Below are 55,434 nucleotides of genomic sequence, written 5' to 3'. Positions count from 1 at the left end.
CGGGGCGGGCAAGTCGACGCTCATGAAGGTGATCATGGGCGTCGAGAGGCCCCAGCGGGGGAGCGTCAGCTTCGACGGCCGCGACTCGGCGCAGGCACGGCGCCTGGGGCTCGTGGGGTACGTGCCACAGCGCGACGTCTCGGACGAGGGCTTCCCCCTCTCCGTGGAGGACGTGGTCATGCTGGGGCGCTACGGCAGGCTCGGACCCCTGCGTGGCCCCTCTCGCGCGGACCATGCCGCGGTGGACGAGGCGATCGCGCGCGTGGGCCTGCAGGACCTGCGCTATCGTCCGATCGCCTCCCTCTCCGGGGGGCAGACCAAGCGCATGTACGTCGCGCGTGCGCTGGCGCAGCAGGCACGGTTCATGCTGATGGACGAACCCTTCGCCGGTGTCGACAAGAGCTCCGAGGCCACGCTCGCGTCGCTCATGCGCGAGCTTTCGGGCGAGGGAATCACGCTGCTCGTGGCGGTGCACGACCTGCACATGGTGGCAGAGGAGTTCGACCAGGCCATCCTCCTCAGGCGGTCCGTGATCTTCCAGGGTCCCGCGTGCGAGGCGCTCAGGCCGGAAGTGCTTTCCCGTGCGTTCTCGGTGGACGACCACCGCGCCCGCGAGCTGGTGGCCTGATGGAAGGCGTGGCAGCCCTCGAGCTGCTCTCGTTCGCGTTCATGCAGCGCGCCATCGTCACGGGCCTTGCCACGGCCCTCGTCTGTGGCGTCATCAGCTGCTACGTGATACACGTGGGTTGGTCGCTCATGGGCGACGCCATATCGCATGCCGTGCTGCCCGGCGTGGTGGTCTCGTACATGCTGGGGCTTCCCTACGCCGTGGGTGCCGTCGTCGCGGCGCTCCTCGCGGTGGCGCTCATCGGAGTGGTGAGGAGGAGCGGGCAGATACGCGCCGACACCTCCATGGGCATCGTGTTCACCACCCTGTTCTCGCTGGGCACCGTGCTCATCTCGAAGGTCCCCAGCCAGGTGTCCCTCTCGCACATCCTCTTCGGCAACCTCCTGGGCGTCGGCGTGCCCGACATGTACCAGGTGATCGTACTTGGGTCCATCGTGCTCGCGGTGCTCCTGCTGCTCAGGCGGGACCTCGTGCTCTTCGCCTTCGACCCCATGCACGCCCAAGCGCTGGGGAAGTCGCCCCAGCTGCTGAGCGGCATTCTCCTGTGCGCCCTTGCCGTGACCGTCGTGGTGTCGCTGCAGGCCGTGGGCATCATCCTCTCCGTGGCGATGCTCGTCACCCCGGGTGCCACGGCGCGCATGCTGACGGACAGCTTCTGGAAGATGCTGTGGCTGTCGCCGCTCGTCGCCGTCGTCGCCACCGTGCTGGGCATCTGGGCAAGCTACGTCCTCGATGCCTCCTCGGGCGGCATGATCGGTGTGGTCCTGGGCCTGCTCTTCGCGCTGGCCTGCGTCTTTGGTCCCCATGGGCTGATCGCCGAGCTGCGTCACAGGAGCAGTCTGACGTAGGGGCTGGTCTCTCGCGCGGTGCGGGCCGCCCGGCTGTCGTACAATGGCCCGCACTGCGTGAGCCGCATGGGGCGGCTTGCGGGAGGCGAGAGGAGCCAACCATGATGCATGTGGTCGTCTACACGGACGGCTCCTCGCGCGGCAATCCCGGACCGGGCGGCTACGGGGCGGTCATGCGCTACGTCGACCCCGCAGGCACGCTGCACCAGAAGGAGCTCGCCCAGGGGTATCGGCGCACCACCAACAACCGCATGGAGCTCCTGGGGGTCATCGCGGCGCTCGAGGCGCTCAAGCGGCCCTGCGAGGTCGAGGTCCACTCGGACTCCCAGTACGTGGTGAACGCCTTCGCCAAGGGCTGGGTCTGGGGGTGGCTCAAGAAGGGCTGGAAGACGGCCAGCAAGCAGCCGGTCAAGAACCCCGACCTCTGGAAACGTCTGCTGGCGGCGGCGAAGCCCCACGAGCTCAGCTGGCATTGGGTCAAGGGACATGCGGGGGCCGAGCTCAACGAGCGCTGCGACGAGCTTGCCACCTCTGCCGCCGACGGCCTGCTGGGACCCCTCCTTGAGGATGCTGGCTTTGAGGGGTAGGCCTTCTCGTCTGCCTTGCGCGCCTCGCATGGTCATTTTGCCAAGTGCTATAGTTTGCCACGTCAAACTTATGGTCCTTGGAGGAATCGCATGGTCGTAGACGTCATCATCATCGTCGCCGTTCTGATTGGCATGTTCTTTGGCCTGCGCCGTGCCGTGGGAACTGCCACTGGCAGGCGTGACTGCTGCTCGGGCGATGCCAAACCGAGTGGGAAGAAGTTCCGCGCGACGAGGATCGAGGACACTGACGAGGCGCACTACCCTTACGCGACGGACCTCACCGTTGCGGGCATGAGCTGCCAGAATTGCGCGCGGAACGTCGAGAACGCCCTCGATTCGATTGAGGGCACCTGGGCGCGCGTCGACCTCGACACGCGGACCGCCCACGTCCTCTCGAAGCAGCCTGTCGACCTCGACGCCTATAGGGAAGTGGTCTCGGAGTCAGGCTACCGCGTCATCTCCTAGGCACACCTGTCAAAGGTGGACGTCGGCTTGGTCGTCGGACTTGGGATGCGGGCCGCAGGCGCCTGAGGGGCAGCGGGCGCTTGAGGAGCGACGTGCCTAGGTAAGAGGCGCCATGGGCATCTCCTCGTAGATGAGGTGGTACTTCTCCTCCACAAGGGCCAGGAAGTCGGCGGGGGTGATGGCAGGGACGGCCGAGCGCTCGAAGCCCTCCACGCTGCGGGTAAGGATGTAGTCGGCACCCACCTTCTGTGCCGCCCTACTTACGACGCAGTCCTCGAAGTCTTTCCAGCCCTGCTCTGCTGCCCAGCGGATGTCCTCCCCATCTATGGCGCATGTCTTGACCAGGGAAAGGCATTCGATGATTGATCTCTGTACCGTCTTGCTGCTCATCTGCTTTCGTGCAACATAGAAGATGTCCGCGTATGACTTGGCGGACGTCCATAGCTCCGCATCGCGAAAGCAGCTCATGACATAAACCCTTTTCCAGTCCTCGACAAAGGGCTGTCTCGTCTCGAAGAAGTCGAGCAGGACGTTAGTATCAACCAAGAGCTTCATAGTCAGCCCGCTTTCCTTCGGCGATGATTTCCTTGTAGTCGTGAGGGTCCCAGCCCCCGACAGGCGTGGGTAGTGCCACAGCCGCAAATGCGGCCTCGATCTGCGCCCGGATCTCTGGCGTGATGATGCGTACGGTCTTCTGGGGCTCCCCTCCTGCTGCGGGAGCGGAAGGCTCCTGGTCGGGCAGTGACTCATGTCTCAGCACGTAGTCGTAGGCTGCGTTCACGAGCTTCGTGGGGCTCGAACCGATGCGCTTCAGAATGGCGTTTCCCTGGTTGCGAACCTCGACGGGCACGCGCGCGGTGACCATGGCGTCCATTGCAGCTCCTCTCCTCTATTTTATGGTAATATTGTAATACAGAAGAGAAGGCAAGAGCTGTTTTTCTGTGGGCTTTCTGCTGGTTCGCTCAGGTAAGGGACATGAGCTCGATGACGACGCAGGCAAGCACGACGACTACGATTGCCCAAATGAACCATCTCGCCACGACGAGGAGGCGCGCCCAGAGGGGGAGCGGGAGTCGGCGGGAACGGATGGGCCTCTCCTCTTGGAGCTTCGCCCTGCTCGATTCGATCTGCCGCCGATCCTCCTCGAGCATCTCGCTCCACCAAGAGCTGCCCTCGACGGGCTTCCAGGGTTCCTTCCAATTGGTGCCCGGCAACATGCCGACCGCCTCCTCGTGCGACGGGGCTACAGGGACGTGTCCGTCTTGCCAATCATGATGTTGAGGATCTCGACGTCGGTTGGGTGCATGCCCACGCGTCCCACATAGCCCATGGACCGGATGGTCTCCTCGGCGTCCTTGCCCACCAGGCCGTCGCCCGCGAGGAAGTTGTCGTCCGCGAGCGCCATGTCGCAACCCAGTATCGCCGCGTCGACGGCAGCCGATATCTTTGCCGCGCAGCTGGGCTTGGCACCGTCGCAGACGATGCCGCCCACGTTGGCCAGGGTGTTCACGATGGTCGCCTCGAACTGCGCGAAGCTCCCGCCGCGCAGGTAGCAGATGCCGGCGCCGGCGCCACAGGCCGCACTCACCGCGCCGCAAAAGGCGCTCAGCTCGCCGATGAAGTACTTGACGTGCACGGCCACGAGGTCCGAGAGCGCGACGGCGCGGACCAGCGTCTCGTGGTCGCTCCAGAGCTCGTGGGCGTATTCGAGCACGGGCTGCGAGCAGGTGATCCCCTGGTTTCCGCTGCCACAGCAGATGGTGACGGGAAGGGGGCAGCCGCTCATGCGGGCGTCCGACCCCGCGGCTGCGGTCGCGCGGGCCTTGCATGAGATGTCGTTGGGACGGCTCGCGAGCAGCGTGGAGCCGATGTTCGCGCCCCAGCGGCCCTCGAGCCCCGCCTTCGAGATGGTCTGGTTGGTCTCTATCTGTCCGCTGATCAGCTCGTCCACGTCAGACAGCTCGAGCTCGTGGGCGAAGTCCCAGACGGACCTGAGCGAGAGCGCCGAGCGGTCCGCCGCAGGCCTCTCGCCTGCGTCCTCACCCGGTCCCCCCGAGGTGGTCGCCACGCCCGTCGCCACCCCGTCAAGAGAGAGCTCGCAGACGTTGGTGTGGCGCTCCTCGATGCAGGCGGCGGCCTCGTGGCCCTGGCCGAGGGCGACCACGCGGACGTAGAGGTTGGGCACGCCCTCCGCGAGCTCGACCTCGCAGCGGCCCTCCTCGACGAGGGAGCGCGCGTCCCGGCGGTCCTGCTCGCTCACGCTCTGGAGCACCTCGAGCGAGCCGTCGGGGTCCCCACCCATGGCGCCGAGGGCGGCTGCGGCCTCGATGCCGCGCATGCCGCCGGAGTTGGGCACGGTGACGCTCTTCACGTTCTTGATGATGTTGCCGCTGCAGGCGACCCTCAGGCGCTCGGGGCGCTGCCCTAGCGTGCGGGTTGCGAGGGCGGCCGCGAGGGCAACGGCGATGGGCTCGGTGCAGCCCAGCGCGCAGACGAGCTCCTCGTTGAGGATGGCGACGTGGTTGAGGTACGAGCTTCGGTCCATGCGGGTCTCCAGCTAGGATGGGCGTGCGCGTCTTGACAGAATGCACTGTATATCATGCGCGAACGCGCGGGCGGGCCAGAAAAACTGTGCACGCTGGCTCCGAATTGTGAAGGCGAACGGCAAAGGGCCAGCTGCCGTGGGACCGTCAAGAGTCCCGTGCGCAGATCTTAGCGGTGACCCTCGTCCTCGGCGTCAAGTCGCGCCACGAGCTCGCCCAGCTCGTCCGCGAGCTTGCCGATGCTCCCGCGCCAGACGGCGGCCCTGGGCCAGCCGTGGCCCACGTATGCGGTGCGCAGGCCGATGTCGGGGCGGGGGATGTCGCGCCCGGCGTCGTTGCCCACCATGAGGCACTCCTCGGGGACGAAGCCCAGGCTGGCTATGAACTCCTGGTAGTAGCGGGCGCTCGGCTTGGAGCGACGGGAGTTCTCGAGGGTGGAGACGAGGGCGAAGTCGATGTCGTCCAGTCCCGCCCATCTCAGGCGTGCGCTGTCCACCGCGGGCGAGAAGACCGGGTTGGTGGCCAGGGCCACGGTGTATCCCAGCTCCTGCGCGCGCCTGACGCAGCGGCGCGCGCCCGGGCGCGGCCTGGCCTGGGTGACCCCGTCGCGCAGGTGGTCGATCCACTCCCCCTCGAGGCAGTCGATGGCACCCCTGACCGCCGGGTCATCCAGCGGCACGCCCGAGAGGCGCAGGTAGGTCTTGTCGAAGAGCTCGCGTCCCGTGAGGTCGTCCTGGCGCGTGGCGGAGTCCACCGCGAGGTAGCAGCGCGAGAGCCAGGCATAGGCCACGGGCACGGGAGTGCGGCCTATGCGTGCGAGCACGCGCGCCTCCGCCCAGAGGTAGCGGGCGATGAAGGCGCTGAGGTTGATGTCGAGCAGGGTGTTGTCCAGGTCGAAGAGGACGGCCTTGATCATGAGGGGGCAGCTCCCTTCCGTCATTGCTGGCCCTAGCTTACCCACCCGGTCGCCTGGGGCCGCCGGGCATCGGGCATGACTCGTGGAAATACAGATTTAAGCTCGTGAACCTTGAAATGCCCCATCTTGTCAAGGTATTCTGTCCAACGTGTGGCAAGGTGCCGCACGACTGTATCTGTCGGCCCCCGAGAGCATGTAAGTTCCCGATTGCGCGACGCACCAGCAGAGCGCCCTAGGCAGCGATCATGTAGATCGGGGCCCCGTTTTCGAAAGGGGTCCACCTTTGAGTGAGATTCAGAACTCGTCCATCTTCTCCCTGGATGACGTCTCAGACGAGGAGATGAACAGCCTCATCGACGGTACCATCACCGACTTCGATGAGGGCGATCTGGTGACGGGCACCGTCGTCAAGATCGAGCACGATGAGGTTCTGCTGGACATCGGGTTCAAGTCCGAGGGCGTCATTCCCTCTCGCGAGCTCTCCATCCGCAAGGACATCAACCCCGAGGACGTCGTCGCCCTGGGCGACGGCATCGAGGCCCTGGTCCTTCAGAAGGAGGACAAGGAGGGTCGCCTGATCCTCTCCAAGAAGCGTGCCGAGTACGAGCGCGCCTGGAACCGCGTCGAGGAGAAGTTCAACGCCGGCGAGAACGTCGAGGGCGAGGTCATCGAGGTCGTCAAGGGCGGCCTGATCCTGGACATCGGCCTGCGCGGCTTCCTGCCCGCCTCCCTGGTCGACCTCCGTCGCGTCAAGGACCTCAACGCCTTCCTGGGCACCCGCATCGAGGCCCGCGTCATCGAGATGGACCGCAACCGCAACAACGTCGTCCTCTCCCGTCGCGTCGTGCTCGAGGAGGCCCGCAAGGCCGAGCGCTCCGAGATCCTCTCGAAGCTCCAGCCTGGCATGCGCCTCAAGGGCTCCGTCTCGTCCATCGTGGACTTCGGCGCCTTCGTGGACCTGGGCGGCATCGACGGCCTGATCCACATCTCCGAGCTCTCCTGGAACCACGTCAACCACCCCTCCGAGGTCGTCAAGGTCGGCCAGGAGGTCGAGGTGCAGGTCTTGGACGTCGACCTCAACCGCGAGCGCATCTCGCTGGGCCTCAAGCAGACCACCGAGGATCCCTGGAGGACCCTGGTCAAGAAGTATCCCGTGGGCGCCATCGTCGAGGGCACCGTCACCAAGCTCGTCACCTTCGGTGCCTTCGTCGACCTGGGCAACGGCGTCGAGGGCCTGGTCCACATCTCCGAGATGGCCAAGCAGCACGTCGACGCTCCCGCGCAGGTATGCGCCGTGGGCGACACCGTGCAGGTCAAGGTCATGGAGATCGACCTCGACCGTCGCCGCATCTCCCTGTCCATGAAGTCCGCCGCCGAGACCCTGGGCGTCGAGGTCGAGGTCAAACCCCTCGACAAGCCCGAGGACGACGAGGAGGAGGCTCCCGTCGAGGAGTAGCCTCCTGGCCCTTTCCATGCCTTGCCGTTGACGGGGTCGCCTTCGGGCGGCCCCGTTTTTTGCGGGAGACCGGGGAGAGGGGCGCGCATGACCCGCTCCGGTGCCGTGGGATGGCGTCTGCGCTATCCTATGGGTTTGTGGTGCGCGTTGTCGGGCGTGCGGGAATATTGCGTCTGCGAACGGGCATCCTGAAAGGGACAGGCGCCCAGTGGGCGGGTCCCGACGGGGGATTCGCGAAGCGAGAAGGGGTACGTGATGGCTAACGCCAATCTTAACAGGAAGGCCGCGGAGTTCATGCGTGGTCGCAACGGGGCCGACGAGCTCGCAGTCTGCGCCGGGCTTCTCGCCCTCGTGCTCGCAATCGTCGACGTCTTCGCCCGCCAGGTCTGGCTCACCGTGGTCGTCGTCCTCCTTGTCGCCTATGCCGTGTTCAGGATTGTCTCCCCTGACGTGGCCGCCCGTCGCAAGGAGAATGAGGCCGTGATGGAGCGTCTCGGGCCGGCCCGTCTGTGGTTGCGCAACCCCCCCGCTGCCCTGAAGGAGAGCCGCGAGTACAAGCATGCCCGCTGCCCGCGCTGCAACCAGGTGGTGCGCGTGCCGCGCGGCAAGGGACTGGTCAGGGTCACCTGCCCTCGTTGTGGCGAGAAGTTCGAGCTGCGCTCCTAGCCTTCGCGAGCAATCTGTTGGCACTCCCAGGCGCGGTCGGATTCGTCCGGCCGCGCCTGGCTTGTGCGGCTGGGGTCGTCGGCAACCAGCGATTTGATGGAAGCGAGAAGGGCGTCCCACCGTCATGCGATGATGGATGCCCGACGGACGGAAGAGGGGAGGGGTCATGTACGTGGTGTTTCTGGCGGGCGGCATCGCCTCGGGCAAGTCGACCGTCGCCCGTCTCCTTGCGGCCCGCGGGGCACGCGTGATCGACCTCGACCAGCTGTCTCGTGACGTCCTGGCTCCAGGCGAGCCGTGCCTCGTGGAGGTCGCGTCCGCCTTCGGGGCCGACCTGCTTGACTCCGTGACGGGAGAGCTCGACCGAGGGCTCCTGGCCCGTCGCGCGTTTGCGACGCCCGAGGGGACGTCCCGTCTCGAGGCCATCGAGCTCCCGCGCATCAAGTCCCGTCTGGGGCGGCTCCTCGACGAGGCCAGAGCCGAGGCGGCGCCTCCCACCTGCGTCGTGGTGGAGGTGCCCCTGCTCGACCGCGTCCAGGACCTGCTCGCGCTTGCCGAGGAGGTCCTGGTGGTGAGCTGCCCCGCTCCGACCAGGCTCGAGCGCGCGGTGACACGCGGCATGGACCGGGCGGACGCCGCAGCTCGCATGGCGCTGCAGCCTACGGACGAGTACCTTTCCGCCCACTGTGACGTCGAGCTCGCAAACGACTCGGACGAGGAGGGGCTTGCGGCAAAGGTCGATGCGTGGTGGGCGGAGCATGTTTCACGCTCATGGGCTCCCGCCCCAAGGAGGGGAGGGCCTGATGCGCCACGAGCGCTTCTTTAGGTGGTTCAGGACCATCCCCATCCTCGTGATGCTCGCGGTCTGCGCGCTCACCTTCGCCGCCGACCTCGCGCCCAGGCAGGTCGTGAGGCAGCTGCTCTTTCCCGTGAGCCATGCGAGCCAGATTAACGAGTCCTCGAGCAGGCATGGGGTCGATCCCTACCTGACCTGTGCCGTCATCAAGTGCGAATCGGGCTGGAACGCCGACGCGAGCTCGTCCGCGGGGGCGGTGGGGCTCATGCAGCTCCTGCCCGCCACCGCAAGCGAGATGGCGCGCCTGGGGCTCGTCGACTCCTCGCGCTACGACCCCAGCGAACTCACCGACCCAGCGACGAACATCGAGTACGGCACGGCATACCTAGCCTACCTGCAGAAGGCGCTGGGAAGCCGCGACGAGGTCATCGCCGCCTACAACGCGGGGGTGGGCAACGTCCAGGGCTGGCTCAGCGGCGGGGGAGAGATCTCGTCCAAGATCGAGTATGCCGAGACAGCCGCCTACCTGGTGCGCGTGAACGAGGCATATGACCGCTACCAGGAGCTGTACCCCGAAGGGGTGAGCGACTCCTCCCTTGCCCTCTCCTGACGGTCGGGGTCCTTGCCTGCCCATGGTGCATTGTCTGGCCCGATGCCCTGGCCGCACGCTGCTGCGGAGGTGCCGCCGAATGTGGGTACACTTGTTCCTGTGAGCAGACGGCGGGCAGCGCGCCCGCGAGGGAGGGGCAGCCATGCCGCAGGAACAGAAGCCGCGCACGTTCGTCTCTGACGAGGGGCAGACCATAAGCTACGAGCCCCTTGCCGGGACGGCGGAGGCCAAGGAGCGCTTCGGCGCCGAGCTCAAGCGCTTCGGCTTGGAGCACGGTGACGAGCGGCTAGAGGTCGTCTCTCCCTTCGAGCCCGCAGGTGACCAGCCCCAAGCCATCAAGAAGCTCAGCGAGGGCATCGAGCAGGGCCTGCGCTACCAGACGCTGCTGGGCGTCACCGGGTCGGGCAAGACCTTCTCCATGGCGAAGACCATCGAGGCGGTGCAGAAGCCCACGCTGATCATGGAACCCAACAAGACCCTCGCTGCCCAGGTGGCGAGCGAGATGAAGGAGCTCTTCCCCAACAACGCCGTCGTATATTTCGTGAGCTACTACGACTACTACCAGCCCGAGGCCTACGTCCCGCAGTCAGACACCTACATAGAGAAAGACGCCTCCATCAACGAGGAGGTGGAGAAGCTACGTCACCAGGCCACCTCGAGCCTCCTCAGCCGTCGGGACGTGATCGTGGTCGCGTCGGTGAGCTGCATCTATGGCATCGGCAGCCCGCAGGACTACGCGGGCCTCGCCCCCAACGTGGACAAGTCGCAGCCCCTGGAGCGCGACGACCTCATACGCGAGCTCATCGACATCCAGTACGACCGCAACGACTACGACCTCGCCCGTGGCAGCTTCCGCGTGCGCGGCGACACCGTGGACGTGTACCCGCCCTATGCGGAGAACCCCCTGCGCGTGAGCTTCTTTGGTGACGAGGTCGAGCTCATAGCCGAGATAGACAACGTGACGGGCGAGGTGGTGCGCGAGTACGACGCCATCCCCATCTGGCCCGCTTCCCACTACGTGACGGAGCGGCCCAAGGTGGCGCACGCGCTCAAGACCATCAGCGAGGAGCTGGAGGGGCGCGTGGCGGAGCTCAAGGCCAACGACATGCTGCTCGAGGCGCAGAGGCTCTCGCAACGCACGGCCTACGACCTCGAGATGCTCGAGACCATGGGCTATTGCTCGGGTATCGAGAACTACTCGCGTCACATGGACGGCCGCTCGGCGGGCGAGCCCCCCTACACGCTGATCGACTACTTCCCCCGCGACATGCTTTGCATCATCGACGAGTCGCACGTCACGGTCCCGCAGATCCGCGGCATGTACGAGGGCGATCGCGCGCGCAAGATAACCCTGGTGGACCACGGGTTCCGCCTGCCCTCGGCGCTGGACAACCGCCCGTTGCGCTTCGACGAGTTCGAGCAGCGCATCCCCCAGTTCGTCTACGTGTCCGCCACGCCGGGCGACTACGAGGAGGGCGTGAGCCAGCAGGAGGTCGAGCAGGTCATCAGGCCGACGGGGCTCTTGGACCCCGAGGTCGAGCTCAGGCCCGTCCGCGGCCAGATCGACGACCTCCTGGACGAGATTCGCGAGCGCACCGCCCGCAAGGAGCGCGTGCTGGTCACTACGCTGACCAAGCGCATGGCGGAGGACCTCACCGACCACCTCCTGGACGCCGGGGTCAAGGTCAACTACATGCACTCCGACACGGCGACCCTCGACCGCATAGAGATCATCCGCGACCTGCGCCTGGGCAGGATCGACGTCCTGGTGGGCATCAACCTGCTGAGGGAGGGCCTGGACATCCCCGAGGTCTCGCTCGTGGCGATCCTGGACGCCGACAAGGAGGGCTTCCTGCGCAACCGCCGCTCCCTCATCCAGACCATGGGCCGCGCCGCGCGCAACGCCCAGGGCAAGGTCATCATGTACGCGGACTCCGTGACCGACTCCATGCGCGTTGCCATGGACGAGACGGCCCGCCGACGCGGCATACAGCAGGCCTTCAACGCGGAGCACGGCATCACTCCCAAGACCATCAACAAGTCCATCACCGACGTGAAGAGCTTCATCGACGAGGCGTCACGGACCCTGGGGGACAAGTCGCGCGTGGACGGAGAGTTCTTCACGGCGGCGGGGGCTGCCGACGTGGCTGCGTCGCCCAAGGACCGCGAGGCGGTGGCCGATGCCGTGGCGGAGGAGCTGTCGGGACTCCCGAAGGACGAGCTCGCCCGCGTGCTCGGCGCGCTCGAGGACGAGATGATTCAGGCCTCAGCAGACATGGACTTCGAGAGGGCCGCCCTGCTGCGCGACCAGGTGGTAGCACTGCGCGCCAGGCTCGAGGGGGCGAGCGCCGAGGACGTGATAGCCCGGCTCAAGGCCACGGACCGCAAGGGGAGTGCACACGCCACGAGGCGCAGGTACAGGCCGAAGAAACACTAGGGACAAGCGAATCTTGCCGACGCTGGATTTACTGAATTGTGCGCGGCTTGAAGGTCGAAGAGTCAAGGAGAGACTGCAGGTCGGACTCAGTAGCGAGAGAGTAATCGCCCCGTATTGTTGCCTTGTAGGCACTCGCTATGGTGGCGTAGTCGATTGCGTGCTGAGCATCCCACTTTGATGCGATGGCATGCACGATTCCCGCAGAGAACATGCTTCCACAGCAAGAGAGGTCGGAGACGGAGACGCTCTCTTCCTTGGAGAAATAGGTCATCTCCTCGGTGATGATGGCGCCACGGAAGCTTGCGATGTCATAGCGGTCTGTGTCGCGTACGATGAAGGCGACATTTGCTATGTCAAATTTTCGCTGGAGGCTGCTCATGGTGTTCTGGCATACATTGAATACAGAATCACGATTTACCTGCGGCTTCTCCTCCAGTAGAAGGATGTCATCCTCGCTTGCCGTGAGCACGTCGACCAGAGGCAAGAGCTCTCTCAGCATCACTTTTGCGTCTGAGGGGCTCCACATGCTTGCACGATAATTTATATCAAATGCGACCTTTATCCCACGCCCTTTGCACGCAACGAGGCATTCCTTGCAGGCGATTCTCATCTCATTGGAGATGGCGGGAATGATCCCCGAAAGAAAGACCATCTCAATTCCGTTGAGAATATGGTCCCAGTCGAATTCATCATGGTTTGCGAGGGCAAGAGCGGTTCCCGTTCGGTCGTACGTGACAATAGTCGGCCTGATGGACTTCCCGCGCTCGACATAGTAGAGACCCACCCTGCCCGGCCCCCTCAAGACGTTCGAGGTGTTGATGCCATATGCAGAGAGGGACATCAGGGCATTTTCGCCTATGCGGTTGGTAGACGTTTTCGATGCGTAGAAAACTTCGTCCCCCTGCATGGAGAGAGAGGCTGCGACTGTTGCCTCGGCACCGGAATAAGAGATTTCCATCATATGTGCGTCTTCGAGACGCTCGTGAGCATCTGTGGCGAGACGGACGAGAGACTCGCCGAAGCAGAGGATTCTCATGGGGCTTCCTAACGGTGCGTACAATCACACAAAGCGGATGCTCTGTCTGAGGAAGGACACATATCAGTATCGTGGCTTACGGGTGTGGGACACCTTCTTGCTCTGGAGAGTCTTCACAAAGTCGACGCCTTCCTTTGCCGTAATCGCGTCGGTCACGGAGCTGAACTGAACGCGGATGGGTGAGAATCCCAGGTCCATATTCGCTTGCGCCAAGCGAATTTGTTTCTTGCTGAGTGTTCCCAACCAGGCATTCAGGTTAACTGGGTCGGCACAGAGGTAATCCCCGCTTTTTAGCTTGAGGAGATAGACGTCGCTGATTTCGTCCCAAGGGGTAAAGCCTGACGACATCGAGTTGGTGTAGTCGGTAATTCCATGCTCGTCTAAAATGATTGCCTTTCGCTTCACGACGAATTCGTAGCTGTTGAAGACAATGATCGCGATGGCAGTCGGAAGTCCTAGATATCCCATGCCTATGCGCATCAGGAGCTCGTTGTCTGCATAAGGCAGGGGGGCGAAGATGCAGAAGAGTGCGGTCGTGAAGAGGCATATGCCCATGAATACGAGAGCAATGTACTTCATTGCGTTCCGCTTCACGACGAGACTCTTTTTTGACTTGCTGGCGCTTGTCATCTTTTCGGGCATGGATAACCTCCCGTGGGGCTTCTTCGAAACAGGTCTGTAGTGGAGCCTCTTCTATACGAACAGTCTAGCTAGAAGTCAGGTTCTGCTCATGGAGTTGCCACATAATATATGAAGAAAGTGTGTACAAAATAATCGATACAGCCTAAGTAAGTCTAAGGAAGTGTCAAATAATAGACAAATTGTGTAGAAGAGATGAATTAGTCCAATTTGTACGTAAATCGAAAATTAGAAATGTGTGAAAGATATGATTGGACACAAGTAGTGGGTCTGTGGCTGAGGGGCGATTGGCCGCTACGCATGACCTAATAATCTCGACTGGTACGCGAGTGCATGGGGAGGGGGTAAGAATGGCTAAGAAGTTCATTGTGGGTGTCACTGCTTGCCAGATTGGTATTGCTCATACCTTCATGGCGGCGGAATCACTCGCTCAGGCGCTTGAGGAACTGGGTTGCGAGGCGAAGATTGAGACCCAGGGGGCAACGGGCGCCGAGAACGTGGTGACCGAAGAGGATATCGCCCACGCTGACGGCGCGATTATTGCGGCCGATGTCAAGATCAAGGGCAAGGAGCGCTTCGATCCTGTGCCCACGCTGGTGTGCAAAACCAAGGAAGTCATGACGGTTGCAGCGGCTAAGTCTGTGGTGGAAGAGCTTTTGGAGGCGATTAACTAATGGCAGAAATACAGCGTAAGGGCGCAAAGAAGCAGACAGAGGGACAAAAGATCTGGGATGCAGTTCTGACCGGCGTTTCCTACATGATTCCTTTCATTGTTGGTGGTGGCGTTCTTTGGGGCGTTGCCAAGGCAATGGGCGGCTACAACATTGCTGCTGACATGGCAAAGATCACCTATGATCAGTACACGCCTGCCATGACCATTTATGCCATCGGAAGTGCAATCTTCAACGTTTGTGTGCCCATCATTGGTGCCTACATCGCATATGCCTTGGCTGATAAGCCTGGTCTTGCTCCCGGCTTTGCAGTGGGCGTTATTTCCAACACGATCAAGGCGGGCTTTCTGGGGGCTGTCATCGGTGGCATCCTTGCGGGCTATGTCGTGATTTGGCTCAAAGAGCTTTCCAAAAAGGTTCCTAGTTCAGTCCAATCTGTCTTTCCAATTCTGATTATTCCCGTGGTTGGCACCGCCGTCACTTCCTTGCTCATGTGGTACGTCATCGGTGTGCCCATCAGCTGGCTTATGACTTCCATCTCTGGTGCCCTTATGAACCTTCAGGGCGTGGGCGGCTTCGTCTTCGGTGCTGCTATCGGCGCTGGTATGTCCATTGACCAAGGCGGCCCGGTCAGCAAGGCAGTTGCGCTCGTTGCTAATGGACTTAATGCCGATGGAATCTACGGCCCCGCTGCCTGCAAGATGTGTGGTGGCATGCAGAACCCCCTGGGCGTTTGCATTGCGCAGATTATTGATCGCTTTACCGGCAAGAAAAAGTTCACCGAAAAGGAGCGCTCGACCACGCTTTCCGGCCTTGTTCTGGCTTGCTGCTACATTCAGGAGTACGTCATTCCGTTCCTGGTGCAGGATACGTGGCGCTGCCTCGTTCCCTGCATGATCGGTGGCGCCATCTCCGGTGGCCTGGCTGGCTTCTTTGCCCTTGAGTCTCCTGCAGTCCATGGTGGCGTTTTTGTCATCGCCATGATGAGCAATCCGCTTCAGTTCATCCTGTTCTGGTTTGCTGGCGCTCTCGTAACCGGCGTTCTGTACTTCCTGCTTCGCAAGCCTGTCGAGCAGGATCAGGAAATGGGCGAGAACGGCGTTCTGGACAAGCTGCTTGGCTAAAGAGCCTGCTTGTTACCTGGGCGGGGGACACCCCGCTTTCCCGCCCAGGTCGCCTTGATTCGTCGAGGATGGCAAAGAGAGCGCTCGAAGCCGTTGTCTTGGCCAGCAGAACACTCATGCTTCGCCTATTGTCTGGCCCTCGCTCGCGAGCAGAGAAGGTTTGCGTCCGAGCACGATACAGCCGGATTCGAATGGGCATTGGAGGAAGCTCTCATGTACGTGTCTCTAAAGGAAATGTTGTATCACGCCTCCGTCAACCGTTACGCAGTTCCTGCACCGAACTGTCCCGATCTGAACCTCGTGCATTCGGCGCTAAAGGCTGCCGAGGCCGAGCGGTCAGCCGTCATCATTGATGTGTCTCCCCGTCAGATGAAGCTTAATGCCCCTGCAGAGGCTTTCGTCCCCATGGTGAAGGCCCTGGCAGAGCCCCTGAATGTTCCTGTGACGCTGCAACTTGATCATGGAGCTGAGTTCGAGGACATCTGTCGCTGCATTCGTGCGGGTTTTTCCAGTGTAATGTGTGACGCGTCGAGCTTCTCTTTCGAGGAGAACGTTCGTCGCGTTCAGCAAATCGTTGCCTTTGCCCATGCTCATGGCGCATCCGTTGAGGCAGAATTGGGTCACGTTGGACAGGCAGCAGAGGGCGATGGCCGCACTGCCGACATGTACACGCAGGTTGACATGGCCGTCGAGTTCATCGAGCGTACAAATTGCGATGCCTTGGCCGTTGCCATTGGCACGGCCCATGGGCACTACCCTGAGGGGTATGTCCCCAAACTCGACTTCAACCGTCTCGCTCAGATCAAAGAGGCCGTCGGAGACTTCCCTCTCGTTCTGCACGGTGGTTCAGGGTCTGGTGACGAAAACTTCCAGAAGGCTGTCGCGAACGGCATCAACAAGGTGAATCTTTGGACTGGATACGGTGCCGCATACGTCTCGGCGCTGCGTGACTACCTCGCCTCAAACGAATCCCCGGATTACCTCTTCGTCTCCCTTGATGCAGAGGAGAAGGCTCAAGAGTGGCTCAGCCGCTACATGCGCCTCTTTGGCAGCTCCGACCGCTATCAGTTTGACGGCGGAAGGATGGAAGAGACCGACTAGGGCTTCCCAGCTATCGCGCGGGTTCTTGAGCTGGGCCAGCGAATTGGACGCATCATTTATTTTGCATCTTCATAGGGGTTGATAGGGTGATTCGTGGTACCGACACATGGAACAGGGGGCTGTGGACGGGCATGTCCGACCTTCGGGTCGGGGCGCGGCACATCCAAAGCTTCCTAGACATGCCTGCCTGTCCCTATGACTCGCTCGCCAACAGCGCCGGGGTGAGTCCCTCGAGCATAGCCCTCGTCGACGATTGGGGACATCGAATTTCGTATCGGGAGCTCCTGTTCCGTGTCGATGGCTTTGCCTCCTGGCTCCACAGCGAGAGGGGAGTAAGGGCTGGGTCACATGTTGCCGTGCTCATGTTCGCCGACGTCGAGTTTGCGGTCGCGCTCTATGCCCTTTCGAAGTTGCGTGCGGTGTGCGTCCCTCTCCCAACCAAATACCGCAAGCCGGAGATCGTCTCGCTCATGGACTCGGCTGACATCACCCACGTCATCTGTGACGAGCGCTTCGAGTCCTGGGCAAAGGACTTTCCTGTCTCGGTGGAGGGACTGGTGGTATCACGAGGTCCCGAAGATGGCGATGGCTTTGCAGGCATGAGTGGTGACGCGTTCCTCCCAGAGGCCCCGGCGCTCGAGGACCCCGCGATTCTAATGTTCACAAGTGGTACCACCTCATGCTCGAAGGGTGTCGTACTGCGCAATTACAATCTGATGCACGCGGCTACAGTCTACGCGCGCCTCATGCGTACGGTCCCTACGGACTCATGCCTCATACCGATTCCCATCTATCACGTCACAGGACTCATTGCCCTTCTCCTACAGTTTGTCCTGGTGGGAGCTACAACCTACCTACAGCGCTTCTTTGACGCCCGGCGCGTGCTGGAGTGCGTGAGGGACGAGGAGATCACCTACCTACATGGCTCGCCGACCTCCTTTGCCGAGCTCCTTCCCCTGCGGCCCGAGTTCCCATATCTTCCGAGCGTTCGCGCGATGCTATCGGGTTCGAGCTATGAGCCCGTAGAGAAGATGCGTGCCTTCCACGCCTGGATGCCGACGGCGTCCTTTCAGGTGGTCTACGGCCTCACCGAGACTGCCTCACCCGCCCTTCTCTTCCCCTATGACTCTCCTACGTCAGTGTTTGCTGGCGCCACGGGCAAACCCGTTCCTGGGGTCGAGGCACGCATCGTGGACGAGGATGGCCGTGAGGTCGCCTCTGGCGAGGCGGGGGAGCTCCAGCTTCGCGGCGCCTGCGTCAGCGAGGGTTACTACCGCCGTCAGGACCCCGCGTTTGGCGTGGACGGCTGGTTTGCGACCGGGGACATCGCCTATGCGAACGACGAGGGAATGGTTTGGGTCGTAGACCGGAAGAAGGACATGATCAACCGTGGGGGGGAGAAGGTCTGGTGCAGCGCTCTCGAGGAGGTTCTCTCGGAGGTTGATGGCGTTTCTCAGAGCTGTGCCGCCGCCCTTCCAGACGAGCTCTACGGGGAGGTTCCCATCGCCGCGGTCGTCCGTGAGCCCGGTTCGACTGTGGGGGAGGACGACATCAAGGAGGCACTTGCGGGTCGCATCGCTCACTTCAAGATCCCCGTTCACATAGTGTTCGTCGACAAGATTCCGCAAACCAGGGGAGAGAAGCCCGATCGTCGCGCCGTGAGTGACGCCGTTCGTGCTCAGATCTCCGGACATTCGAACGCTGGCCACAGCTCCTAGGAGAGGACGTCATGGCAGACAAGAACCTCAAAGCCGAATTCGTGACTCCAGAGGAGGTCGCGGCATCGATTCCTGACAACAGCACTATCTGCACGATTGGGATGACGCTCGTCTCCGCCTCGGAGTCAAACCTCAAGGCAATCGAGCGGCGCTTCGTCGAGACGGGACACCCCTGCGGTCTCACGCTCTTGCACTCCTGCGGCCAGTCCGACCGAGCCCGCGGCATTCAGCACCTCGCCTATGAGGGCCTTGTCACGCGAATAATCGGTTCGCACTGGGGCCTGCAGCCACGGTGGATGGACATGATTGCCAATAACCAGGTCGAGGCCTACTGCCTGCCCCAGGGCCAGATCGCGCAACTCTATCGCGCCATGGCATGTGGGCTTCCAGGCAAGATGAGCAAGGTGGGGCTGGGCACGTTCATAGATCCGCGTGTCGAGGGCGGCAAGATGAACGAACGCACCATGCCACTTGAGGACATGTCCGAGATCGTGGAGCTTCATGGCGAAGAGTTCATGTTCTACAAGGAGGTCCCCATCGATACGCTGCTCATTCGTGGCACGGTCTGCGACGAGATGGGCAACATGACGACGACCGACGAGGCCATGAAGCTCGAGGTGTTCAACGCGGTCCTGGCGACGAAGCGCTATGGCGGAAGGGTTATCGCCCAGGTGAGGGAGGTCGCTCAGACGGGGACGATTAACCCCAAGGACGTGACGGTTCCCGGAGTGTTCATCGACCAGGTCGTCGTGTGCCCCGACCCAGAGGAGGACCACCGCATGACGTCCTCCTTCTACTATGACCCCTCCTACATCGGCAAGCTCCGCGTTCCCGAACAGGACATCGATCCCGCGCCATTCAACGTGCGCAAGTTCATCGCTCGTCGGGGCTGCCAGGAGCTCTATCCGGGTGCGATCGTAAATCTGGGAACGGGAATTCCAAACGACATGGTAGGACGCGTCTGCGCGGAAGAGGGTGTCTCCGACAAGGTCATGATTACCGTCGAGAGTGGCATCTATGGTGGTGTGCAGCTCGGTGGCATTGACTTTGGCATCGGGCAGAACCTTCTCGCAATGGTCCCGCATCCCGAGCAGTTCGACTTCTATGACGGAGCGGGCTGCGACGTGACCTTCATGGGCCTTGGTGAGCTCGACGGTGACGGCAACATCAATTCGACCAAGATGGGTCCGCGCTGCGCCGGGGCAGGTGGGTTTGTCGACATCACTCAGAACGCCAAGACCGTGGTCTTCCTGGGGATCTTCACGGCAAAGGGGGCCAAGTACCGTTTTGAGGATGACCGCCTGATCATCGAGCAAGAGGGTGCAATTCGCAAAATGGTCAAGCATGTCGGCCAACTCTCCTTCAATGGTCCTGCATCGCGTAGGAGTCCTCAGAGGGTTGTCATAGTTACGGAACGCGCGGTGTTCGAGCTCGCCCCCGAGGGCGTGGTGCTTACCGAGATTGCCCCGGGCATCGACCTCGAGTCTCAGGTCCTGAACATGATGGACTTCGAGCCCATCGTCTCTCCCGACCTCAAGGCCATGGACCTCTCCCTGTTCAGGCGGGATGGTCCCTGCGGGCTGGCGGAGTCGATCCTGGCAAAGTGACAGCAGCCATCAGGGCGCTTCAGCACATGCGAGACTCGTTTGGTATAAGACAAAAGAAGGAGAACATCATGACAGCCAAGAAGGTTGCAGTTATCGGTTCCGGTCTCATGGGCGGCGGCATTGCCCAGCTCTGTGCGCAGTCCGGCTTCGAGACGATCAACATTGATATCGCAGAGGCTCCCCTTGCCAAAGCGCAGGCCCTCGTTGGCAAACTTCTCTCCAAGAAGGTTGCGAAGGGCCGCATGACGGAGGACGAGAAGTCGATAGTAATGGGTCGCCTGACCTACACCACGGACTACGGCAGCCTTGCCGATGCCGACGTCGTTATTGAGGCGGTTCCCGAGCGTCTGGACTTCAAGCAGAGCACTTTCAAGAATATTGATGCGCACGCCAAGGACGAGGCCGTGCTTCTTACTAACACATCGGGAATCAACATCAACGACATAGCCTCCGCGACCAAGCGTCCCGAGTCCGTATTGGGCATGCACTTCTTCTACCCTGCTCCCGTCATGAAACTTGCTGAGCTCATTCGGGGCGAGAAGACCTCAGACGAGGCGTATGTAGTCGCAAAGGAATTCGCCACTGCCATTGGCAAGACGACGGTCGATGCCCCCAACCAGCCGGGGTTCATCGTTAATCGCATCATCGTCCCATACCAGAACGAAGGCGCCTTCCTCGTTTCCGAGGGCTGCACTCCATCGGATGTTGACACTGCAATGAAGCTTGGGTGTAACCATCCCATGGGCCCCTGCGAGCTCATGGACTTCACGGGCATCGATGTGGTCTATGCGACCATGAAGGGCCTCTATGACAACTTCCATGACGAGAAGTACCGTCCCTGCCCCCTGCTCAAAGAGATGATTGACGCCGGAACCCTCGGACGTAAGACGGGCAAGGGCTTCTACGACTACTCCGATTAGAGCATGTATTGATGTGGCGAAGCAGCCTCGTCTCAGCGCGATGCCACCTGATACTCAGATAGCTATCAATCGACCAGGTACGACAAGGAGATTCCCATGAACCGTGAATTCGAGAAGAGCCCCGATGACATCGTGATAGTTTCCGGAGCTCGCACCCCTGTCGGAAAGTATGGCGGAACCCTCATGTCGATGAGCGCCATCGACATGGGCGCACTCGCTGTCTCCGAGGCGGTCAAGCGTGCTGGAATCGATTCCTCCCAGGTGGGCGAGGTCATCATCGGAAACGTCGGCGGCTGGGGTCCCAATGGGTTTTTGGCTCGTGCTATCTCGCTGAAGGCGGGCATGCCGCAGGAGACAACTGCATATTCCGTCAATCGCCAGTGCGGCTCGTCGCTGCAGGCAATTGCTGACGCATTGCAGGAGATCAAGACCGGTTTTCGGGATGTCGTGGTCGCGGGCGGTACTGAGAGCCTCTCGCAGCTGCCCTATTACGTGACCGACGCGCGCTGGGGCGCTCGCATGGGCAACAAGGTCTTCGAGGATGGCGTCATCGATGCACTCGTCTGGCCGCTCGATGGCAACCACAATGGCATCACTGCCGAGAACGTTGCCAAGAAGTTCAACGTGAGTCGTGAGGAGCAGGATGCCTTCGCTGCTCGCTCGCAGCAGCGTGCCTGCGCCGCCGTGAAAGAGGGCGTCTTCAAGGACGAAATCGTTCCTGTGGAGATTAAGGGGCGCAAGGGGAAGGTCACGGTGTTCGATACGGACGAGGGACCGCGTGAGGGCTCTACCGTCGAGTCGCTTGCCCGTCTCAAGCCATGCTTCGTCTTTGACGGCACGGGCACGGTCACCGCAGGCAACTCCTCGACTCTGAATGACGCTGCAGCCGCGGTGGTTGTCATGAAGCGCTCCAAGGCCGAGGAGCTTGGCTGCGCCCCCATGGTCACGATCCGTGGTTGGGCGGTTGCGGGTTATGATGCCACGCTCATGGGCTACTCGCCCTACTTCTCCACCAAGCAGCTTTGCAAGCAGCTTGGCCTGGACGCAAAGGCTATCGACTTCTTCGAGATCAACGAAGCCTTTGCGTCACAGGCCTTTGCCGTGACTCGTGACCTTGGCCTTGATGACGAGAAGGTCAACATCTATGGAGGCGGCATCTCTATTGGCCATCCCATCGGAGCGACGGGTGCCGTTCTTGCTCTCAAGTGTGCCTACGAGCTCTCGAGGCGCCATCCCGAAAAGAGGGACGCTATGGTCTCGATGTGCATCGGAGGCGGTCAGGGTATCTCGATGTACTTCACTCAGGGTTAAGGCGACTACTGTCGGGCTCAACGTGAGCAGGCGCTGGGAAGGTCTGCATCTCGCAAGGAGGGGCTAGAAATGATTAATTTCGATTACTGCGTTCCTACCAAGGTCGTCTTCGGCCATGGTGTGGAATCTAACGTTGGCAAGTACGTAAAGGAATTTGGTGGCACCAAAGCGATGATTCACTGGGGTGGCGACTACGTTCGCGACACGGGGCTCCTCGATCGCGTTGAGAAGAGCCTTTCTGCCGAGGGAATCGGTTACGTCGAGTTTGAGGGCGTCGTTCCAAACCCCCGCCTCTCTACGGCAAAGGAAGGCTTGGCGCTTGCCAAGAGAGAGGGAGTGGACTTTCTTCTTGCCATTGGCGGAGGCTCTGCAATCGACTCGTCTAAGACCATCGCCTATGGCCTTGCCAATGACTTTGAGCTTGAGGATCTGTTCCTGGGTAAGGTTTCAACCGATAGAATTGCCGGTCTTGGAGCCATCTCGACCCTTGCGGGCACTGGCTCCGAGACGTCGAACTCTACGGTCATCAACATCGACACCATGGGCGACGTTGAGCTGAAGCGCTCCTACAACCACGAATGCGCACGTCCCAAGTTCGCAATCATGGATCCCGAGCTCACGTATACGGTCCCTGCGTGGCAGACCGCTGCTGCAGGTTGCGACATCATGATGCACACCATGGAGCGCTTCTTCACCACGGTTTCTCACACGGAGCTTATCGATCAGATGTCGCTTGGCTTGCTTCGTGCGGTCAAGACCGCCATCCCCCTGGCGCTCGCCGAGCCTGATGACTATGATGCCCGCGCAACGCTGCTCTGGGCAGGCTCTCTTTCCCATAACGGCCTCACTGGAACGGGACAGCAAGGTGACTTTGCCTCCCATGCCATCGAACATGAGATGGGTGCCCTCTATAACTGCACCCATGGCGCCGGCCTGTGTGCCATGTGGTCGAGCTGGGCGCGTTACGTCATTGACGTTCGTCCCGAGCGTTTCGCCCAGTTTGGCGTTGAGGTCTTTGGTGTTGTCAACGATTATTCCGACCCTAAGGGTACCGGCCTGCGTGGCATTGAGGCGTGGGAGAAGTTCTGTAAGTCAGTTGGCATGCCGGTGCGCATGAGCGAGTTGGCCATCAATCCGACTGACGAGGAGATTCGCCATATGGCCCAGGGTGCCATCGATGCGCGTGGCGGCGACCATTGCGGCTCCTTCATGGAGCTCCGCGTTGACGATGTAGTAAAGATTCTTGAGATGGCCAGGTAGCCAGTCGGACTATTGTCCGAGCCATGTCTTCATCAAGAAGGGTCGGCGCCAGGCGCGCCGATCCTTCTCTTAAACAAACCTTCGGGAAAGGAAAATGTCATGCCAGATTTTATTCAGGAGTCAAACATCTTTCCTGAGCAGAGCCTTGCAGACAGAGACGGTGTCCTTCGATTCATCTCGGACAGGGCTGCCGATCTAGGCATTACTGACGACGCAGACGGAACCTACGAGGCTTTCCAGTATCGGGAGAGTCTCGACATGACTGGCATGCTCGAAGGCTTCGCTATTCCTCATGCGAAGTGTGCCTGCATCAAGCGTGCGGCAGTGATTATGGTCAAGAACGATCGTCCGGTCGCATGGCCGAGCTTCGATGATGTCGACTGCGATATCTTCATAGCACTGCTTGTGCCTGAGCTCGAAGCAGGTACGACCCACATTAAGTTGCTCTCCAAAACGGCAGTGCTGCTAACTAAGGATGAATTCCGGAAAAAGGTTCGCGAGACAGACGACTCCGCCGAAATCGCTCGAATGATCAATGAGGGAGTAGGCGCATAGCAGCGTTATTGGTCGAGGGTGGCCCTTTCCGTGATCATCTTCCATCCCGTCCCTCTTGCTTCCATTGTCTTATCCCCTCCTTGTCCAAAGGGGTTCCAATGCCTAGCTTTCTATTTGCATCCGACTCATTCAAGGGCAGCATTTCTTCGAAACGCACCGCAGAGCTTCTTTGTGCCGCAGGCAGAGAGGTATGGCCCGATGCGGAGCTACGCTCCGTTGCTGTGGCAGACGGAGGAGAGGGTACCGTAGAAGCTCTCATTGAGGCACTCGGGGGAGAGGCCGTCGTCGTGACGGTCGAGGGGCCGGGGGGCTCCGGGGTCAAGGCTATGTATGGATTGTTGCCCGGCCATCGCGCAGTCATCGAGATGGCGGCGGCATCGGGACTTACCCTCCTTTCTCCCGAGGAGCGTAATCCGCTTGTTACTTCGACCTTCGGCACGGGCCAGTTGATTCTGGACGCCCTTGATCGTGGGGTCGTGGATATCTCGTTGGCCATTGGGGGGAGCGCTACCAACGACGGTGGCATGGGCTGCCTCCGCGCATTGGGAGTCCGGTTTCTTGACGGGCGTGGCAACGAGCTGGCGGGACGTGGAGAAGATCTGGCAAAGGTTAATTCGATTGACCTCGAAGGTGTGGATCGACGCATTGAGGCAACGGACTTCCACGTCATGTGCGACGTCGATAACCCCCTCTTGGGGACACGAGGTGCGGCTGCCGTGTTCGCCCCGCAAAAGGGTGCTAACACGTCAATGGTTGCCGAGCTGGAGGAGGGCATGAAATCATATGCGGGCGTCCTCGCACGGACCTTCGGAACTGATGTCTCGTGCGAACCGGGAATGGGGGCATCGGGTGGGCTGGGCATAGCCGCCCGCCTCTTCCTGCGGGCAGAGGTCGTTCCGGGTATCGAGCATGTTCTTGATCTTGTCGGCTTCGACGATCTTCTCGCAGGCGCCGACCTGTGCGTGACCGGAGAGGGTCATGCCGACTCACAGTCGGTGCATGGCAAGTTGGTGAGCGGAGTGGCATGCCGGTGCAAGAGGAGGGGAGTGCCCTGTGTCGCCCTGGTGGGCGCAATGGACGCCAGCGCGACGGAGCTCCTGGGATACGGGGTCTCGGCCATAGTTCCCACCGTCATCGGCTGTACTTCCGTTGCAGACGCGATGGACCATGCCGAGCAAAACTTCACGCTCGCAGCTGACCGCATGTTTTCGCTGTTGAGGATTGGTTCCGGCTTGGTACACTAGATTCATCGGGCTCTATGCGACTTGTTATTTCAAAAGGAGGTCAGCCATGGCAGCCAAGGTAGTCGTCGCGTGTGGTCACGGAATCGCAACTTCGCACATGGTCGCCCAGAAAGTGACCAAGCTGCTCGCTGCCGAGGGCGTCGAGGCAAACGTCGTTGCCGTCGACATGGACTCTCTGGCAGAGCAGCTCAAGGACGCCGACGCCTACATCCCCGTGGTGAAGACCGAGGAGGAGCTTGACGTCCCTACCTTCAACGGTGTCGCCTTCGTCACGGGCATGGGCCAGGACGAGGAGCTCAAGCGCCTGATCGAGGCCATCAGGGACAAGTAGCCTGCAGCCAAGGGAAGAGAATAGGGCCGACCGGAGGGGAGTTCCCGCCGGTCGGCCCCTTGCGTCGCAAGCCATTTGTTACACGCTGTTCCACGCCGCAGGCGCCATGCCGCAAGCCTTGGACTTCCGCCGCCCTTCGGGGGCAACGTCAGCCCAGCATTCTGCCCGCCACGGTGACGGCGACCATCACCACCAGACCGACGTTTGCCTGTGAGGCACCCAGCTCGCGCATGGAGTCCCTCACCGACTCGTGCCACTCCTCCGCCTTCCTCTGCTCCTCGGGGCTTGCGGCCGAGCGGTCGACCCTGACCTCCCGCATCTTGAGCCACCCCCCATTCACGCGAACCGTTCTCGCTTGGGGTTGGTCTACCCACGGCAACACCCCGACGATGGGATTTCGCTCCAAAAGGAGGCAAACCCTCCGCAGGTGGCGATGGGGGAGGCGGGAGAGAACCCTGGGACGTAGGGGGTCCCTCTCCGTCGCCCTACGCCAGGCTCCCCACCAGCGCCTCGGCCACGCGCAGTCCGTCCGTGGCCGCGCTCATGATGCCGCCCGCATAGCCTGCGCCCTCGCCGCAGGGCCAGAGGCCGGGAGTCGAGGTGGACTGGAGGTTCTCTCCCCTGGTGACGCGGACGGGAGAGCTCGAGCGGCTCTCGACCCCCGTGAGCACGGCGTCGGCGAGCGAGAAGCCGTGCAGCTGGTGGTCCATGGCAGGTATCGCCGCGCGCAGGGTCTTTGTCACGTAGTCGGGAAGGCAGCACGAGACGTCGCCCCAGGCCACGCCGCGGGGGTAGGTGGGCCGCACCTCCCCGCCGGCGGAGGAGGGGACGCCCTGCAGGAAGTCTCCCACCAGCTGGGCGGGCGCCACGTACGCGCCGCCTCCCGCCGAAAATGCCGCTCGCTCGCACTGGCGCTGGAGTCCCACGCCGGCGAGGACGTCGTCCCCGGGCAGGTCCTCGGGGAAGACGTTGGCGAGGAGCCCCGAGTTCGCGTTGGTGCCCGCGCGGTCCGAGAGGCTCATGCCGTTGGTCACCACGCCGCCCGGCTCGCTCGCGGCGGCAACGACGTATCCGCCGGGACACGTGCAGAACGAGAAGGCGCTGCGCCCGGAGTCCAGGTGGGCGACCAGCTTGTAGGGGGCGGCGCCCAGGACGGGGTGCCCCGCAAAGGGGCCATACTGGGCGCGGTCGACGAGGGCCTGCGGGTGCTCGATACGCATGCCCATGGCGAAGGTCTTGCGCTCCAGCCTGACGCCGGAGTCGCGCAGGAGCTCGAAGACGTCGCGGGCGGAGTGTCCGCAGGCCAGGACCACGTCGGTGGCGGGAACGCGCTCCTCGACGAGGATGCCCCCCGCACGCTCCTCCTCGAGCGTGACGCCGCTGACGCGTCCCCCGGCAAGGGAGAGTCCCACCATCCTGCTGCCGAAGCGGACCTCCCCGCCCAGATCGCGGATGCGCTGGCAGACGTTGGTGACCACCGTGGGCAGCACGTCGCTGCCCACGTGGGGCTTGGCGTCCCAGAGGATCTGACGCGACGCGCCTGCGTCCACGAGGGTCTGGAGGATGAGGCGGTGCGCGGGGCTCTTCGTGCCCGTTCCCAGCTTTCCGTCGGAGAAGGTCCCGGCGCCGCCCAGGCCGAACTGGACGTTGCTCGAGGGGTCCAGCTCGCCGGTGCGATTGAAGCGCTCGATGTCGGCGCTGCGCCGCCGTGCGTCCCGGCCGCGCTCCACGAGCAGGGGCTCGAGCCCGGCCTCGGCCAGCGAGAGCGCGCAGAAGAGTCCGGCACAGCCCGCCCCGACGACCACGGGACGCCGGACGGGAGCGGTGCCCAGGTGGGCCGGCCAGGCGAGCCGATCCTCCTCGACCTGGCGGAGCTGCCGCAGGACGGGGGAGTGGCGGCGCCTGAGCCTGCGCAGGAGCTCGGCTTCCGCGTTGGCCCCTCCCCGCAGCTGCATGCGGACGCTGTAGCTGAAGTGGACGTCCGACTTCTTGCGCGCATCCACCGAGCGCTTGCGCGGCTGGACAGCCGCGAGGTCGTCGGGCGTCAGGTGCAATCGACGGAGGACGGCGCGCCTCAGGGCAAGCTCCTCCGTGCGCTCGCTGCCGTCCAGCTGGTCCAGGGGTATGCGGATGCCAGAGAGCTCGAGCACGCTAGCCTGCCTTCCTCGCGAGTCCTGCCGCGGACCTGCCCGCGACGAGCCCGCTCTTCCATGCCCACGAGAGGTTGAAGCCGCCGCAGTCGCCGTCCATGTCCAGCGCCTCGCCGCAGGCGAGGATGCCGGGACGGGAGGCGCAGCGCAAGGACAGGGGGTCGAACTGGTTGGTCAGGAGTCCTCCCTGGCAGACCTGTGCGCCCTTCTCGGCGGCAAGGCCCCTCACGCGAAGGGGAAGGTGCTTGACCAGGTGGACGAGCCGGTCCGCATGGGTGTCGCGTGGAGTGGGACCAAGCTGGGGCGCGCCGGGGTCCCAGCGCTCGCATGCGAGGCGCTCGAGCAGGCGGGCCACCTCTGGGTCAAGCACGCCGTCGAGGCAGCCTGGCTCGGGGTCCATGCCCATGATCTGGCGAAGCTCGGATGGCCCGTGGTCTGGCACGAGGTCGACGAGGACCCAGTCGCCGGGACGGGCGCGCCGCGAGAGGTCGAAGGTCACGATGCCCGAGATGCCGTAGCCCCTGAAGAGGAGCTCGCCCCGCTCGTGCCAGCAGGGGAGGAGGTCGTCGTCGCGCACGAGGCTCAGGTCCACCTGGGCGCGCCTCCCGTCGAGCAGCGACAGGGGGGAGTCCTCGCAGGCCACGGGGCAGAGGGCGGGCGAGAGGGGCCTGCGTTCCAGCCCCAGGTCGTCGGTCAGTGCGCCACCGCCCACGGAGTTGGTCCCGCCCGTGGCGAGGACGACCGTCTGGGCGCGAAGCTCGCCCCGGCGCCCGGCGTCCCAGCGCGCCTCGAAGCGCAGCCGCCATCCGTCGTCGCGCGGCTCGAGCGCGACGAGCCTGCGGCCGCACGCCAGCTGCACGCCGGCCCTTCTCGCCCGCGCCAGGAGCACGTTGCGGACGGAGGCGGCCTGGCGCGAGAGGGGGTAGAGCCTGTCGTCCTCGAGCGACCAGCGCAGGCCGCAGTCGCGGAAGAAGCCCAGGACGTCGTCCAGGGGACGCTGGCCGAACGTGGCCCGCACGAACTCCGGGTCGTTGTAGCGCCGGGGGTCCAGCCTCACGGTGGAGAAGTTGCAGCGTCCGTTGCCGGTGGCGAGGATGCTGCGACCACATTCGAGCTCCGCCTCCAGCACGACGACGCTCGCGCCCTCCTCGGCGGCGACGATGGCCGCGACGAGGCCGGCGGCACCGCCGCCCACGACGCAGACGTCCGTCACGTCCGAGGGAGCTGCCTCGATGGCGGCGGAGACGAGCTCGGCCTCGCGCTGCGCGCGCGAGGGCCGCCTCTCTCCCCGTGCCCTTGTCCTGGATTTGGAGCCTGGCACCTAGGCCACCTGCTCGTGGGCCTCGATCTGCTCGACTGCCTTGGCCACGAAGCCCTCCGGGAGCACCTGTTCGAAGTTGCCCTCGTCACAGCTCCTGGCAATCCTGGGGTCGATGGGCAGCTGGTCCAGGGCGGCGATGCCAAAGTGGGCGGCCGTCTCCTGCAGCTTGCTGGGACCGAAGGGCTCCACGCGCTCGCCGCAGTTGGGACAGGGGAGCCAGCTCAGGTTCTCGACCAGGCCGATGACGGGGACCTCCATCATGGCGGCCATGTTGAGCGCCTTGCCCACGACCATCTGCACCAGGTCCTGGGGCGAGCTCACGATCACGACGCCCTCGATGGGCAGGCTCTGGAAGACGGTGAGGGCCACGTCGCCGGTTCCTGGGGGCATGTCGACCAGCAGGTAGTCGATGTCGCCCCAGCGGGTCTCCTCGAAGAACTGGCGGAGCGCCCCCATGAGCATGGGACCGCGCCAGAGCACGGGGTCGGTCTCGTTCTCGAGCACGAGGTTGGTGCTCATGACCTTGATGCCCCCGTCGGACTCGATGGGGACGAGCTTCTCGTCGCGCGCCAGGGCGTGCTTGCCGGACATGCCGAACATCTTGGGTATGGAGGGGCCGGTGATGTCGGCGTCCATGATGGCCACCTTGCGGCCGTCGCGCCTGAGGCTGGTGGCGATGGCGCCGGTGACCAGGGACTTGCCGACGCCGCCCTTGCCCGAGATGACGCCGATCACGTGCTTGATGTGCGAGCCGGGCTCGGGCTGGAAGGTCTGGGGACCCTGCTGCTGTTGTCCTCCGTGGCCCAGGGCCGCGTCGACCTCCCGGCGCAGCGCCTCCTCGTCTATGTCTGCCATGCGGGATTCCTCTCCTTGGGAGCGCGGCGCGCCGGGCGGGACGTGGGTCCCGCGCGCCGGCGCGCCGACGAGTTGCCGATGAGTCGATTCTACCCAAGGGGACGGTGACGCAGCCTGGGGCAGGGCGCCCGGGGTTGTCCGGCTAGCCTTCCGTGACGTCCGTGATCGTGTACATGGCCGCCGTCAGTCGCGGGTCACTGGCGTACTGCTCGTCGCTGATCGACCCTGCATAGGTCATGCTTTCGCCGCGCACGTGGCTGGCGCTCGTGTCCCAGTCCATCCAGGGAAGCCCCGTCCGTGCGATGAGATCCGCAGGTACCGTCCCTGCTGCCTCGCAGAGCGCATCGAATCGGTCCGACAGCACCCGTTCATAGTCGTCGACGAGCTCGATGCGATACAGCCTGGTGGTCGTCGAGCCGTCCGCGAACGTCGCGGTCACCTCGAGTCGCGCCTGACTGAGCGAGTCGTTGCAGGTCACGAAGCCGGAGATGTAGTTCTTCCTCGTCCACTCGTATGCCTTCTCGGGCGTGGACGTCGCGTCCGCGAGCGCGGAGTCGTACGCGGCCCTGAGCTCGCTCGTCCTCTTGGGCCTGCTCGCGCGTTCCTGCTCGGAGTCCTGTCCCTCCGCTTCGGCGGAGGTGTCGTCCCACGACCGCGGGGTGGGGTTCTCGTTGTCGTCGCTGCCGTCTGGGCTGAGTGTGGCATCCAGCCAGGCGTCGAGGGCCTGCAGGGTGGGGTCGCTGTCCCAATATGACTGCATGTCTCCGGACGCAGCAACGAAGTGGTAGACGCCGTCGGCGGTGTGGTAGGAGCCGTCGGCGGACCGCTGTCCGTAGTCGATGGTGATCGACTCGGGCTGGAACTGCCCCTCTTCTGGGGCGAGCCCCTCTTCTGGGGCGACGAAGCCCTCCGTCTGCTCGTAGCTGCCCCAGACCGCCTGGTGTAGGCTCACGAGGTCGCGCGTTCCGACCCCGTCCGGGAACCTGTCCTTGTCCATGACGCTGGCGCGGTACTTCTCGGTGGGACTGCCGACGATGCGATACGTGACGGACGTTATGTTGTCGCCGGTGACCGAGAGGTTGAGCTTGAGCTCCTGGCTCCTTGAGACCTCGTCCGAGACGGGACGGATGCCGTCGTTGGTCGCCGCGACGCTGACCTCCTTGCTTGTCTCGGATGCCTGGGCAATCGAAAGCGAGAAGGGATGCTCCGACGCCTCGGAGGCACCCGTGCCGGAGTCCTGCGTGGTGCCAGACGGGCTTGCGGGGCTTGACATGGCCCCGATGGCCACGGCGAGTGCGAGCCCACAGGCGACCGCTCCCACTGCGACGCGGGGAAGCAGGACCGGGGAACGTCCGTGGGGCACTTGGGCGTCCTGCTGCGAGCGTATGTCGCGGATGCGGTCAATCACGCGGTCGTCGAGCCGGGGGGAGGTCCGGACCTCGGACACGGCGGACTCCAGGCCCGCCTTGATGGCCTCGTCCGCGCCGCTTGCGAAGTCGCCGGCCTTGTCGTCAAATTGCCTCATAGTCGAGTCCTTCCAACGTTTTCCTTAGCTTCTCGCGCCCGCGCTGCAGTCGCGTGCGAACGGTAGACTCCCTGCATCCAGCTACTTCTGCTATGCGTGCGCAGCTCATCTCCTCGACGTAGAAGAGGAAGACGGGGGTCCGATATCTCTCCGGGAGCCTGCGCAGGGCATCCCAGAGGGGCGGGCATGAGTCCTTCGGATGGCCGCGCCCGCCCACGACGCTGTCGGAGGTCGGGTCCTCGGACGTGGAGGGCTCTCTGTCGAGCTCCTCCATCGAGGCGATGTGACGCCACCACCAGGTCCTCCTGAGGTCGTGGCAGCGGTTGATGGTGACGCGCAGGAGCCAGGCCTTGAGGTGCTCGTCGCTCTCGAACTTGGTGGGGGAGCATGCCAGCGACACGAACACGTCCTGGTAGACGTCCTCGGCGTCTGCCCTGGAACCGGTCTGTGCCAAGGCGAGGCGCAGTACCGAGTCCCCCCAGGCGCTCATCGCGTCCCGCACGAACGCGTCCGAGCGTTGGACCCTTTCTCTCCCGTCTGCCACCCCATGCACCTTTCGTTGTGAGGGACTCCATCTGTCATTAACACGGGCTGGGACGTGTCGCGTCCCACGTTTTCTTGATCCGAGCGCTGTCGGGCAGCGAGGAGTCCCCATCGTCCCGCTTCTTGTTAGCGCGTCTTGCCGCGCGCCTCGTATAATCGAGGCAATGAGGGCGTTCTTTTCGTACTGCCTCTGACGAGGGGAGGAATCCAAATGAAGGCGCACAAGTTCTTTGCATGGGCCACCGTCACCTGCTTCCTGCTCACCATGGTGACGGGCTACAAGCACGCATAGCCTGGCGCCGCTCGGCCTCGGGCTGGCTCGTGCGGGGCGATGCCGCTTGGGACGCTGCGCTTCCTGGCGGGCCTGCCGTCATTCTTCTCATCGTATGATTTATCGAAAATCAGTAAATTAATATCGAAAAACGATATGTTTGCCCTATAATGGCCGTCGACGAAGTGCCTGATTCGTCGACGGCCTCCGGCAGCTGCCAGGCCGACGTCCCATACCGACAGCCGCTTGGAGCTCGCATGTCACGAAGAGAGATGTCCCTTCTCCTCAAGGCGATCGACCTTCTCGCCGTCCTTTCCTGCCTCGTGGTTGCCATCGCCGCCATCCCGCCCGTCGAGGCGCGCGGCGTGGTCCCGCCCGGCTCGGCCCTCCTGTTCGTTCTGGGCATCCTGCCCCTCGTCGTCCTGGCGGCGGTGGCGTGGAGGCTCTTCTCGGCCATCGGCGCGGGAGAGGTCTTCACGCAGGGCAACGCGCTCCTCCTGCGGCGCATGGGCTACCTTGCGGCGGCTGACGCGGCCGTGTGGCTCGCCGAGCTCGTGGCGTACCTCGCCTTCGTGGCACCTGTCGTCTTCAGCGTCGTCGCGTCCCTCTCCGTCGCCCTCGTGTTCTCCGTCTCGCTCGCCGTGGTGTGCGTCGCGCTCTCGGGGCTCACCCAGAACGCGGCCCAGATCAAGGACGAGAACGACCTGGTGGTGTAGGCATGGGCCACATCCACGTGAACCTCGACGTCATGCTCGCGCGACGCCAGATGAGCCTCACCGAGCTCTCCGAGCGCGTCGGCGTGACCATCGCGAACCTCTCGATACTCAAGACGGGCAAGGCGCGGGCGATCCGCTTCACCACGCTCGAGGCGATCTGCGAGGAGCTCGACTGCCAGCCCGCCGACCTGCTCGAGTACCGCAGGGACACCGACGAGAAACGCCGCGGGGACACCGACGAAAGGAAGTGGGACAGATGAGAGAGCCAGAAGCCGGGGGCAGGCCCCCCATGCCCGGACAGATCGCGGAGGAAGGTATCGCCGAGAAGCCCGCCTCCGCCGACGCCCCCGCCCGCAGCCTGGAGCCGGCAGGCCCGCGCGACTACCTCGTTCCCGCCTGCGCCGCGGGCCTCGCCATCCTCTGGAGCGTCGCCGCCGACCACACGATGCTCTCGCTCGCCCTCATCACCATCTGCGGCGTGGGCATCACGGTCTGCATCTTCGCCTTCTTTGTCGTCGCGCTCGCCCTGCGCGGGGGCCTGCGCGACCTGGGGGGTGCCGCGAAGGCCCTGCTCGTCGCCTGCCTGCTCCTCGCGCTCGCCCCGACCCTCGTGTCGAACCGGGACCTCCGCATGCTCAATGCCCTCGTCATGGGGGCGAGCTGCATCCTCGAGTACCTGCTGCTCTCGGGCTGCGCCGAGGACGTGGCGCTGAGTTTGGGCGGCTGCCTGCGTGCCGTCAGCTTCTTCTTCACGGAGCAGTTCTCGAACACTGCCCAGCTCAGGCTGCTGAGCCGCGGCAGCTCGGGCAAGGGTCGGCTTCGCTCGTCCCTGCTGGGACTGCTCGTTGCGCTCGCGATCCTCATGGTCGCCGTGCCCCTGCTCTTCAGCGCCGACCCGGTCTTCGCCGACCTCTTCGGGAGGATCCTCGGCTGGCTCGACGACGGGCTCTTCGCGTGGGGCATGCGTGCCGCCCGCTTCGCCTTGGCCTTCGTCGCCGGCTCCGGGATGCTCCTGGGCCTGCTTCATGGGCACGGACGCTCCGTTGGAAGGCTCGAGCCCCACTCCCCGCGTCGCGCCAGCGCCAGCTCCGTGGGCACCATGCTTGCGGCGCTCGACCTGGTCTACCTGCTCTTCGTGGGGGTGCAGTTCGTCTACCTCTTCGGCGGGGCGAGCTCTCCCGCCATGTTTGGCGGGTACGCCGGCTACGCGCGCTCCGGCTTCTTCCAGCTCGCGGCTGTCGCGGGCATCAACATCGTGGTGGTCCTGGCGAGCGTCTGGGTGAGCAGGGACGCCGAGCGCTTCCGGCCCGTCGTGGCTCTGCAGCTCGTGCTCCTGGCGAGTATCGTGGTCATGCTCGCGTCCGCGGCGCTGCGCATGTCGCTCTATGTGGGCGCCTACGGCCTGACCATCCTGCGCCTGCTCACCTTCGTGGGCATGGTGGGGATACTCTCGCTGGTCGTGTATGCGACCGTCTGGCTGCTGAGGCCCGAGTTCCCCATCTTCCGCTGGGCCATCGCCACGCTCCTGTGCATTTGGGTCGCCTTCATGCTGAGCGGTCCCGCCGCGCGCGTGGCCGACTTCAACGTCGATGGCTTCCTTGCGGGCAGGGTGCAGGAGATGGACGTCTACTACCTGGGTGACCTCTCGGCCGATGCGATACCCGCCCTCGAGCGGCTTGCCGCGCGGAGCCCGGAGTACGCCGTGGAGGCGCGGATGCAGGTCCGCTCGCTTCGGGCCGGCGTGGACGCGAGCGGGTGGCAGGAGCGCTCGGTCGCGGAGATGCTGGAGCTGCAGAAGCTCGAGGGCTGAGGAAGCCCGAAGGCTGCGGATGCACGAGGGCCGAGCAACTCGCCGTTGATTGTGGCTGCCCGGGCGGAAATTCCCGCCCGGGCTTTCTCGTGCCGCAGAAAACTGCGCATTGGGTTTCTTTCAGCCGCAAGAGTCCTGGGCAAACGCCGTCCGTCTCCACAATTCGAGGCTTCCGTGCGCAGTTTTTGGCCGACCCTCCCAGTAGCGCGGTGCCGCCTGGCCTCCTCTCGCCCCGAGTCCCTGCGGGGATGCTGTCGAATCGCCGCCCGGCGGCATAGCCCCCAGCGCATCGGGTATACGCTAGTGCCGTCTGCACGTCTTCATTTCCAAGGGGAAGCACATGGCCTCCGAGTCCATCGTCATCCGCGGCGCGCGCGAGCACAACCTGCGGGACATCGACGTCACCATCCCGCGCGACAAGCTCGTCGTCATCACGGGGCTCTCGGGCTCGGGCAAGTCGAGCCTCGCCTTCGACACCATCTACGCCGAGGGGCAGCGCCGCTACGTCGAGTCGCTCTCGAGCTACGCCCGCATGTTCCTGGGCCAGATGGACAAGCCCGACCTCGACTCCATCGACGGCCTCTCGCCCGCGGTCTCGATCGACCAGAAGACCACGAGCCGCAACCCCCGCTCCACCGTGGGAACCGTGACGGAGATCTACGACTACCTGCGCCTGCTCTACGCCCGCATCGGTGTCCCGCACTGCCCCGAGTGTGGCCGCGTGATCGAGCGCCAGACCACCGACCAGGTGGCCGACAAGGTCCTCGCCGTGGGCCAGGGCCGCCGCGCCCTCGTGCTGGCCCCCGTGGTCCTGGGCCGCAAGGGCGAGTACGCCAAGCTCTTCGAGGACCTGCGCCACGAGGGCTTCAGCCGCGTGCGCGTGGACGGCGAGGTGCGCGAGCTCGAGGAGGACATCAGGCTCGAGAAGAAGCTCAAGCACTCCATCGAGGTCGTCGTGGACCGCGTGGTCATTCGCGAGAACAGTCTCGGCCGCGTGGCGGAGGCCATCGAGACGGCTACGCGCCTCGCCTCGGGCCGCGTCTCGTTCTACCTGCTCCCCGACCGCGACGCCCCCGAGGCCGCGGAGGGGGAGCTCCTGAGCTACTCCCTGGCCCTGGCCTGCCCCGAGCACGGCCACTCCATAGACGACCTGCAGCCTCGCGACTTCTCGTTCAACGCGCCCTACGGAGCCTGTCCCGACTGTGACGGCATCGGGACGCGTCGCAGCGTGGACGCGGAGGCGCTGATCGAGGACCCGACGCTCTCCGTGGCAGGCGGCGTTTTCGGCAGCATCTTCGGCCACTCCAACTACTACCCGCAGATCCTCTCGGCCGTCTGTGTCCACATGGGCGAGAGCGACCAGACCCCTTGGAACAAGCTGAAGAAGAAGACCCAGCACGCCCTGCTCGACGGCCTGGGGGACGCCAAGGTCCGCGTGGAGTACCACACGCGCGACGGCCGCGACACCAACTGGACCACCACCTTCTCGGGCGTGCGCTCCATCCTCTTCGAGAAGTACCAGGAGACCACCTCCGAGACCATGAAGACCCACCTGGAGAAGTACATCCGGGAGGTGCCCTGCCCCACCTGCCACGGCGCCCGCCTCAAGCCCGAGTACCTGGCCGTCACCGTGGGGGACCGCAACATACAGGAGGTCTGCGACCTCAGCTGCAAGGACGCCCTGGACTTCTTCGAAGGCCTGTCCCTCACCGAGCGCCAGCACCTCATCGGCGCCCCCATCGTTAAGGAGGTCATCGCCCGCCTGCGCTTCATGGTCAACGTGGGCCTGGACTACCTCACGCTGAGCCGCGCCGCGGCGACGCTATCTGGTGGAGAGGCCCAGCGCATCCGCCTCGCCACCCAGATCGGCGCCGGGCTCATGGGCGTGCTCTACATCCTGGACGAGCCCTCCATCGGCCTGCACCAGCGCGACAACGACCGGCTCATAGACACCCTGCGCCGCCTGCGCGACCAGGGCAACACCGTGATCGTGGTGGAGCACGACGAGGACACCATACGCGCCGCCGACTACGTCATAGACATGGGTCCCGGCGCCGGCGAGCTGGGCGGGGCCGTGGTCGCCGCTGGCACGCCGCAGGAGATCATGGCGAACCCCGACTCCGTCACCGGTGCCTACCTCACGGGCCGCAGGCTCGTCGAGCTCCCCGCCGCGCGGCGCAAGCCCGGTCGCGGCGCCATCAAGATCCTCGGCGCCTCCGCCAACAACCTGCGCTCCGTGAGCGCCAAGGTCGAGCTGGGGACCCTCACCGTGGTCACCGGCGTCAGCGGGTCGGGCAAGTCGTCCCTCGTGACGGACACCCTGGCGCCCGCCCTCACCAACGCCGTGCACCACTCCAAGCGCGCCGTCGGCCCCTACCGCCGCCTCGAGGGGCTGGAGGACGAGGAGGGCCGCAAGACGATCGACAAGGTCATCGACATCGACCAGAGTCCCATCGGCCGCACCCCGCGCTCCAACCCCGCGACCTACATCGGTCTCTGGGACGACCTCCGCGCGCTCTTCGCGAGCGTGCCCGAGAGCCGCGCGCGCGGCTACAGCGCCGGGCGCTTCTCGTTCAACGTGCCGGGCGGCCGCTGCGAGGCCTGCAAGGGCGACGGGCAGATCAAGATCGAGATGAACTTCCTCCCCGACATCTACGTGCCCTGCGAGGTCTGCCACGGCAAGCGCTACAACCGCGAGACCCTCGAGGTCACCTACCACGGCAAGAGCATCAGCGACGTCCTGGACATGACGGTGACCGAGGCCCTGGCCTTCTTCGCCAGCATCCCCCGGATCAAGCGCAAGCTCCAGACCCTCTATGACGTGGGCCTGGGCTACGTGCACCTGGGCCAGCCCGCCACGACGCTCTCGGGCGGCGAGGCGCAGCGCGTCAAGCTCGCCAAGGAGCTCCACCGCCAGCAGACGGGCAAGACCCTCTACATTCTGGACGAGCCTACCACCGGCCTGCACTTCGAGGACGTGCGCATGCTCGTCGAGGTGCTCGAGAAGCTCGTCGACGCCGGCAACACCGTGCTGGTCATCGAGCACAACCTGGACGTCATCAAGATGGCCGACCGCATCATAGACATGGGCCCCGAGGGAGGTGCCGGCGGCGGCACCGTCGTAGCCTACGGCACCCCCGAGCAGGTCGCCAAGGCCAAGGGCAGCCATACTGGCCGCTACCTCGCGCCCATCCTGGAGCGCGACCGTAGGCGCATGGCCGAGCGCGCCTCAAAGGGCAAGGGCTAGAGGAGAGGGACGTGGCAAAGCGGGAGAAGGTCGCGAAGACCAACGCCATGCGCGAGCTCGAGCGCGCGGGAGTCGCCTACACTTGCCTTGCCTACGACTCCGACGGGGAGGACCTCTCGTCCGGCGTGGGCGTCCGCATCAGCGAGGCCCTGGGGGAGGACGTCGACTCCTCCTTCAAGACCCTGGTAACGGTGACACCCTCGGGCGGGCACGTGGTCTGTTGCATCCCGGTCGCCGAGGAGCTCGACCTCAAGAAGGCGGCGGCAGCGGCGGGGGAGAAGTCTCTCTCGATGATGCACGTGCGCGACCTCGAGGCCGTGACCGGCTACGTCCGTGGCGGCTGCTCGCCGGTGGGCATGAGGAAGCCCTTCCCGACCCTCATCGACGAGTGTGCCCAGCTCTTCGACGACGTAGGCATCTCGGGCGGGAGGCGCGGCCTCAGCCTGCGCCTCGACCCCCTCGACCTCGCCGCCTTCACCAAGGCGAAGTTCGCAGACATCTGCCGCTAGGCGGCACGACCCGGACGCCTGCGGGGCCCGCAGGAGCGGCCTGGCCCAGACAAGGAGCTAGCAATGCCCAAGCACATGGCAACGCCCACGAGCCCCCGGCCCCAGCTCTACCCGGCGGAGCCCGCCGCCGGCGTCGAGCCCCAGGACCGAGAGGCGCAGGTCGGTCGCTCCGCCGCCCTCATGAGCGCCCTCGTCATCGTGAGCCGCCTCACGGGCTTCTTCCGCACCTGGGGCCAGGCCTACGCGCTGGGCGTCACCGTCACGGCGAGCTGCTACTCCGTGGCGAACAACCTCCCCAACCAGCTGTACGAGATCGTGGTGGGCGGCATGCTGGTGACGGCCTTCCTGCCGGTCTACCTCTCGGTGAAGAAGCGCCTGGGGCGGGAGGGCGCCAACGCCTACACCTCCAACCTGGTCACGATCGTCCTCATCCTCATGGGGGCGATCTGCGCCCTGGGCTTCGTCTTCGCGAGCCAGGTGGTGTGGACCCAGTCGTTCAGTGCGAGCTCCGACTTCGACAGCGAGCTCGCCGTCTACTTCTTCCGCTTCTTCGTCATCGAGGTCGTGCTCTACGCGCTCTCGTCGATCCTCTCCGGCGTGCTCAACGCCGAGCGCGACTACTTCTGGTCCAGCGCGGCGCCCATCTTCAACAACTTCGTGACCACGGCCTCCTTCCTGGTCTACGCCTGGCTCGTGGGGCCCGACCCGCAGCTTGCGCTCGTGCTCCTCGCCCTGGGCAACCCCCTGGGCGTGGCGGTCCAGGTCCTCATGCAGGTCCCGTCGCTGTCGAGGCATGGCATCCGCATCCGCCTGCACCTCGACCTGCATGACCCTGCAATCAAGGAGACCCTTTCCATTGGCGTGCCCTCGCTGGTGGTCATGCTCTGCTCCTTCGAGACGGTCTCGGTCATGACCAGCTCGTCTCTCTCGGCCACGGCGGCCGGCGCCTCGGTGAGCTACTACGCCCGGCTCTGGTACACCCTGCCCTATGCCATCCTCGCCGTCCCCATCACGACGGCGATGTTCACCGAGCTCTCGGACTACGTCGCCCGCGGGGACATGGACGCGTACCGGCGCGGCGTGTCGGTGGGGACGAGCCGCATCCTCTTCTTCATGGTGCCCTTCACCCTCTACCTTGTGGCCTTCGCGCGGCCGCTCGTCGTGCTGCTGGCCGCGGGCAAGTTCTCCGCCTCCGACATCGACATGACCGCGAGCTACCTGCGGGCGCTCTCGGTTTCGCTCGCGCCCTACGCCGTGGTCATGTACCTGCAGAAGGTCTGCTCGTCGCTCAGGCGCATGGGGCTCTATGCCAGCGCGCACGTGGTGGCCGCGGCGATCCAGACCGTGATCTGCCTCGCGCTCACGCCGGCCTTCGGGCTCAACGTGGTCGCATGGTCCTCTGCGGTCTACATGGTCGCCGTGCTGGCAGTGACCTTCTGGAACCTCAGGCGCACCATCGGTGGCCTGGGCATCCGCGGCATGCTGGCCACTGCGTTGCGCTCCCTGGCGCTGGGCCTCGCGGGCGCCGCCGCCGGCTGGGGCGTCATGCGTGGCCTTTCCGCCGCCGTCCCCTCGCTGGTCGCGGGCGGCGTGCGCGGGGCGCTCGTGCTGGTGGTGGCGGGCGGCATCCCCTCGCTGGTCGTGACCTACGGCCTGGCCGCCGCCCTGCGCCTGCCCGAGATGTCCGCCGTCAACGCGATCCTGGGCAGGTTGCTCCGCCGTCGCGGCTAGCCATCGACCACGTCCGACGCGCCCTCGCCTGCGAATGCCTGCGCCCGACGAGCCGGCTCACGCCGCGGGCACGCTCAGCGCGTCGCATAACGTCGCGACTACGTCCAACGCGTCATACAACATCGCCACTACGTCCGACGCGTCACGCAACGTCGCGACTACGCCCAATGCATCATGCAACATCGCGACTACGCCTAACGCGTCTCGATATTGCTCGAAGGCGTCCAATGCGTGCGGGGCGGCTGCGTTTGCCCAGTTGGTGACTATCGATAAGACGCGTCTGGCGTAGTCGGGACAAATCGACACGTATTGGGCGTACTTGTGAGGGGCTGGCGCGCGTCGGACGTTGTCGACGCGGGTTGACGCGTGCTTGGCGTAGTCGAAACGATTGCCGGGCCGTTCGTCGCCGCGAAGGCGTCCAATGCGTCGGGGCCCATCACGACTACGTCCGACGCGTCACGCAACATCGCGACTACGTCCAACGCGTTTTTTCGCCGCGCGCCAACTGGGCAAACGTCAAACGTGAGGCTCTCAGACGCGTTGGACATAGTGGCGGTAGTTCGGCACGCGTTGGGCGTAGTGGTGGCAATTCGGTACGTATTCGACGTGGTCGGCGCAAGGCGAGAGGCGCGTCGGACGTAGTCGAGAAAAGGCGCACGTGCCGGACGTAATGGCGGCAATTTGGCACGCGTACGGCGTATTCGACGCCAGGGCGCACGTGCCGGGTGTGGTCGACGAAAGTTTCCGGACGGTGAAGCCTGTCTTCCCGCCGCTTTATCGTGATAAAGTACCTCTCGACAAAAGCACTTTACTCGGATAAAGCGCAGGGGAGAGGACCCACATCCCTGCCAGAAGGGGGACGCCATGGCAGCACGGACGCCCCGGGGGTTCCGCGACATCCTGCCCGCCGAGGCGACGGTGCGCGAGAGGATCCGCGCGCGGGTGGCAGACCTCTTCCGGTCGCATGGCTACCTCCCGGTCGAGACCCCGCTGCTCGAGGAGCGGACGGAGCTCGAGCGCGGGGGAAGGATTCGCAACTCTCCCTTCCAGCTCATCGACGCGGACGGCAGCCTCATGGTGCTGCGGCCCGACCTCACGCTCCCCATCGCCCGCCTGGTCTCGGCCCGCGTGCCGGACGGCGGGCTGCCGCTGCGCCTGCGCTACGCCGCGCCCCTGGTGCGTGAGGAGTCCGAGCTCGGGGGCAGGCCCCGCCAGCTCACCCAACTGGGGGTGGAGCTCTTCGACCTCGAGGGCGCCCGCCCCGAGCTCGAGCTCGTCCTGCTCCTGGCAGAGGTCCTCGACGCGCTGGGGGTTCCCGCCTGGCACGTGGCCTGCGGCTCGGTGCGCCCGCTGCAGGCGTTGCTGGCCCGGCGCTCGCCCTCCGAGGAGGTGACCGCTCGCGTGCTCGAGCTCGTCCATGCCTCGGACCTCGTGGGCCTGGACGAGTATCTGGACGGGCTCGCGCTCGAGCCCTCGCTCGACCGCGCCCTGCGCGAGCTCCCGCGGCTGACGGGCGACGCCTCGGTGGTGGCGCGCGTGGACGAGCTCCTGGCGGCGGCGGGGGTCCCCGAGGGCGAGAGGGGCACGGGGGAGCTTGCGGCGATGGCCGAGGGCCTGCACGAGCTCCTGGGGTCCGGGCAGGTCGCCTTCGACTTCTCCATCCTCAACTCCTTCGACTACTACACGGGCATCGTGTTCCGCTGCTACTCGGAGCTGGGCTCGGACGCGCTCGCCTCGGGCGGCCGCTACGACGCTGTCCTGCGCAACCTCGGCCGACCCAACGTCCTGGCCTGCGGGTTCGCGCTCTCGCTCGAGGCGCTGCAGGAGGTCCTGGGGCAGCGGGGCGGCTCGGGTGGCGTGGCAAGCGCGAGCAGCAGCGCCGAGCGTCCGCTCAGGATCGCCGTCCCCAAGGGGAGCCTCTTCGCCCCCACGGTCAGGATGCTGGAGGCGGCGGGGCTGCCGGTGGGGGAGCTGCGCGAGCCGGGGCGCAGGCTGGTGATCTCCGCGGACGGGGTGGAGTACGTGATCGTGCGCGCGCAGGACGCCCCGACCTTCGTGGGCAACGGCGGGGCCGACTGCGGCATCTGCGGCAACGACTCGATCATCGAGGCGGGCGAGGAGCTGGTCCAGCTTGTGGGCCTGGGCTATGGCGCCTGCCGCTTCGTCGTGGCGGAGCCGGCGAGCCGGCGCGGTGCCGCCGAGGAGGCCTACGGCTGGCGAGGTAGCGTGCGCGTGGCGACCAAGTACCCGCGCATCACCCGGCGCTACTACGAGTCCATCGGGCAGCAGGTGGACATCGTGCAGCTGCACGGCAACATTGAGCTGGGGCCCATCGTGGGGATGAGCGACCGCATCGTGGACATCACCGCGACGGGGGAGACCCTGGCGCAGAACGACCTCGTGGTGGTGGACGAGGTCATGGAGTGCGCCGCCCGCTTCTTCGCGGGGTCGGCGGCCTACAGGTCGGACTCCCGGGTCCGCGCCCTCGCGCGGAGGCTCCTGGATGTATCGGCGTCAGGAGAGGGGAGCAGCCGATGAGGACCATAAGGCTCGAGGGGGCGTCGCGCCTCACGCGCAAGGACCTGCAGAGGGCGGGGGCGCTGCCCCGCGAGGTCATGGAGGCCGCCGAGGCCATCGTGGACGACGTCCGCGAGCGCGGTGACGAGGCCGTGCGCGAGTACTGCCTGCGCTTCGACGGCGCTTGTCCCAGCGCCTTCCGCGTGCCGGACGAGCTGGTGCGGGACAGCCTGGGGCACGTCGACGCCGGCTTCCTCGCCGCCCTCAGAAAGGCGCACGACCAGATCCTGGACTTCCACCAGCGCGAGCGCGAGCAGTCATGGTTCACCACCCGTCCCGACGGCAGCATCCTGGGCGTCAGGCTGACGCCCGTCCCCTCGGTCGCGGTCTACGTGCCGGGAGGGCGCGCGCAGTACCCCTCGACGGTGCTCATGGACGCCATCCCCGCCAAGGTGGCCGGCGTGCCCCGCGTCGTCATGGTCACGCCGCCGCAGAGGGACGGGTCACTCTCGCCCTACACGCTCGCCGCGGCAGCCGTCGCGGGTGTCGACGAGGTCTATGCCGTGGGTGGGGCGCAGGCGGTCGCCGCCGTCGCGTATGGCACCGAGTCCATTCCTCGCGTGGCCAAGGTCGTGGGGCCGGGCAACGCCTACGTGGCGGCGGCCAAGCGCTACGTGATGGGGGACGTGGGCATAGACATGGTCGCCGGACCCTCCGAGGTCTGCGTGCTGGCCGACTCGTCCGCAGACCCCGCCATCGTCGCCGCGGACCTCATGGCCCAGGCCGAGCACGACCCCATGGCCGCCTGCTACCTGGTGACCGACGACGCCGGCCTGCCCGAGCGCGTGCTCGCCGCGGTGGAGCTCCTGGTGGCGCAGTCCCCGCGCGAGGAGATTACCCGCAGCTCGCTGGACGGGCGCGGGCTCTGCGTGGTCTGCGACGGCCTTGACGCCGCCCTGGACGCGGTTGACCTCATCGCGCCGGAGCATCTCGAGCTGCACTGCCGGGACGCCTTCTCGCTCCTGGGGCGGGTGCACAACGCCGGCGCCATCTTCGTGGGCCCCTGGAGCTCCGAGCCTCTGGGAGACTACGTCGCCGGGCCCAACCACACGCTTCCCACCGGAGGCACCGCGCTCTTCTCCAACCCCCTGGGCGTCTACGACTTCCAGAAGCGCTCCTCGGTCATCGCCTACACGCCCGAGGGCCTCGCGGCAGACGGACCCGCCGTGCAGGAGCTGGCCCAGGCGGAGGGCCTCTGGGCGCACGCGCTCAGCGTTGGCCTGAGGCGGAGGCTGCTCGAGGGGGGCGGCCAGAATTTCGCCGATGTAACGGCTGCCTGCGAGGACGCCATGTCCACCGCCTGGCCGCGTAAGCTCGATGTGCCCGCTCCCGTCCTGCTCCCTGGCTTCGGTGGCGCGGGCCCCGACGACTGACGAAGCACGGGAGGTGACGGCATGGCTGCCATCGACGACGCCCTCAGGTCCGCGCTCAGGCCCTCGGCCGCGGCGCTCGAGCCCTATGACCCCGCCTTCGCGCCGGTCCGCGTCAACCTCTCCGCAAACGAGAACGGCCTCGGTCTCCCTCCTGGCGTGGCCGCAGAGCTGGGACAGGCGCTCGCCCGCACGGCGACCAACCGCTATCCCCGGCCCCTGAGCGACGAGCTGAGGCAGGAGATAGCGCTCTGGCACGGCGTGGCGCCCGAGCGCGTCTGCGTGGGCAACGGGGGGGACGAGCTCCTCTTCAACCTCTTCGTGGCCTTCGGCGGCGCCGGGCGCACCCTCGTGGACTGCCCTCCGTCCTTCTCGGTCTACCGCCTCTATGCGGAGCTTGCCGAGACCGAGGTCGTCGACGTGCCGCGGGACCCCGCGGACTTCTCCCTCGACGAGGCGGCTCTGGTCGACGCCGCCCGCGGAGCGAGCGTGGTGGTGGTCACCTCTCCCAACAACCCCACGGGAAACCTGGCCCGACCCGGATTGGTGCGCGAGCTCTGCGGCGCCTGCCCTGGCCTGGTGCTGGCGGACGAGGCCTACATGGAGTTCGCCGACGCGGGACAGAGCTCGGAGCCGCTCCTGGGCGAGTTCGACAACCTCGTCGTCCTGCACACCTTCTCGAAGGCCTTCGCGCTCGCGGGTGCCCGCGTGGGCTACGTCCTTGCGTCGCCGGGCGTGGTCGCGGCGCTCAACGCGGTGCGCCAGCCCTATTCCGTGAACGTGCTCTCGCAGGCAGCTGCCCTGGTCTGCGTCAGGAGGAGGGACGAGTTCGCCCCGTCCGTGGAGCTGATCCGCCGCGAGCGCGCCCGTGTGCTCGACGGGCTGCGCCGCCTCGCGGGCCGCGGCGTCGAGGTCTGGCCCAGCCAGGGCAACTTCCTGCTCCTGCGCGTCCCGTCGGCGCACGTGCTCTGGGAGCGGCTGCGAGACGAGCGCTCCGTGCTCGTCCGTGACTTCTCGCGGGCGCCCGGCCTTGCCGACTGCCTGCGGGCGACCATAGGGACGCCCGAGGAGAACGACGCCTTCCTGCAGGCGATGGGGGAGCTTCTCCCCTAGACACACCCAAGGAGGAACGATGGAGAGACGTGCCAGCGTGTCCCGCAGCACGGGCGAGACGAAGATCCAGGTCGAGCTGGACCTGGACGGGACGGGGGAGTGCGACGTCCGGACAGGCGTCGGCTTCTTCGACCACATGCTCTGTGCCCTGGGCAGGCACTCCCTCGTCGACCTGCGCGTGAGGGCGGAGGGCGACAGCTGGGTGGACGACCACCACACGGTGGAGGACGTGGGCATCGTGCTGGGGAGGGCCATCTCGGAGGCCCTGGGGGACAAGGCGGGCGTCCGTCGCTTCGGTGACGCCCTGGTGCCCATGGACGAGTCCCTGGTCCTCGCCGCCATCGACCTCAGCGGCAGGGGGGAGCTTTACTGGGAGCTTCCCATTCCTGCGCAGAAGGTGGGGAGCTTCGACACGGAGCTGGGCCAGGAATTCTTCGTGGGCCTCGCCCGTGAGGCCGGCATGACCCTGCACCTGAGGGAGCTTGCCGGCAGCAATGCCCACCACCTGCTCGAGTGCTGCTTCAAGGCCTTCGCCCGCGCCCTGCGCGCCGCGGTCGAGCCCGACCCTCGCGTCGAGGGCATCCCCTCCACCAAGGGGAGCCTCTGATGCCCGGCGGAGAGGGTCGCATCGTCGTGGTTGACTACCACAAGGGCAACCTCCGCAGCGTGGAGCGGGCGCTCGCCGAGGTGGGCGCCTCGGTCGTGGTGAGCGACGAGGCGCGCGACGTGGACGGCGCCGCCGGCGTGGTGCTGCCCGGGGTGGGCGCCTTCGAGGACGCCATGAGTCAGCTGCTCGCCAGCGGGCAGGCCCAGTCCATCGTGGCGGCCATCGGTCGCGGCGTGCCCTTCCTGGGCATCTGCCTGGGCATGCAGCTGCTCTTCTCGCGAGGGAGCGAGAGGAGGGATGGACCCTCCAGCTGGGGCGGTGAGTGGGTCCCCGGCCTGGGCGTGCTCGAGGGCTCGGTGATCCGCCTGGAGTCCAAGCGCCTCAAGGTGCCCCACGTGGGCTGGGACCAGGCGCACTTCAGCGAGCTGGGGCGGGCCTGCCCGCTCCTGGCAGACGTGCCCGAGGGGGCGAACTTCTACTTCACGCACTCGTATGCGCTGGCAGATGACGTGGACGAGGGCATCGTGGTGACGCGCACCCACTACGCGCGCAGCTTCGTTTCGGGGGTGTGGTCGGACAACGTCTTTGGCCTGCAGTTCCATCCCGAGAAGTCCTCGCGGGCGGGCCGTGCGCTGCTCGCGAACTTCGTGAGCGTCGTACGAGGATAGGGGAGCTGGCATGATTCTCTTCCCAGCCATAGACCTCGTGGGCGGCAGGGTCGTGCGCCTGCAGCGGGGCGAGCGCTCGCGCATGGACGTCTACTCCGACGACCCCGTCGCCGTCGCGTGCGACTTCGCGGCGCGTGGCGCCCGCTGGGTCCACGTGGTGGACCTCTCCGCCGCATTCCAGGAGGGGGAGGACGCGCTCGAGGCGAACCGCCGGGCCATCGAGGGCATCTGCGGCGTCGAGGGCATACGGGTGGACGCGGGCGGGGGCGTGAGGTCCCTCGCCGACCTGGAGCGCCTGGCCTCCGCCGGCGCGAGCCGCGTCGCCCTGGGCACGGCCCTGGTGCGCGACCCCGACTTCGCCCGACAGGCTGCCCGCGACTTCGCCGAGCTGGTGGTCGCGGACGTCGCGGCGCGCGACGGCATGGTGCGCGTCAACGGCTGGCGTGACGGCGCGGGCATGCCCCTGGACGCGCTCCTGGCCGAGCTCGCGGACCTGGGATACCGCCGCCTGGTGCTCACCGACGTGGCGCGCGACGGCATGCAGACCGGCATCGACGTGGGGCTCTACCGTCACGCCGGCGAGCTCGTCGGGTTCCCCGTCGTGGCCTCGGGAGGGATTGCAGGTCTGGACGACCTGCGTGCGCTCGCGGACGCGGGTGGTGACGTGGTGGAGGGCGCCATCGTCGGCCGCGCCCTCTACGAGGGAAGCTTTACGCTGGAGGAGGCCCTGGCGGTCGCGTGCCCGGGCCCCTCTCGCCAGAACGAGGACGGAGGCCCGGCATGCTGACCAAGAGGGTCATCCCCTGCCTGGACGTGAAGGACGGGCGCGTCGTGAAGGGCGTCAACTTCGTGGGGCTGCGCGACGCCGGCGACCCCGTGGAGCTGGCGCGCGCTTACGACCGCGAGGGCGCCGACGAGGTGGTCTTCCTGGACATCACGGCCACCTCGGACGACCGCTCTACCACCGTGGGCCTTGCCGCCCGCGCGGCCGAGGAGCTGCGCATCCCCTATGCCGTGGGCGGGGGCTTCCGGGACGTCGCGGGCATGAGGCGGATGATCGCCGCGGGGGCCGACAAGGTCTCGGTCAACTCCGCGGCCGTGCGCGACCCCGGGCTGGTCTCGGCCGCCGCCTCGGCCTTTGGCAGCCAGGCGGTGGTATGCGCCATCGACGCCCGACGTCGGGGCAGCCTGGACCGCTGGGAGGTCTATGTGGCGGGCGGGCGCGCGGCGACGGGGCTCGACGCCATCGAGTGGGCGCGCGAGGTGGAGCGCCGCGGCGCGGGAGAGATCCTGCTCACGAGCATGGACCGGGACGGTACAAAGGAGGGCTTCGACCTGGCTCTTACGCGCGCCGTGGCCCGTGCCGTGCGGATTCCCGTCATAGCCTCCGGCGGTGTGGGCAGCCTGGAGCACTTCGCCGAGGGCGTCATCGAGGGGGAGGCCGACGCCGTGCTGGCGGCGAGCGTCTTCCACTTCGGGACCTACAGCATCCGGCAGGTCAAGGAGTACATGGCAGCCCAGGGCATCCCCGTGCGCCTGGACTTCTAGGGAGGAGGGAGGCGCCTCTCCCCAGGCCCTCCTCGGGCCGGACGCCGTCGGGGCGAACTTGTCGCGTGGCTACCGTTCAGGACTCGCTTGAGATTGCAGAATCTTGCGAACTCGGGCGAGTTCTGAACGATTGGCCAACTCATGCAGGCCCTTCTAGCTGCCACCCAAGGCCACGTTGGCCGAAACGACCCTCCGCGCCCTTGTTGGTGGTGGTCCCCCCGCCTATCGTGACGGCACCTTGAGGCCCGACACGAGGAGGGGAGAGGGACGAGCGTCTACGTGAGCCACCATAGCGCCCTGTGGTTCTGGGCCGAGCATGCCGCCCGGGGCAGAAGGCCGCCGTCACGTTGCACCAGGGGGCTTGAGGACGCCCGTGTCGGGTCAGCGACGCTCGAATCGCTGCGGAATCTGGGAATCTTGCGACGAGGGCGCCCGGTCGACCTTCTCGTCGCGTCACAGGGCCAGCGCCGAAACGGCTCCGGCGTTCGTTGCCATTGCCTGTCGGGCGAGCTGCCGCGCCGGAGCTTCTCCGAGCTCGCCCCGAACGTCTACGTCTGCGTCCCCGAGCTCTGCTTCCTGCAGCTTGCGGGGAGCCATTCTCCCGTCGACCTCCTGCGGCTGGGCATGGAGCTGTGCGGGCACTACTCCCTGGCGGAGGGCCGCCGTGGCTTCCTGGACAGGCCCCCTCTCTGCTCGAGGGCTGGCCTGCTCGCCTATCTGGACGCGGTGCATGCAACGCGCGGCGTCGCCAAGGCCCGGTGCACGGCGGGGCTCGTCATCGACGGTTCCGCCTCGCCCATGGAAAGCTCCCTGGCGCTGCTCCTGTGCCTCCCGACCCGCTGGGGAGGCTACGGGCTGCCCCGCCCCATCCTCAACGGCCAGCTGACGCTGAGCCCCGGCGCCGCACGGATCGGGGCCAGCTGCGCTGCTCCCCCGACCTTTCGTGGCCTCAGAGGCGGGTCGCCATGGAATATCTTGGCAGGGAGTACCACGGGGAGTTTGGGCGTGACCTGTCGAGGGTCCTTGGCCTCAGGCGCGACGGCTGGCGAGTCGAGCTCGTGGGGATTGGCCAGCTTAGAAACCAGGCGGCTGCGACCGAGCTCGCAAGGAGGCTGAATCGTCACCTACGCGGGCGCGACCTGGTGCTGCCCCCTTCCAAGGAGGGCAATAGGACCCTGCTCAGGGAGTCGCTGCTTCCCTTCGGACATGTATGGGACGACGAGGGGAATGCGATGCCCTCCCTTCGACCCAGCTGGGTTCTTCCCGCATCAGGCTCTCTCTAGATGCCCCAACCGTTCAGGACTCGCCCGAGTTCGCAAGATCCTGCCGGCTCGGGCGCGTTCTGAACGATGCGCCGCCTAGGAAGACCCTCCGGCCAGTTTGAGCTCCAGCCGGCCCTGACCCAGCCGCGCTCGCAGGGGACTCCCGAGCTCGTCCCGCTCCTCGGGGAAGTCCGCCCGGAAGTGGCTCCCGCGGCTCTCGGCGCGTTCCAGCATCATGCGGGCCATGACCTCGGCGCAGAGGAGCTCCGCGCGAACCTGGGCGGTCTGGGCCATGCGACGCGCGTCAACGGACGCGGTCGAGGTCACCGCGAGCTCCCCGCGCAACCCTCCCAGCGCGTGCAGCACGTGTCCCAGGCCATGGGCGTCGCGGGGGAAGAGGCAGCCCTCGGCCATGACCTGTCGCAGCTCCCGCGCCGCCTTGGGCGCCAGGGGAGAGGAGCTCGACCTCAGCTCCAGCGCCTCGCCCGCACCAGCCGCCGCCACGCGCTCGCTGCCCAGGGCCCGCCGTGCGGCGCCCGCGCCCGCCGCCTGTCCGAACACGAGGCAGCTCGCGCTCGCCAGGCCGCCGATGCGGTCGGCGCCGTGCATGCCCCCGGCGCACTCGCCGCAGGCAAAGAGGCCCGGCACGCCCACGACCCCCGCGTCCGTCCCGATCAGGATCCCGCCATTGCTCGCCTGTGCGGCCAGCCCCACGCGGAGCTCGTCCCCGCGCGCCACGCCACGGCCCTCGAGCCAGGAGAAGAACGACTCGACGAACTCGGGCAGAGGGTCGGGAAGTCCCTCGTAGCGAAGCCCTGCCCCCTGGGGCGAGGCGAGGGCGAGGTCCACGTCGTGGTCACCAACGCGCGCGCTGGTGGGGCCGTGCCCCGCGCGCAGCTCGAGGAGCCGTTTCCAGTCGTCGGGTCTCCTGCGCTCGAGCTCGTCGACGCGGGCCCAGCGGAAGCTCTTCTCGTTGAAGACCACGTCCCTCACGGGCGAGACGATCGTGGGCATGACCTGGAGGAACTCAAGGTTGGTGAGGGTGGCGCCGTGCCTCAGCGCCAGGGCGTGGCCCGTGCCGTCCGTCCCGGCTCCCGCGAGGGAGCCCGCGAAGAGGCCGGCGCAGCCGCCCGTGGCGAGCACCACGGAGGGGGCGTGGACGCAGAAGGCACGGCCGTCCCTGGTGTCGAAGAGCAGGACCCCGGCGATGCCAGCCCCCGCGCCCGGCGTCGTGTCGGTCGCCTCCGGTGCCATGGCGTCCAGGTCGACGCGCCGCTGGCCCTCCTCGACGAGCTCCACGAGCTCGCAGTGGGGGAGGAGCCCCACGCCGAGCCGCGCGAGCTCCCTGCCCACGGCCTCGCGGTAGGGCGCGCGCTCCAGGCCGCGCCAGAGCCTGCGGTGGCTGTCGAAGCAGGGGACGTACTCCCGCTCGCCGGCGTCCGCGGGCCGTCGCAGCGCCACCCCCTGGGACTCGAGCCTCTCGACGGCGTCGGGGATGCCCGCCGCCAGGGCGCGCGCGAGCACCGGGTCCGCCATGCCCTGGCCCAGCTCGCGGATGGCGCGGGCCAGGTCGTCCACGTCATCCGCGCCGTCCGGCCCCACGAGGCCCACGCCCCAGGTGCTCCCGGCAAAGCTCGAGCCAGAGAAGGTCGGCCCGGCGCAGGCCAGGGTCACGCGGCCCCCCTCCCTCGCTGCGGCGACCGCGGCCTGGGTCCCCGCGATGCCCCCACCCACGACCAGCACGTCGCAGCTTGCCTCGGCCTCGATCCTCATGGGGCTCCTTTCCACTGCGTTACCCCTTGCTCCCGTCGGCTGCAAGTGTAATAGAGTGACCCAGGCGGGCGTCGGCACCGGGACGTGCCGCCGCCGCGCAGGAGCGACATGACGCCAGGGAGGAACGATGGACGAGGAATCGCAGACCTATGCGGGCGAGAGGGTCGAGCTCCGCAACCTGGACGAGCTCGACATCGCCTTCGACGAGCGCGGCCTCGTGCCGGCCGTGGTGCAGCAGGCGGGCAGCGGGGAGCTCCTCATGCTCGCCTGGATGAGCAGAGAGTCCCTGGAGCTCACGCTGGGGACGGGCACCAGCTGGTTCTGGAGCAGGTCTCGCCAGGAGCTCTGGAACAAGGGAGCCACCAGCGGAAACGTCCAGAAGGTCCGTCGCGTCCTGGTCGACTGCGACGCGGACGCCCTGCTCCTTGAGGTCGACTCCCCTGGCCCGGCCTGCCACACCGGCCACCGGAGCTGCTTCTTCCGCGCCATCGCCCCGATGGGCGCGTCCGCGTGGGAGGGCGACGACGGCAGGCACGATGCGGGCGATTCCCATCCGTCCGACGGGGAGGACTGAGCAATGGGCGAGAGAACCGCGAACGTCCGGGCAGCGGACATCGGCCAGACCCTGGAGTCGCTTGCCCGCACGCTCCACGGCCGTTGGGAGAGCGACCCCGAGGAGTCCTACACGGCGCGGTTGCTCACCGGCCAGGAAGACGAGCTGCTGAAGAAGCTCGCCGAGGAGGCCAGCGAGGTGATCATGGCCTGCAAGGACGACGACCACGACCACATCCGCTACGAGGCAGGCGACCTCGTCTACCACCTGCTGGTCACGCTCGAGCGCTATGGCGTGGGGCTGGGCGAGCTCGCGGGCGAGCTCGAGGCCCGCAAGCGCTAGCGCCGGCTTCGCGTCCCCCACCTTACTTTGGCTGGATGTTGACTCTTTGTAGTCGGTCGCGACCACGAACTGACGTCGTGCGAGTTGCGTTAACCTAACCCGATAACCATGGCGACCGGACCCTCCGGTCGCGGGCGCGCTCCTCGCGTCCGGCAGCAGGGCGTGGCTCCCGTTCCCGCAAGGGGATAGACTGGTCGCGACTGCTGCCCTCAACGCACGTCCAACGCACCAGAGACAGTATTGCGAGGAAACAGATGACGGAAAAGACACGCGCTGTCGTCAGGTCGGGGGTCGCCCTGAGCCTCTCCCTCACCCTGGCACTCTCCGCAGTCCCGACCCACGCCTTCGCGGCGGACACCGCCGCCCAGACCCAGACCGAGCTCGACTCCGCCCGCGCGCGCCTGGACGAGCTCCAGGACCAGTGCGCCACGGCATTCTCGCAGCTCGAGGACGCCCAGGCCTCGCTGGAGGACACCCGTGCGGCAATGAGCGAGACCCAGTCGCAGATCGACGCAAAGGAGCAGGAGCTCGGCGTAGCGCGCGGCACCCTCTCGCAGACCATGGCGGCCAACTACAAGAGCGGCGTCGACTTCCTCTCGTTCGTGCTCGGCTCCAACGACTTCCAGGACCTCGTCTCGCGCGTGTACTACGCCAACAAGGTCTCGGCCAGCCAGACCGACGCCATCAACGCGGTGAGGACCATCCAGGGCGAGCTGCAGGGGCAGAAGGACCGCCTCCAGGAGGAGGAGAGCCAGCAGGAGGAGCTGCTCAGCCAGTCCGAGCAGAGCTTCAGCCAGATCCAGAGCCTCCAGTCGCAGCAGCAGGAGTACGTGAACGGGCTCTCCGAGGAGGTCCAGCGCCAGCTCGCCGCAGAGCGCGAGGCCGCGGAGAAGGCCGCTGCCGAGAAGGCTGCCGCCGAGGCCGCCGCGCGTGCTGCGCAGGATGCCCAGCAGGGTGAGAGCGGCGGACAGTCCGATGCCCAGGCAGGTGGGCAGACGGGCGCAAACGGCCAGTCGGGCGAGTCGAACCAGGGCGAGGCCCAGGGCCAGGGCGACACCAGCCATGACTCGAACGCCGGGTCCGGCCAGGATGCCGGCACGGGCTCCAACTCCAGTTCCAACAGCGCTCCCGCGCCCGCCCCGCAGGTCGACGAGTCGTACGGCTCGGGCATCTCGGCCGTCATCGCCGCGGCGCGCTCGCAGCTGGGCGTGAGCTATTCCTGGGCGGGCAACGCCATCGCCAACCAGGAGTTCGACTGCTCCGGCATCGTGTGGTGGGCCTACCGGCAGGCCGGCTACAGCATCCCCCGCGGCCAGCGCATGTCAAACGGCTACAACAACTCGATGATCGGCTGGGTGCTCCAGAGGGGCGGCTTCACCACCAACCAGGCCAACCTCAAGGCGGGGGACCTCATGTTCTGGGGCGGGGGCACCGGATCCACGATCCACGTGGGCCTCTGCATCGGCAACGGGCAGATGATCCACTCCAACTACGGTGGCGTCGAGGTCACGAGCGTCTACTACTCCGCCGGCAGCTTCGTGGGCGGCGGCCCGATCGTCTAGCCTGCGGGCAGCGACGGCCGTCACGGGCAAACGACTTGTCACGGGGAGGCTTCGCTTCGGCGGGGCCTCCCCTTCTTCTTCCGGGTGGCTGGCCATGGTGCGACGGCCTGCCTCCGTGTCGCCTGCGGCTGGGCCAGCACCATCTTCTAGCCGTCTTGAGCTACCACGTACCGCTTGGCTCGCGGAACCGCCCGGCCGCACGACCCGCCGCGGGGACCAGTCCGGGGGGCCACCGTCCATGGGATAATCGGCCCAGAGGCCGACACCGCAAGCGCAGGCGGCGCCAGCTCCTAGGCGACCGTGGGACTCGTGCCCCCATGGGCCCGCCCATCGCGCTGTCGACCCGCAGGTATGGGGTTCCCGACGGATGGGAGGTTGGAAGATGAACGCCGCGTCAATCCGCACGTCCCTGGCAAGGAGGCTGGGTGCCCTCGTCGTTCTCGTCGCGCTCGTCGCCCTCGTGGGCTGTGGCGCATCGAAGGGCATGGGGACGGTGGCGCCCTCCAAGGACCCCAAGGCGGACTTCCTGGGCACCTGGACCGCCGTCTCGGTCAGCGACAAGGACCTGGGTGACCTCACGCTCGAGGACATGACCGGGTTGGGGATCTACTTCCGCATCACGCTCGTCGAGGACGGCACGGGGACGATCGACCTCGCCGGAGACGTCGAGGACCTCAAGTGGAGCCTCAAGGACGACACGACCGTGCTCATCAACGACAGCGAGACTGCGGCGAGCAGCCTCGAGCTCAAGGACGGCAAGCTCGTGGGCGACGAGGACGGCACCAAGATGGTGTTCGAGAAGGGCGACCTCGTCAAGGAGGACATGCCGAAGGGCGGCGGAAGCACGGACGACAAGGCAAGCGAGGCCGTGGACTACCTCATCGCAGACGACGAGCTCGCCACCATCCGCATGACCGAGGTCTTCGTCGACTTTACGGGCGACCCCGGCTTCGTGGTCAACTTCAAGAACAACTCAGACAAGAGCCTCAGGATCTGGTCGCAGTCCGAGAGCTTCTCCATCAACGGGGAGATGCGCGAGCCCATCGGCCTCTTCGAGCTGACAAAGCCGGGGACCTACGTCGACTGCAAGGCCTTCTATGATGGCGCCGAGGTTGGCCACGAGCTCGCCTCCCTCAAGGACATCAGCGGCAAGATCGAGCTCATGGACGAGGACTACGACGTCCTGCGCACCTACGACTTCAGCTACAGCTACGGCGCGAAGGGCTAGGGCGTCAGCCGCCTGCCCTAGGGGCGGGCGGGAGAGGCCTCCGTCCGTGGTCGGGACGTCGCTGCGGGGCGGAGGCCAGGCGGGGCGGCGGGAGCGGGTCTCTCGCCGCCCCTACATGCCGATGTCGCCGCCTCGCTCGCGCGCCCAGAGGTAGAGGTCGACGCAGCGCTGCGCCAGCACGTCGAGGGAGTCGTAGAGCCAGGTGGGGCGCTCTGCCAGGTCCTGGTAGATGACAGAGAGCTCGGTGCAGCCCACCACGACGGCGTCGCAGCCCTCCTGGCGCAGCTCCTCGGCAATGGCGCAGAGCTCGCCCGGGTCGTAGGGCGCGTTTGCCTTGACCCCGTCGTAGATCAGCGACATGATCCTGCGCTGCGTCTGGGCCCTGGGCACCACGCCGACGAGCCCGCGCTCTGCGAGGTAGCCCTGGAAGACGCCGGACTGGACCGTCCCGTCGGTCGCCATGAGGCCCACCCTGCCGCCACGACCCACGTCGAGGGCTATGTGCTTGGCGGTCTCCTCCATGATGTTGAGGACGGGGACGTCCACCGCGTCGCTGATCGCGTCATAGAAGTAGTGTGCCGTGTTGCAGGCGATGGCCAGGTAGTCGGCACCGGCGTCCTCGAGCCAGCGGGCCACCTTGCGCATCTCGGGCTGGGGGTCGGGGCGCGAGTGGTCCAGGATGTA

Annotated in this window: 53 protein-coding genes (2 of these 53 cut by a window edge); 38 read left to right on the top strand and 15 right to left on the bottom strand. The window is 65.8% G+C overall.

Features of this window, described 5'->3' with window-relative positions; translation table 11 throughout:
* The 4 genes from HMPREF1008_RS00555 to HMPREF1008_RS00540 all read left to right on the top strand — a co-directional run.
* Window positions 1–628, top strand: the 3' portion of a protein-coding gene (locus HMPREF1008_RS00555) for a metal ABC transporter ATP-binding protein (RefSeq protein WP_009277893.1). 137 nt of this gene lie to the left of the window's left edge; the window shows 628 of its 765 coding nt (coding positions 138–765); the start codon falls outside the window, past its left edge; it ends in the stop codon at window positions 626–628.
* Window positions 628–1,476: a metal ABC transporter permease gene (locus tag HMPREF1008_RS00550; RefSeq protein WP_009277892.1), complete on the top strand. Its 849-nt coding sequence runs from the start codon at window positions 628–630 to the stop codon at window positions 1,474–1,476. The genes HMPREF1008_RS00555 and HMPREF1008_RS00550 overlap by 1 nt, the downstream gene beginning before the upstream one ends.
* A 101-nt stretch (window positions 1,477–1,577) precedes the next feature.
* Window positions 1,578–2,063 carry a ribonuclease HI gene (gene rnhA / locus HMPREF1008_RS00545; protein ID WP_009277891.1) on the top strand — a complete coding sequence of 162 codons (486 nt, stop codon included), beginning with the start codon at window positions 1,578–1,580 and terminating at the stop codon, window positions 2,061–2,063.
* Between the two features lie 90 nt (window positions 2,064–2,153).
* Window positions 2,154–2,528 carry a heavy-metal-associated domain-containing protein gene (locus tag HMPREF1008_RS00540; RefSeq protein WP_009277890.1) on the top strand — a complete coding sequence of 125 codons (375 nt, stop codon included), beginning with the start codon at window positions 2,154–2,156 and terminating at the stop codon, window positions 2,526–2,528.
* A gap of 96 nt (window positions 2,529–2,624) precedes the next feature.
* Here HMPREF1008_RS00540 and HMPREF1008_RS00535 read toward each other — a convergent pair whose 3' ends face one another.
* From HMPREF1008_RS00535 to HMPREF1008_RS00515, 5 genes are all read right to left on the bottom strand, one after another.
* Window positions 2,625–3,083: a PIN domain-containing protein gene (locus tag HMPREF1008_RS00535; RefSeq protein ID WP_009277889.1), complete on the bottom strand. Its 459-nt coding sequence runs from the start codon at window positions 3,081–3,083 to the stop codon at window positions 2,625–2,627.
* Window positions 3,067–3,402 carry a hypothetical protein gene (locus HMPREF1008_RS00530; protein WP_009277888.1) on the bottom strand — a complete coding sequence of 112 codons (336 nt, stop codon included), beginning with the start codon at window positions 3,400–3,402 and terminating at the stop codon, window positions 3,067–3,069. The genes HMPREF1008_RS00535 and HMPREF1008_RS00530 overlap by 17 nt, the downstream gene beginning before the upstream one ends.
* 88 nt (window positions 3,403–3,490) lie before the next feature.
* Window positions 3,491–3,679 carry a hypothetical protein gene (locus HMPREF1008_RS00525; protein WP_232202813.1) on the bottom strand — a complete coding sequence of 63 codons (189 nt, stop codon included), beginning with the start codon at window positions 3,677–3,679 and terminating at the stop codon, window positions 3,491–3,493.
* A gap of 92 nt (window positions 3,680–3,771) precedes the next feature.
* Window positions 3,772–5,073 carry a serine dehydratase subunit alpha family protein gene (locus HMPREF1008_RS00520; protein ID WP_009277886.1) on the bottom strand — a complete coding sequence of 434 codons (1,302 nt, stop codon included), beginning with the start codon at window positions 5,071–5,073 and terminating at the stop codon, window positions 3,772–3,774.
* A gap of 167 nt (window positions 5,074–5,240) precedes the next feature.
* Window positions 5,241–5,987 carry an HAD family hydrolase gene (locus HMPREF1008_RS00515; protein WP_009277885.1) on the bottom strand — a complete coding sequence of 249 codons (747 nt, stop codon included), beginning with the start codon at window positions 5,985–5,987 and terminating at the stop codon, window positions 5,241–5,243.
* A gap of 283 nt (window positions 5,988–6,270) precedes the next feature.
* Here HMPREF1008_RS00515 and rpsA point away from each other — a divergent pair, with 283 nt between their 5' ends.
* The 5 genes from rpsA to uvrB all read left to right on the top strand — a co-directional run bounded on the left by rpsA (window position 6,271) and on the right by uvrB (window position 11,952).
* Complete coding sequence (rpsA, locus tag HMPREF1008_RS00510) at window positions 6,271–7,443, top strand: 30S ribosomal protein S1 (protein ID WP_009277884.1); 1,173 nt, start codon at window positions 6,271–6,273, stop codon at window positions 7,441–7,443.
* Window positions 7,444–7,698: 255 nt separating this feature from the next.
* Complete coding sequence (locus HMPREF1008_RS00505; protein ID WP_009277883.1) at window positions 7,699–8,109, top strand: hypothetical protein; 411 nt, start codon at window positions 7,699–7,701, stop codon at window positions 8,107–8,109.
* A 166-nt stretch (window positions 8,110–8,275) separates the two neighbouring features.
* Window positions 8,276–8,935, top strand: coding sequence for a dephospho-CoA kinase (gene coaE / locus HMPREF1008_RS00500; protein WP_009277882.1), 660 nt, complete (start codon window positions 8,276–8,278; stop codon window positions 8,933–8,935).
* Complete coding sequence (locus HMPREF1008_RS00495; RefSeq protein WP_009277881.1) at window positions 8,913–9,515, top strand: lytic transglycosylase domain-containing protein; 603 nt, start codon at window positions 8,913–8,915, stop codon at window positions 9,513–9,515. Before coaE ends, HMPREF1008_RS00495 begins: the two co-directional genes overlap by 23 nt.
* Before the next feature lie 142 nt (window positions 9,516–9,657).
* Window positions 9,658–11,952 carry an excinuclease ABC subunit UvrB gene (uvrB, locus tag HMPREF1008_RS00490; protein WP_009277880.1) on the top strand — a complete coding sequence of 765 codons (2,295 nt, stop codon included), beginning with the start codon at window positions 9,658–9,660 and terminating at the stop codon, window positions 11,950–11,952.
* Window positions 11,953–11,980: 28 nt separating this feature from the next.
* Here uvrB and HMPREF1008_RS00485 read toward each other — a convergent pair whose 3' ends face one another.
* Window positions 11,981–12,988, bottom strand: coding sequence for a sugar kinase (locus tag HMPREF1008_RS00485; protein WP_009277879.1), 1,008 nt, complete (start codon window positions 12,986–12,988; stop codon window positions 11,981–11,983).
* Between the two features lie 63 nt (window positions 12,989–13,051).
* On the bottom strand, window positions 13,052–13,630 hold the full coding sequence (locus tag HMPREF1008_RS00475) for an STM3941 family protein (protein ID WP_009277878.1): 579 nt from the start codon (window positions 13,628–13,630) through the stop codon (window positions 13,052–13,054).
* Window positions 13,631–13,977: 347 nt separating this feature from the next.
* Here HMPREF1008_RS00475 and HMPREF1008_RS00470 point away from each other — a divergent pair, with 347 nt between their 5' ends.
* From HMPREF1008_RS00470 to HMPREF1008_RS00420, 11 genes are all read left to right on the top strand, one after another.
* Window positions 13,978–14,301, top strand: a complete 324-nt coding sequence (locus tag HMPREF1008_RS00470; RefSeq protein WP_009277877.1) for a PTS fructose transporter subunit IIB — start codon at window positions 13,978–13,980, stop codon at window positions 14,299–14,301.
* Complete coding sequence (locus HMPREF1008_RS00465; protein WP_009277876.1) at window positions 14,301–15,422, top strand: PTS fructose transporter subunit IIC; 1,122 nt, start codon at window positions 14,301–14,303, stop codon at window positions 15,420–15,422. Before HMPREF1008_RS00470 ends, HMPREF1008_RS00465 begins: the two co-directional genes overlap by 1 nt.
* Before the next feature lie 213 nt (window positions 15,423–15,635).
* On the top strand, window positions 15,636–16,523 hold the full coding sequence (locus HMPREF1008_RS00460) for a class II fructose-bisphosphate aldolase (protein ID WP_009277875.1): 888 nt from the start codon (window positions 15,636–15,638) through the stop codon (window positions 16,521–16,523).
* A gap of 131 nt (window positions 16,524–16,654) precedes the next feature.
* A complete protein-coding gene (locus tag HMPREF1008_RS00455) occupies window positions 16,655–18,241 on the top strand; it encodes a class I adenylate-forming enzyme family protein (protein WP_009277874.1) in 1,587 nt (528 codons plus the stop codon).
* Window positions 18,242–18,252: 11 nt separating this feature from the next.
* On the top strand, window positions 18,253–19,848 hold the full coding sequence (locus HMPREF1008_RS00450; RefSeq protein WP_009277873.1) for an acyl CoA:acetate/3-ketoacid CoA transferase: 1,596 nt from the start codon (window positions 18,253–18,255) through the stop codon (window positions 19,846–19,848).
* 68 nt (window positions 19,849–19,916) lie between these two features.
* Entirely contained in the window at window positions 19,917–20,768 is an 852-nt protein-coding gene (locus HMPREF1008_RS00445) for a 3-hydroxyacyl-CoA dehydrogenase family protein (protein WP_009277872.1), read from the top strand.
* Between the two features lie 96 nt (window positions 20,769–20,864).
* A complete protein-coding gene (locus HMPREF1008_RS00440) occupies window positions 20,865–22,079 on the top strand; it encodes a thiolase family protein (RefSeq protein ID WP_009277871.1) in 1,215 nt (404 codons plus the stop codon).
* A 69-nt stretch (window positions 22,080–22,148) separates the two neighbouring features.
* Window positions 22,149–23,339, top strand: a complete 1,191-nt coding sequence (locus HMPREF1008_RS00435) for an iron-containing alcohol dehydrogenase (RefSeq protein WP_009277870.1) — start codon at window positions 22,149–22,151, stop codon at window positions 23,337–23,339.
* A 99-nt stretch (window positions 23,340–23,438) separates the two neighbouring features.
* Window positions 23,439–23,894 (top strand): PTS sugar transporter subunit IIA, encoded by a 456-nt coding sequence (locus HMPREF1008_RS00430; RefSeq protein ID WP_009277869.1) that lies wholly within the window; start codon window positions 23,439–23,441, stop codon window positions 23,892–23,894.
* A gap of 98 nt (window positions 23,895–23,992) precedes the next feature.
* Entirely contained in the window at window positions 23,993–25,138 is a 1,146-nt protein-coding gene (locus HMPREF1008_RS00425; protein WP_040656647.1) for a glycerate kinase, read from the top strand.
* A gap of 46 nt (window positions 25,139–25,184) precedes the next feature.
* Window positions 25,185–25,469 (top strand): PTS sugar transporter subunit IIB, encoded by a 285-nt coding sequence (locus tag HMPREF1008_RS00420; protein ID WP_009277867.1) that lies wholly within the window; start codon window positions 25,185–25,187, stop codon window positions 25,467–25,469.
* A gap of 148 nt (window positions 25,470–25,617) precedes the next feature.
* On the opposite strand, the gene HMPREF1008_RS00415 is transcribed toward HMPREF1008_RS00420, so the two are convergent.
* The 6 genes from HMPREF1008_RS00415 to HMPREF1008_RS00390 all read right to left on the bottom strand — a co-directional run bounded on the left by HMPREF1008_RS00415 (window position 25,618) and on the right by HMPREF1008_RS00390 (window position 31,864).
* Window positions 25,618–25,788, bottom strand: coding sequence for a hypothetical protein (locus tag HMPREF1008_RS00415; RefSeq protein WP_009277866.1), 171 nt, complete (start codon window positions 25,786–25,788; stop codon window positions 25,618–25,620).
* A 166-nt stretch (window positions 25,789–25,954) separates the two neighbouring features.
* A complete protein-coding gene (locus tag HMPREF1008_RS00410) occupies window positions 25,955–27,619 on the bottom strand; it encodes an NAD(P)/FAD-dependent oxidoreductase (RefSeq protein ID WP_009277865.1) in 1,665 nt (554 codons plus the stop codon).
* Window position 27,620: 1 nt separating this feature from the next.
* The gene (locus HMPREF1008_RS00405; protein ID WP_009277864.1) at window positions 27,621–28,940 is read right to left on the bottom strand and encodes an aminoacetone oxidase family FAD-binding enzyme; all 1,320 of its coding nucleotides are present in this window, start codon (window positions 28,938–28,940) and stop codon (window positions 27,621–27,623) included.
* Window positions 28,941–29,795: an Mrp/NBP35 family ATP-binding protein gene (locus tag HMPREF1008_RS00400; RefSeq protein WP_009277863.1), complete on the bottom strand. Its 855-nt coding sequence runs from the start codon at window positions 29,793–29,795 to the stop codon at window positions 28,941–28,943.
* 142 nt (window positions 29,796–29,937) lie between these two features.
* Window positions 29,938–31,320, bottom strand: coding sequence for a hypothetical protein (locus HMPREF1008_RS00395; protein WP_009277862.1), 1,383 nt, complete (start codon window positions 31,318–31,320; stop codon window positions 29,938–29,940).
* A complete protein-coding gene (locus HMPREF1008_RS00390; protein WP_009277861.1) occupies window positions 31,307–31,864 on the bottom strand; it encodes a sigma-70 family RNA polymerase sigma factor in 558 nt (185 codons plus the stop codon). The genes HMPREF1008_RS00395 and HMPREF1008_RS00390 overlap by 14 nt, the downstream gene beginning before the upstream one ends.
* 527 nt (window positions 31,865–32,391) lie before the next feature.
* Between HMPREF1008_RS00390 and HMPREF1008_RS00385 the strand changes: the two genes are divergently transcribed.
* The 14 genes from HMPREF1008_RS00385 (at window position 32,392) to HMPREF1008_RS00315 (ending at window position 49,313) form a co-directional block, all read left to right on the top strand.
* Window positions 32,392–32,850 (top strand): DUF2975 domain-containing protein, encoded by a 459-nt coding sequence (locus HMPREF1008_RS00385; RefSeq protein ID WP_009277860.1) that lies wholly within the window; start codon window positions 32,392–32,394, stop codon window positions 32,848–32,850.
* Window positions 32,851–32,882: 32 nt separating this feature from the next.
* Window positions 32,883–33,110, top strand: a complete 228-nt coding sequence (locus HMPREF1008_RS00380; RefSeq protein ID WP_231782244.1) for a helix-turn-helix transcriptional regulator — start codon at window positions 32,883–32,885, stop codon at window positions 33,108–33,110.
* Window positions 33,107–34,660 (top strand): DUF4153 domain-containing protein, encoded by a 1,554-nt coding sequence (locus HMPREF1008_RS00375; protein WP_009277858.1) that lies wholly within the window; start codon window positions 33,107–33,109, stop codon window positions 34,658–34,660. The genes HMPREF1008_RS00380 and HMPREF1008_RS00375 overlap by 4 nt, the downstream gene beginning before the upstream one ends.
* A gap of 340 nt (window positions 34,661–35,000) precedes the next feature.
* Complete coding sequence (gene uvrA, locus HMPREF1008_RS00370; RefSeq protein ID WP_009277857.1) at window positions 35,001–37,907, top strand: excinuclease ABC subunit UvrA; 2,907 nt, start codon at window positions 35,001–35,003, stop codon at window positions 37,905–37,907.
* Between the two features lie 11 nt (window positions 37,908–37,918).
* Window positions 37,919–38,416, top strand: a complete 498-nt coding sequence (ybaK, locus tag HMPREF1008_RS00365; protein WP_009277856.1) for a Cys-tRNA(Pro) deacylase — start codon at window positions 37,919–37,921, stop codon at window positions 38,414–38,416.
* Between the two features lie 63 nt (window positions 38,417–38,479).
* On the top strand, window positions 38,480–40,147 hold the full coding sequence (murJ, locus tag HMPREF1008_RS00360; RefSeq protein ID WP_009277855.1) for a murein biosynthesis integral membrane protein MurJ: 1,668 nt from the start codon (window positions 38,480–38,482) through the stop codon (window positions 40,145–40,147).
* An 864-nt stretch (window positions 40,148–41,011) separates the two neighbouring features.
* Window positions 41,012–42,685 carry an ATP phosphoribosyltransferase gene (hisG, locus tag HMPREF1008_RS00355; RefSeq protein ID WP_009277854.1) on the top strand — a complete coding sequence of 558 codons (1,674 nt, stop codon included), beginning with the start codon at window positions 41,012–41,014 and terminating at the stop codon, window positions 42,683–42,685.
* Window positions 42,682–44,097, top strand: a complete 1,416-nt coding sequence (gene hisD / locus HMPREF1008_RS00350) for a histidinol dehydrogenase (protein WP_009277853.1) — start codon at window positions 42,682–42,684, stop codon at window positions 44,095–44,097. The genes hisG and hisD overlap by 4 nt, the downstream gene beginning before the upstream one ends.
* A gap of 21 nt (window positions 44,098–44,118) precedes the next feature.
* Window positions 44,119–45,207, top strand: coding sequence for a histidinol-phosphate transaminase (gene hisC / locus HMPREF1008_RS00345; protein WP_009277852.1), 1,089 nt, complete (start codon window positions 44,119–44,121; stop codon window positions 45,205–45,207).
* Window positions 45,208–45,226: 19 nt separating this feature from the next.
* On the top strand, window positions 45,227–45,814 hold the full coding sequence (hisB, locus tag HMPREF1008_RS00340; protein WP_009277851.1) for an imidazoleglycerol-phosphate dehydratase HisB: 588 nt from the start codon (window positions 45,227–45,229) through the stop codon (window positions 45,812–45,814).
* Window positions 45,814–46,482: an imidazole glycerol phosphate synthase subunit HisH gene (hisH, locus tag HMPREF1008_RS00335; protein WP_009277850.1), complete on the top strand. Its 669-nt coding sequence runs from the start codon at window positions 45,814–45,816 to the stop codon at window positions 46,480–46,482. The genes hisB and hisH overlap by 1 nt, the downstream gene beginning before the upstream one ends.
* Before the next feature lie 10 nt (window positions 46,483–46,492).
* Window positions 46,493–47,269, top strand: a complete 777-nt coding sequence (locus tag HMPREF1008_RS00330; protein WP_009277849.1) for a HisA/HisF-related TIM barrel protein — start codon at window positions 46,493–46,495, stop codon at window positions 47,267–47,269.
* A complete protein-coding gene (gene hisF / locus HMPREF1008_RS00325; RefSeq protein ID WP_009277848.1) occupies window positions 47,263–48,030 on the top strand; it encodes an imidazole glycerol phosphate synthase subunit HisF in 768 nt (255 codons plus the stop codon). Before HMPREF1008_RS00330 ends, hisF begins: the two co-directional genes overlap by 7 nt.
* Before the next feature lie 965 nt (window positions 48,031–48,995).
* The gene (locus HMPREF1008_RS00315) at window positions 48,996–49,313 is read left to right on the top strand and encodes a hypothetical protein (protein ID WP_009277847.1); all 318 of its coding nucleotides are present in this window, start codon (window positions 48,996–48,998) and stop codon (window positions 49,311–49,313) included.
* Between the two features lie 75 nt (window positions 49,314–49,388).
* Here the strand turns inward: HMPREF1008_RS00315 and HMPREF1008_RS00310 are convergent, their stop codons facing one another.
* Window positions 49,389–51,065: an FAD-binding protein gene (locus tag HMPREF1008_RS00310; protein ID WP_009277846.1), complete on the bottom strand. Its 1,677-nt coding sequence runs from the start codon at window positions 51,063–51,065 to the stop codon at window positions 49,389–49,391.
* Window positions 51,066–51,192: 127 nt separating this feature from the next.
* Here HMPREF1008_RS00310 and hisI point away from each other — a divergent pair, with 127 nt between their 5' ends.
* The 4 genes from hisI to HMPREF1008_RS00290 all read left to right on the top strand — a co-directional run bounded on the left by hisI (window position 51,193) and on the right by HMPREF1008_RS00290 (window position 54,750).
* Window positions 51,193–51,639 carry a phosphoribosyl-AMP cyclohydrolase gene (gene hisI / locus HMPREF1008_RS00305; protein WP_009277845.1) on the top strand — a complete coding sequence of 149 codons (447 nt, stop codon included), beginning with the start codon at window positions 51,193–51,195 and terminating at the stop codon, window positions 51,637–51,639.
* 3 nt (window positions 51,640–51,642) lie between these two features.
* The gene (hisE, locus tag HMPREF1008_RS00300) at window positions 51,643–51,960 is read left to right on the top strand and encodes a phosphoribosyl-ATP diphosphatase (RefSeq protein ID WP_009277844.1); all 318 of its coding nucleotides are present in this window, start codon (window positions 51,643–51,645) and stop codon (window positions 51,958–51,960) included.
* 254 nt (window positions 51,961–52,214) lie between these two features.
* On the top strand, window positions 52,215–53,522 hold the full coding sequence (locus HMPREF1008_RS00295) for an NlpC/P60 family protein (RefSeq protein WP_009277843.1): 1,308 nt from the start codon (window positions 52,215–52,217) through the stop codon (window positions 53,520–53,522).
* Window positions 53,523–53,904: 382 nt separating this feature from the next.
* Complete coding sequence (locus HMPREF1008_RS00290) at window positions 53,905–54,750, top strand: hypothetical protein (protein ID WP_009277842.1); 846 nt, start codon at window positions 53,905–53,907, stop codon at window positions 54,748–54,750.
* A 111-nt stretch (window positions 54,751–54,861) separates the two neighbouring features.
* Here the strand turns inward: HMPREF1008_RS00290 and HMPREF1008_RS00285 are convergent, their stop codons facing one another.
* Window positions 54,862–55,434: the 3' portion of an aspartate/glutamate racemase family protein gene (locus tag HMPREF1008_RS00285; RefSeq protein WP_009277841.1), read on the bottom strand. It continues 156 nt past the right edge of the window; only the last 573 of its 729 coding nucleotides appear in the window; the start codon falls outside the window, past its right edge; it ends in the stop codon at window positions 54,862–54,864.

The sequence above is a fragment of the Olsenella sp. oral taxon 809 str. F0356 genome (genome assembly GCF_000233535.1).
Classification (GTDB): Bacteria; Actinomycetota; Coriobacteriia; order Coriobacteriales; family Atopobiaceae; genus Olsenella_I; species Olsenella_I phocaeensis.
This window is presented reverse-complemented; position numbering and strand designations above follow the sequence as displayed.

Coding starts and splice junctions, on each gene's coding strand:
- HMPREF1008_RS00495 (WP_009277881.1), top strand. CDS start 8,913: ATGCGCCACGAGCGCTTCTTTAGGTGGTTCAGGACCATCCCCATCCTC.
- HMPREF1008_RS00515 (WP_009277885.1), bottom strand. CDS start 5,987: ATGATCAAGGCCGTCCTCTTCGACCTGGACAACACCCTGCTCGACATC.
- HMPREF1008_RS00445 (WP_009277872.1), top strand. CDS start 19,917: ATGACAGCCAAGAAGGTTGCAGTTATCGGTTCCGGTCTCATGGGCGGC.
- HMPREF1008_RS00330 (WP_009277849.1), top strand. CDS start 46,493: ATGATTCTCTTCCCAGCCATAGACCTCGTGGGCGGCAGGGTCGTGCGC.
- hisE (WP_009277844.1), top strand. CDS start 51,643: ATGGGCGAGAGAACCGCGAACGTCCGGGCAGCGGACATCGGCCAGACC.
- HMPREF1008_RS00470 (WP_009277877.1), top strand. CDS start 13,978: ATGGCTAAGAAGTTCATTGTGGGTGTCACTGCTTGCCAGATTGGTATT.
- HMPREF1008_RS00535 (WP_009277889.1), bottom strand. CDS start 3,083: ATGAAGCTCTTGGTTGATACTAACGTCCTGCTCGACTTCTTCGAGACG.
- coaE (WP_009277882.1), top strand. CDS start 8,276: ATGTACGTGGTGTTTCTGGCGGGCGGCATCGCCTCGGGCAAGTCGACC.
- HMPREF1008_RS00295 (WP_009277843.1), top strand. CDS start 52,215: ATGACGGAAAAGACACGCGCTGTCGTCAGGTCGGGGGTCGCCCTGAGC.
- HMPREF1008_RS00380 (WP_231782244.1), top strand. CDS start 32,883: ATGCTCGCGCGACGCCAGATGAGCCTCACCGAGCTCTCCGAGCGCGTC.
- HMPREF1008_RS00520 (WP_009277886.1), bottom strand. CDS start 5,073: ATGGACCGAAGCTCGTACCTCAACCACGTCGCCATCCTCAACGAGGAG.
- HMPREF1008_RS00395 (WP_009277862.1), bottom strand. CDS start 31,320: ATGAGGCAATTTGACGACAAGGCCGGCGACTTCGCAAGCGGCGCGGAC.
- HMPREF1008_RS00430 (WP_009277869.1), top strand. CDS start 23,439: ATGCCAGATTTTATTCAGGAGTCAAACATCTTTCCTGAGCAGAGCCTT.
- HMPREF1008_RS00290 (WP_009277842.1), top strand. CDS start 53,905: ATGAACGCCGCGTCAATCCGCACGTCCCTGGCAAGGAGGCTGGGTGCC.
- HMPREF1008_RS00525 (WP_232202813.1), bottom strand. CDS start 3,679: ATGCTCGAGGAGGATCGGCGGCAGATCGAATCGAGCAGGGCGAAGCTC.
- HMPREF1008_RS00400 (WP_009277863.1), bottom strand. CDS start 29,795: ATGGCAGACATAGACGAGGAGGCGCTGCGCCGGGAGGTCGACGCGGCC.
- hisD (WP_009277853.1), top strand. CDS start 42,682: ATGAGGACCATAAGGCTCGAGGGGGCGTCGCGCCTCACGCGCAAGGAC.
- HMPREF1008_RS00530 (WP_009277888.1), bottom strand. CDS start 3,402: ATGGACGCCATGGTCACCGCGCGCGTGCCCGTCGAGGTTCGCAACCAG.
- HMPREF1008_RS00455 (WP_009277874.1), top strand. CDS start 16,655: ATGTCCGACCTTCGGGTCGGGGCGCGGCACATCCAAAGCTTCCTAGAC.
- HMPREF1008_RS00385 (WP_009277860.1), top strand. CDS start 32,392: ATGTCACGAAGAGAGATGTCCCTTCTCCTCAAGGCGATCGACCTTCTC.
- HMPREF1008_RS00435 (WP_009277870.1), top strand. CDS start 22,149: ATGATTAATTTCGATTACTGCGTTCCTACCAAGGTCGTCTTCGGCCAT.
- HMPREF1008_RS00440 (WP_009277871.1), top strand. CDS start 20,865: ATGAACCGTGAATTCGAGAAGAGCCCCGATGACATCGTGATAGTTTCC.
- HMPREF1008_RS00465 (WP_009277876.1), top strand. CDS start 14,301: ATGGCAGAAATACAGCGTAAGGGCGCAAAGAAGCAGACAGAGGGACAA.
- HMPREF1008_RS00450 (WP_009277873.1), top strand. CDS start 18,253: ATGGCAGACAAGAACCTCAAAGCCGAATTCGTGACTCCAGAGGAGGTC.
- HMPREF1008_RS00485 (WP_009277879.1), bottom strand. CDS start 12,988: ATGAGAATCCTCTGCTTCGGCGAGTCTCTCGTCCGTCTCGCCACAGAT.
- murJ (WP_009277855.1), top strand. CDS start 38,480: ATGCCCAAGCACATGGCAACGCCCACGAGCCCCCGGCCCCAGCTCTAC.
- HMPREF1008_RS00550 (WP_009277892.1), top strand. CDS start 628: ATGGAAGGCGTGGCAGCCCTCGAGCTGCTCTCGTTCGCGTTCATGCAG.
- HMPREF1008_RS00310 (WP_009277846.1), bottom strand. CDS start 51,065: ATGAGGATCGAGGCCGAGGCAAGCTGCGACGTGCTGGTCGTGGGTGGG.
- HMPREF1008_RS00540 (WP_009277890.1), top strand. CDS start 2,154: ATGGTCGTAGACGTCATCATCATCGTCGCCGTTCTGATTGGCATGTTC.
- hisF (WP_009277848.1), top strand. CDS start 47,263: ATGCTGACCAAGAGGGTCATCCCCTGCCTGGACGTGAAGGACGGGCGC.
- rnhA (WP_009277891.1), top strand. CDS start 1,578: ATGATGCATGTGGTCGTCTACACGGACGGCTCCTCGCGCGGCAATCCC.
- HMPREF1008_RS00315 (WP_009277847.1), top strand. CDS start 48,996: ATGGAATATCTTGGCAGGGAGTACCACGGGGAGTTTGGGCGTGACCTG.
- hisG (WP_009277854.1), top strand. CDS start 41,012: ATGGCAGCACGGACGCCCCGGGGGTTCCGCGACATCCTGCCCGCCGAG.
- hisB (WP_009277851.1), top strand. CDS start 45,227: ATGGAGAGACGTGCCAGCGTGTCCCGCAGCACGGGCGAGACGAAGATC.
- uvrB (WP_009277880.1), top strand. CDS start 9,658: ATGCCGCAGGAACAGAAGCCGCGCACGTTCGTCTCTGACGAGGGGCAG.
- HMPREF1008_RS00415 (WP_009277866.1), bottom strand. CDS start 25,788: ATGCGGGAGGTCAGGGTCGACCGCTCGGCCGCAAGCCCCGAGGAGCAG.
- HMPREF1008_RS00460 (WP_009277875.1), top strand. CDS start 15,636: ATGTACGTGTCTCTAAAGGAAATGTTGTATCACGCCTCCGTCAACCGT.
- HMPREF1008_RS00420 (WP_009277867.1), top strand. CDS start 25,185: ATGGCAGCCAAGGTAGTCGTCGCGTGTGGTCACGGAATCGCAACTTCG.
- hisH (WP_009277850.1), top strand. CDS start 45,814: ATGCCCGGCGGAGAGGGTCGCATCGTCGTGGTTGACTACCACAAGGGC.
- HMPREF1008_RS00505 (WP_009277883.1), top strand. CDS start 7,699: ATGGCTAACGCCAATCTTAACAGGAAGGCCGCGGAGTTCATGCGTGGT.
- hisC (WP_009277852.1), top strand. CDS start 44,119: ATGGCTGCCATCGACGACGCCCTCAGGTCCGCGCTCAGGCCCTCGGCC.
- HMPREF1008_RS00475 (WP_009277878.1), bottom strand. CDS start 13,630: ATGCCCGAAAAGATGACAAGCGCCAGCAAGTCAAAAAAGAGTCTCGTC.
- HMPREF1008_RS00425 (WP_040656647.1), top strand. CDS start 23,993: ATGCCTAGCTTTCTATTTGCATCCGACTCATTCAAGGGCAGCATTTCT.
- HMPREF1008_RS00375 (WP_009277858.1), top strand. CDS start 33,107: ATGAGAGAGCCAGAAGCCGGGGGCAGGCCCCCCATGCCCGGACAGATC.
- uvrA (WP_009277857.1), top strand. CDS start 35,001: ATGGCCTCCGAGTCCATCGTCATCCGCGGCGCGCGCGAGCACAACCTG.
- hisI (WP_009277845.1), top strand. CDS start 51,193: ATGGACGAGGAATCGCAGACCTATGCGGGCGAGAGGGTCGAGCTCCGC.